This is a genomic window from Siccirubricoccus deserti (assembly GCF_014283215.1).
Classification (GTDB): Bacteria; Pseudomonadota; Alphaproteobacteria; order Acetobacterales; family Acetobacteraceae; genus Siccirubricoccus; species Siccirubricoccus deserti.
The window spans coordinates 110,285-166,051 of the sequence record NZ_JACOMF010000003.1; the positions used below are offsets into that span (position 1 = coordinate 110,285).

General features: G+C 71.0%; 55 protein-coding genes (2 of these 55 only partly in view). 33 read left to right on the plus strand and 22 right to left on the minus strand.

The features are described 5' to 3' along the window. The 9 genes from H7965_RS03740 to H7965_RS03780 all read left to right on the plus strand — a co-directional run. Positions 1–207, plus strand: the final stretch of a protein-coding gene (locus H7965_RS03740) for an EVE domain-containing protein (RefSeq protein ID WP_186769199.1). It extends 210 nt beyond the left edge of the window; the window shows 207 of its 417 coding nt (coding positions 211–417); the start codon falls outside the window, past its left edge; the stop codon is at positions 205–207. 75 nt (positions 208–282) lie between these two features. Further along, positions 283–783 carry a GFA family protein gene (locus tag H7965_RS03745; protein WP_186769200.1) on the plus strand — a complete coding sequence of 167 codons (501 nt, stop codon included), beginning with the start codon at positions 283–285 and terminating at the stop codon, positions 781–783. Beyond that, positions 783–1,142, plus strand: a complete 360-nt coding sequence (locus tag H7965_RS03750; RefSeq protein WP_186769201.1) for a Rieske (2Fe-2S) protein — start codon at positions 783–785, stop codon at positions 1,140–1,142. Before H7965_RS03745 ends, H7965_RS03750 begins: the two co-directional genes overlap by 1 nt. Before the next feature lie 199 nt (positions 1,143–1,341). Continuing rightward, a complete protein-coding gene (locus tag H7965_RS03755) occupies positions 1,342–2,028 on the plus strand; it encodes a PRC-barrel domain-containing protein (protein WP_186769202.1) in 687 nt (228 codons plus the stop codon). A 296-nt stretch (positions 2,029–2,324) separates the two neighbouring features. Beyond that, positions 2,325–3,527, plus strand: a complete 1,203-nt coding sequence (locus H7965_RS03760; RefSeq protein WP_186769203.1) for an aspartate aminotransferase family protein — start codon at positions 2,325–2,327, stop codon at positions 3,525–3,527. Next, positions 3,524–4,480 (plus strand): ornithine carbamoyltransferase, encoded by a 957-nt coding sequence (gene argF, locus H7965_RS03765; protein ID WP_186769204.1) that lies wholly within the window; start codon positions 3,524–3,526, stop codon positions 4,478–4,480. Before H7965_RS03760 ends, argF begins: the two co-directional genes overlap by 4 nt. A gap of 104 nt (positions 4,481–4,584) precedes the next feature. Next, the gene (hslO, locus tag H7965_RS03770; protein ID WP_186769205.1) at positions 4,585–5,562 is read left to right on the plus strand and encodes an Hsp33 family molecular chaperone HslO; all 978 of its coding nucleotides are present in this window, start codon (positions 4,585–4,587) and stop codon (positions 5,560–5,562) included. A 61-nt stretch (positions 5,563–5,623) separates the two neighbouring features. Beyond that, on the plus strand, positions 5,624–6,220 hold the full coding sequence (locus tag H7965_RS03775; protein ID WP_186769206.1) for a hypothetical protein: 597 nt from the start codon (positions 5,624–5,626) through the stop codon (positions 6,218–6,220). Positions 6,221–6,245: 25 nt separating this feature from the next. Continuing rightward, a complete protein-coding gene (locus H7965_RS03780; RefSeq protein WP_186769207.1) occupies positions 6,246–6,635 on the plus strand; it encodes a RidA family protein in 390 nt (129 codons plus the stop codon). A gap of 205 nt (positions 6,636–6,840) precedes the next feature. Here the strand turns inward: H7965_RS03780 and H7965_RS03785 are convergent, their stop codons facing one another. From H7965_RS03785 to H7965_RS03795, 3 genes are all read right to left on the minus strand, one after another. Continuing rightward, a complete protein-coding gene (locus tag H7965_RS03785; RefSeq protein WP_186769208.1) occupies positions 6,841–7,053 on the minus strand; it encodes a hypothetical protein in 213 nt (70 codons plus the stop codon). A 252-nt stretch (positions 7,054–7,305) separates the two neighbouring features. Beyond that, entirely contained in the window at positions 7,306–7,974 is a 669-nt protein-coding gene (locus H7965_RS03790) for an SDR family NAD(P)-dependent oxidoreductase (RefSeq protein WP_186769209.1), read from the minus strand. 177 nt (positions 7,975–8,151) lie between these two features. After that, positions 8,152–9,432: a thiolase family protein gene (locus H7965_RS03795; protein WP_186769210.1), complete on the minus strand. Its 1,281-nt coding sequence runs from the start codon at positions 9,430–9,432 to the stop codon at positions 8,152–8,154. 79 nt (positions 9,433–9,511) lie between these two features. On the opposite strand from H7965_RS03795, the gene H7965_RS03800 reads away from it, so the two are divergent. Then, positions 9,512–10,297, plus strand: coding sequence for an alpha/beta fold hydrolase (locus tag H7965_RS03800; RefSeq protein WP_186769211.1), 786 nt, complete (start codon positions 9,512–9,514; stop codon positions 10,295–10,297). A gap of 1 nt (position 10,298) precedes the next feature. On the opposite strand, the gene H7965_RS03805 is transcribed toward H7965_RS03800, so the two are convergent. From H7965_RS03805 to H7965_RS03820, 4 genes are all read right to left on the minus strand, one after another. Continuing rightward, the gene (locus H7965_RS03805; RefSeq protein ID WP_186769212.1) at positions 10,299–10,904 is read right to left on the minus strand and encodes a TetR/AcrR family transcriptional regulator; all 606 of its coding nucleotides are present in this window, start codon (positions 10,902–10,904) and stop codon (positions 10,299–10,301) included. 2 nt (positions 10,905–10,906) lie between these two features. Beyond that, entirely contained in the window at positions 10,907–11,329 is a 423-nt protein-coding gene (locus tag H7965_RS03810) for an ester cyclase (RefSeq protein ID WP_186769213.1), read from the minus strand. Positions 11,330–11,415: 86 nt separating this feature from the next. After that, on the minus strand, positions 11,416–11,925 hold the full coding sequence (locus H7965_RS03815) for a PaaI family thioesterase (RefSeq protein WP_186769214.1): 510 nt from the start codon (positions 11,923–11,925) through the stop codon (positions 11,416–11,418). After that, positions 11,925–12,518, minus strand: a complete 594-nt coding sequence (locus H7965_RS03820; RefSeq protein WP_186769215.1) for an ABC transporter substrate-binding protein — start codon at positions 12,516–12,518, stop codon at positions 11,925–11,927. Before H7965_RS03820 ends, H7965_RS03815 begins: the two co-directional genes overlap by 1 nt. Before the next feature lie 111 nt (positions 12,519–12,629). Here H7965_RS03820 and hpnA point away from each other — a divergent pair, with 111 nt between their 5' ends. From hpnA to H7965_RS03840, 4 genes are all read left to right on the plus strand, one after another. Continuing rightward, positions 12,630–13,622 (plus strand): hopanoid-associated sugar epimerase, encoded by a 993-nt coding sequence (hpnA, locus tag H7965_RS03825; protein WP_186769216.1) that lies wholly within the window; start codon positions 12,630–12,632, stop codon positions 13,620–13,622. Beyond that, a complete protein-coding gene (locus H7965_RS03830) occupies positions 13,619–14,785 on the plus strand; it encodes a glycosyltransferase (protein WP_186769217.1) in 1,167 nt (388 codons plus the stop codon). The genes hpnA and H7965_RS03830 overlap by 4 nt, the downstream gene beginning before the upstream one ends. A gap of 119 nt (positions 14,786–14,904) precedes the next feature. Continuing rightward, a complete protein-coding gene (gene shc, locus H7965_RS03835; RefSeq protein WP_456308115.1) occupies positions 14,905–16,938 on the plus strand; it encodes a squalene--hopene cyclase in 2,034 nt (677 codons plus the stop codon). 129 nt (positions 16,939–17,067) lie between these two features. Beyond that, positions 17,068–17,730 (plus strand): phosphorylase family protein, encoded by a 663-nt coding sequence (locus H7965_RS03840; RefSeq protein WP_186769219.1) that lies wholly within the window; start codon positions 17,068–17,070, stop codon positions 17,728–17,730. Positions 17,731–18,046: 316 nt separating this feature from the next. On the opposite strand, the gene hpnH is transcribed toward H7965_RS03840, so the two are convergent. Together hpnH and ispH are read right to left on the minus strand one after the other, a co-directional pair. Further along, positions 18,047–19,219, minus strand: a complete 1,173-nt coding sequence (gene hpnH / locus H7965_RS03845) for an adenosyl-hopene transferase HpnH (protein ID WP_186769220.1) — start codon at positions 19,217–19,219, stop codon at positions 18,047–18,049. Between the two features lie 14 nt (positions 19,220–19,233). Beyond that, positions 19,234–20,178, minus strand: a complete 945-nt coding sequence (gene ispH / locus H7965_RS03850) for a 4-hydroxy-3-methylbut-2-enyl diphosphate reductase (RefSeq protein ID WP_186769221.1) — start codon at positions 20,176–20,178, stop codon at positions 19,234–19,236. 182 nt (positions 20,179–20,360) lie between these two features. Between ispH and H7965_RS03855 the strand changes: the two genes are divergently transcribed. The 5 genes from H7965_RS03855 (at position 20,361) to H7965_RS03875 (ending at position 27,485) form a co-directional block, all read left to right on the plus strand. Further along, positions 20,361–20,741, plus strand: a complete 381-nt coding sequence (locus H7965_RS03855; RefSeq protein WP_222440454.1) for a copper resistance CopC family protein — start codon at positions 20,361–20,363, stop codon at positions 20,739–20,741. 9 nt (positions 20,742–20,750) lie between these two features. Beyond that, positions 20,751–22,421 (plus strand): CopD family protein, encoded by a 1,671-nt coding sequence (locus H7965_RS03860; RefSeq protein ID WP_186769222.1) that lies wholly within the window; start codon positions 20,751–20,753, stop codon positions 22,419–22,421. Then, entirely contained in the window at positions 22,411–24,999 is a 2,589-nt protein-coding gene (locus tag H7965_RS03865; RefSeq protein ID WP_186769223.1) for an MMPL family transporter, read from the plus strand. Before H7965_RS03860 ends, H7965_RS03865 begins: the two co-directional genes overlap by 11 nt. Before the next feature lie 195 nt (positions 25,000–25,194). Beyond that, positions 25,195–26,802 (plus strand): apolipoprotein N-acyltransferase, encoded by a 1,608-nt coding sequence (lnt, locus tag H7965_RS03870; RefSeq protein ID WP_186769224.1) that lies wholly within the window; start codon positions 25,195–25,197, stop codon positions 26,800–26,802. Positions 26,803–27,035: 233 nt separating this feature from the next. Beyond that, a complete protein-coding gene (locus tag H7965_RS03875) occupies positions 27,036–27,485 on the plus strand; it encodes a helix-turn-helix domain-containing protein (RefSeq protein WP_186769390.1) in 450 nt (149 codons plus the stop codon). Positions 27,486–27,628: 143 nt separating this feature from the next. On the opposite strand, the gene H7965_RS03880 is transcribed toward H7965_RS03875, so the two are convergent. Then, positions 27,629–28,141 (minus strand): DUF2244 domain-containing protein, encoded by a 513-nt coding sequence (locus tag H7965_RS03880; protein ID WP_186769225.1) that lies wholly within the window; start codon positions 28,139–28,141, stop codon positions 27,629–27,631. A gap of 153 nt (positions 28,142–28,294) precedes the next feature. Between H7965_RS03880 and nth the strand changes: the two genes are divergently transcribed. The 6 genes from nth to H7965_RS03910 all read left to right on the plus strand — a co-directional run bounded on the left by nth (position 28,295) and on the right by H7965_RS03910 (position 32,639). Then, positions 28,295–28,966, plus strand: a complete 672-nt coding sequence (gene nth / locus H7965_RS03885; protein ID WP_186769391.1) for an endonuclease III — start codon at positions 28,295–28,297, stop codon at positions 28,964–28,966. Between the two features lie 184 nt (positions 28,967–29,150). Next, positions 29,151–30,374: a glycosyltransferase family 1 protein gene (locus tag H7965_RS03890; protein WP_222440455.1), complete on the plus strand. Its 1,224-nt coding sequence runs from the start codon at positions 29,151–29,153 to the stop codon at positions 30,372–30,374. Further along, positions 30,374–31,519, plus strand: a complete 1,146-nt coding sequence (gene glf / locus H7965_RS03895) for a UDP-galactopyranose mutase (protein ID WP_186769227.1) — start codon at positions 30,374–30,376, stop codon at positions 31,517–31,519. The genes H7965_RS03890 and glf overlap by 1 nt, the downstream gene beginning before the upstream one ends. Positions 31,520–31,618: 99 nt before the next feature. Then, a complete protein-coding gene (locus H7965_RS03900) occupies positions 31,619–31,924 on the plus strand; it encodes a hypothetical protein (protein WP_186769228.1) in 306 nt (101 codons plus the stop codon). Between the two features lie 244 nt (positions 31,925–32,168). Then, positions 32,169–32,375 (plus strand): dodecin family protein, encoded by a 207-nt coding sequence (locus H7965_RS03905; protein ID WP_186769229.1) that lies wholly within the window; start codon positions 32,169–32,171, stop codon positions 32,373–32,375. Positions 32,376–32,432: 57 nt separating this feature from the next. Continuing rightward, the gene (locus H7965_RS03910) at positions 32,433–32,639 is read left to right on the plus strand and encodes a hypothetical protein (RefSeq protein WP_186769230.1); all 207 of its coding nucleotides are present in this window, start codon (positions 32,433–32,435) and stop codon (positions 32,637–32,639) included. A gap of 239 nt (positions 32,640–32,878) precedes the next feature. Here H7965_RS03910 and H7965_RS03915 read toward each other — a convergent pair whose 3' ends face one another. Further along, positions 32,879–34,354 (minus strand): UdgX family uracil-DNA binding protein, encoded by a 1,476-nt coding sequence (locus tag H7965_RS03915; protein WP_186769231.1) that lies wholly within the window; start codon positions 34,352–34,354, stop codon positions 32,879–32,881. Next, positions 34,354–35,601, minus strand: coding sequence for a putative DNA modification/repair radical SAM protein (locus tag H7965_RS03920; protein WP_186769232.1), 1,248 nt, complete (start codon positions 35,599–35,601; stop codon positions 34,354–34,356). The genes H7965_RS03915 and H7965_RS03920 overlap by 1 nt, the downstream gene beginning before the upstream one ends. Positions 35,602–35,715: 114 nt before the next feature. Here H7965_RS03920 and H7965_RS30715 point away from each other — a divergent pair, with 114 nt between their 5' ends. From H7965_RS30715 to H7965_RS03940, 4 genes are read left to right on the plus strand one after another with little or no spacing between them, the layout of a single operon-like run. Further along, positions 35,716–36,111, plus strand: coding sequence for a hypothetical protein (locus H7965_RS30715; protein ID WP_186769233.1), 396 nt, complete (start codon positions 35,716–35,718; stop codon positions 36,109–36,111). Between the two features lie 32 nt (positions 36,112–36,143). Beyond that, positions 36,144–37,199 carry a type III polyketide synthase gene (locus tag H7965_RS31655; RefSeq protein ID WP_186769234.1) on the plus strand — a complete coding sequence of 352 codons (1,056 nt, stop codon included), beginning with the start codon at positions 36,144–36,146 and terminating at the stop codon, positions 37,197–37,199. Continuing rightward, entirely contained in the window at positions 37,199–37,876 is a 678-nt protein-coding gene (locus H7965_RS03935; RefSeq protein WP_186769235.1) for a methyltransferase domain-containing protein, read from the plus strand. Before H7965_RS31655 ends, H7965_RS03935 begins: the two co-directional genes overlap by 1 nt. Continuing rightward, complete coding sequence (locus H7965_RS03940) at positions 37,873–38,943, plus strand: NAD(P)/FAD-dependent oxidoreductase (RefSeq protein ID WP_186769236.1); 1,071 nt, start codon at positions 37,873–37,875, stop codon at positions 38,941–38,943. The genes H7965_RS03935 and H7965_RS03940 overlap by 4 nt, the downstream gene beginning before the upstream one ends. A 199-nt stretch (positions 38,944–39,142) precedes the next feature. On the opposite strand, the gene H7965_RS03945 is transcribed toward H7965_RS03940, so the two are convergent. The 9 genes from H7965_RS03945 to H7965_RS03985 all read right to left on the minus strand — a co-directional run bounded on the left by H7965_RS03945 (position 39,143) and on the right by H7965_RS03985 (position 48,977). Continuing rightward, on the minus strand, positions 39,143–40,114 hold the full coding sequence (locus H7965_RS03945) for a tripartite tricarboxylate transporter substrate binding protein (RefSeq protein ID WP_186769237.1): 972 nt from the start codon (positions 40,112–40,114) through the stop codon (positions 39,143–39,145). 131 nt (positions 40,115–40,245) lie between these two features. Next, entirely contained in the window at positions 40,246–41,217 is a 972-nt protein-coding gene (locus H7965_RS03950; RefSeq protein ID WP_186769238.1) for a tripartite tricarboxylate transporter substrate binding protein, read from the minus strand. Positions 41,218–41,323: 106 nt separating this feature from the next. Further along, entirely contained in the window at positions 41,324–41,716 is a 393-nt protein-coding gene (locus H7965_RS03955) for a YciI family protein (protein ID WP_186769239.1), read from the minus strand. A 162-nt stretch (positions 41,717–41,878) separates the two neighbouring features. After that, entirely contained in the window at positions 41,879–43,033 is a 1,155-nt protein-coding gene (gene dnaJ, locus H7965_RS03960; RefSeq protein ID WP_186769240.1) for a molecular chaperone DnaJ, read from the minus strand. A 118-nt stretch (positions 43,034–43,151) separates the two neighbouring features. Beyond that, positions 43,152–45,089: a molecular chaperone DnaK gene (dnaK, locus tag H7965_RS03965; RefSeq protein ID WP_186769241.1), complete on the minus strand. Its 1,938-nt coding sequence runs from the start codon at positions 45,087–45,089 to the stop codon at positions 43,152–43,154. 279 nt (positions 45,090–45,368) lie between these two features. After that, positions 45,369–45,944, minus strand: a complete 576-nt coding sequence (locus tag H7965_RS03970) for a nucleotide exchange factor GrpE (RefSeq protein ID WP_229682445.1) — start codon at positions 45,942–45,944, stop codon at positions 45,369–45,371. Positions 45,945–46,048: 104 nt separating this feature from the next. Continuing rightward, entirely contained in the window at positions 46,049–46,627 is a 579-nt protein-coding gene (locus H7965_RS03975; protein WP_222440456.1) for a helix-turn-helix domain-containing protein, read from the minus strand. Positions 46,628–46,673: 46 nt separating this feature from the next. Beyond that, on the minus strand, positions 46,674–47,576 hold the full coding sequence (locus H7965_RS03980) for a S1C family serine protease (protein ID WP_186769243.1): 903 nt from the start codon (positions 47,574–47,576) through the stop codon (positions 46,674–46,676). Between the two features lie 102 nt (positions 47,577–47,678). Beyond that, positions 47,679–48,977, minus strand: coding sequence for a hypothetical protein (locus H7965_RS03985; RefSeq protein ID WP_186769244.1), 1,299 nt, complete (start codon positions 48,975–48,977; stop codon positions 47,679–47,681). Between the two features lie 569 nt (positions 48,978–49,546). Between H7965_RS03985 and H7965_RS03990 the strand changes: the two genes are divergently transcribed. Both H7965_RS03990 and H7965_RS03995 read left to right on the plus strand, forming a co-directional pair. Further along, complete coding sequence (locus tag H7965_RS03990) at positions 49,547–50,116, plus strand: HD domain-containing protein (protein ID WP_186769245.1); 570 nt, start codon at positions 49,547–49,549, stop codon at positions 50,114–50,116. A 304-nt stretch (positions 50,117–50,420) separates the two neighbouring features. Continuing rightward, positions 50,421–52,061 carry a long-chain-fatty-acid--CoA ligase gene (locus tag H7965_RS03995; RefSeq protein WP_186769246.1) on the plus strand — a complete coding sequence of 547 codons (1,641 nt, stop codon included), beginning with the start codon at positions 50,421–50,423 and terminating at the stop codon, positions 52,059–52,061. Positions 52,062–52,067: 6 nt separating this feature from the next. Here the strand turns inward: H7965_RS03995 and H7965_RS31660 are convergent, their stop codons facing one another. Then, positions 52,068–54,698 carry an EAL domain-containing protein gene (locus H7965_RS31660; RefSeq protein WP_186769247.1) on the minus strand — a complete coding sequence of 877 codons (2,631 nt, stop codon included), beginning with the start codon at positions 54,696–54,698 and terminating at the stop codon, positions 52,068–52,070. Positions 54,699–55,016: 318 nt separating this feature from the next. On the opposite strand from H7965_RS31660, the gene H7965_RS04005 reads away from it, so the two are divergent. Together H7965_RS04005 and H7965_RS04010 are read left to right on the plus strand one after the other, a co-directional pair. Further along, positions 55,017–55,202, plus strand: a complete 186-nt coding sequence (locus H7965_RS04005) for a hypothetical protein (RefSeq protein WP_186769248.1) — start codon at positions 55,017–55,019, stop codon at positions 55,200–55,202. A 122-nt stretch (positions 55,203–55,324) separates the two neighbouring features. Further along, positions 55,325–55,767, plus strand: partial view of an ABC transporter substrate-binding protein gene (locus H7965_RS04010; RefSeq protein WP_186769249.1) — the start only. 1,165 nt of this gene lie beyond the right edge of the window; 443 of the gene's 1,608 nt are visible here — the first part of the coding sequence; its start codon is at positions 55,325–55,327; its stop codon lies beyond the right edge, outside the window.

Consider the following 55,767-nt stretch of genomic DNA (forward strand, 5'->3'; position numbering starts at 1 on the left):
GACCCCTCCGACGAAACCGGCCGCTGGGTCTGCGTCGATGTGAAGGCGGTGCGGCCGGTGCCGAAGCCGGTGACCCTGGCCGCCATCAAGGCGGAGCCGGCGCTGGCCGAGCTGGCGCTGGTGCGGCAGTCAAGGCTTTCGGTCATGCCGGTCAGCGAGGAACATTGGACGATGCTATGCCGGATGGGCGGCATCCGGGTGAGGTGACGCCGACGGGCCGGATGCGAACCCGGCACCTGTTGCCGCTGTTCTGGCATGCTTGCCCGGAGGGAGGAGACGGCGATGCGGCTTGAAGGGTCCTGCCACTGCGGCGCGGTCACGTTCCGGCTGGAGAGCCGCCACCCCTACCCTTACCAGCGCTGCTACTGCTCCATCTGCCGCAAGACGCAGGGCGGTGGCGGCTATGCCATCAACCTCGGCGGCGATGCGGATAGCCTGCGCGTCACCGGCCGCAAGAATATCTCGGTCTACCATGCCAGGATGAAGGAGGAGGGCGAGGCGCGGGCGCATCGCAGCCCGGCGGAGCGGCATTTCTGCAGCCGCTGCGGCAGCGCCCTGTGGCTCTATGACCCGCGCTGGCCGGAATTGATCCACCCCTTCGCCTCGGCGATCGATACGCCCTTGCCGGAAGCCCCGGACTCCACGCACATCATGCTGGCGTTCAAGGCGCCCTGGGTGGTGGTCGAAGCCGGTCCGAAGGACCGGCAGCACGACCAGTATCCCGAGGAGAGCATCGCCGAATGGCATGAGCGGCATGGCCTGGGGACCACCGAGGGGGCGTGATGGCGGAGGCGGATGCGGCGGAGCGGGTGCTCTGCCGGTTGGAAGACATCCCGGAGGGCGCGGCGCGCGGCTTTCCCGCGGCGCCTGGCGGCTTCACCGGGCTGTTCGCGGTGCGGCGGGGCGAGCAGGTCTTCGTCTACGTTAATTCCTGCCCGCATATCGGCCTGCCGCTGGAGCCCCTGCCGGACCGGTTCCTGGATACGAAGAAGCAGGTGATCATCTGCTCGGCGCATGGCGCCCGCTTCCGGATCGAGGACGGCATCTGCATCACCGGCCCCTGCATCGGCGAGGCGCTGGAGAGCGTGCCGGTGCGGATCGAGGACGGCCGGGTGGTGGTGCCGGCCGACGCCGGGCTTTAACGTTCCGTACCAGACCGTTGCACGGTTTCGGGACCGGATTGTGTCTCCAGCCCGGTCCGCCTGGACCGGAGCGGGAACAGCCTTAAATTCACCATCTTAATTGATGGCTTAATTGATGGCAACCTCCACTCGTTCCGAAGCGTTTCACCGGCCTCATCCGACACGTCCGGATGCAACAGCCGAGGAGGCCATCGCACTCATGACCAATCGCCAGCAACTGCTCGCCATGACCGCTGCCGCCGGGCTGCTCGCCCTGCCTGTGATGGCCCAGCAGGGCGGTAGTTCGGGCGGCGGCAGTTCGATGCAGCCGCAGACCACCCAGGACTCGCCCACCGTGCGCGGCGGGCCGAACAGCACCACCCAGGCGCAGCCGCGCGATGCCTCCGGCGGCACCATGGCGCAGCGGGACGGCACCCCAGGCAACCCGCCCAGCACCGCGACTCAGCGCGGCGCCGATGCGGTGACCGGCAACCGCACCCCGCCGGATGGTACGCCCGGCAACCCACCCGGCACCGCCGCCGGCCGTGCCCTGGGCACCACCGACAATGCGAGCGGCGCCGGCGCCACGACCGGCCCGCTGGCGGTGGACAGCGCCGCGGTACGCAATGGCCGCCGTGCCAGCAAGGTGATCGGTGCCAATGTCTACAACGAGAACAACGAGAGCATCGGCGAGGTCGACGACATCATCATCCCGCCGGGCGGCGCCCCGGTGGCGGTGATCTCGGTCGGCGGCTTCCTCGGTATCGGTGCGAAGCTGGTGGCGGTGCCCTATGAGCGGCTGCAGAACACCAACAGCAGCCGCTGGACCCTGAGCGGCGCCACGAAGGACAGCCTGACCAGCCTGCCGACCTTCAGCTACGACGCGGCGGCGGAGCGACGCGGGTAGCGGAGAGCGGCCCTTTGCGTCATGGCCGGGCTTGACCCGGCCATCCAGGATCTTGATTTTTTGAGAAAAGTTGCGCGGGACGAGCCCGCGCATGATCGGGTGGCGGGAGCGCGCTTTCGGGGCGCTCCCCGGGACAAGGCGCGGCCGATCACGGCTGGTTACGAAATCCGCACCGCGGGTACGGAATTCCTTCGCCATGGTTTGACGCGGCCGCCGGTTTGCGGCCAAATCCACGGCTTCCCCGAGAAGCCAGGGCGGCAGTCGCCCTCGCAGGGGGAAGTCTGGAGCCCAGGCCCGTGATCCCCGCCCTGATGCCCACCTACAACCGTGCCGACCTCGCCTTCGAGCGGGGCGAGGGCGCTTGGCTGTGGACGGTGGATGGGCGACGATTCCTCGATTTCGGCGCGGGCATCGCCACGACCTCGGTCGGCCACGGCAACCCGCATCTGGTGCAGGCCATCGCCGAGCAGGCGGCCAAGGTGATGCACACCTCGAACCTCTACCGCATCCCGCAGGCGGAAACGCTGGCGGCGCGGCTGGTGGAGACGAGCTTCGCCGACAGCGTCTTCTTCGCCAATTCCGGCGCCGAGGCGAATGAGGGGATGATCAAGGCGGTCCGCAAATACCAGGCGGAGAACGGCCACCCTGAGCGCTTCGTGACCATCTGCTTCGAGGGCGCCTTCCACGGCCGCACCCTGGCGACCCTGGCCGCCACCGGCAACGAGAAGTACCTGGCCGGTTTCGGCCCGCCGGTGCAGGGCTTCAGGCATGTGCCCTTCGGCAACATGAACGCGCTCCGCGACGCCATCGACGGCACCACCGCTGCGGTGCTGATCGAGCCGATCCAGGGCGAGGGCGGGGTGCGCCCGGCCAATCTGCAATTCCTCCGCGACCTGCGCGCCGCCTGCGACGAGTTCGGCATCCTGCTGGCGCTGGACGAGGTGCAGACCGGCATGGGCCGCTCCGGCAAGCTCTGGGCCCATCAATGGGCCGGGATCGAGCCGGATGTCATGTCCTCGGCCAAGGGAATCGGCGGCGGCTTCCCGCTCGGCGCCATCCTGGCCAAGGAGAAGGTCGCCAAATACCTGAAGCCCGGCACCCATGGCAGCACCTATGGCGGCAATCCGCTGGCCTGCGCCGCCGGCAATGCGGTGCTGGACGTGATCCTCGCCCCCGGCTTCCTCGATGGCGTGGATCGTGTGGCGCGGCACCTGTGGCGCGGCCTGCAGGGCCTCGCCCAGCGCCACCCGAAGGTGGTGGAAGGCGTGCAGGGCGCCGGGCTGCTGCTCGGCCTCCGGCTCAACCCCGAGGTCGCCAATGGCGACATGCAGAACGCCGCGGCGGCCGAAGGCCTGCTGACCGTGGCCGCCGGCATGAACGTGCTGCGGGTGGCGCCGCCCCTGGTGATCACCGAGGCCGAGGCCGATGAGGCGATCCGCCTGCTCGACCGCGCCTGCCTTCGGTGCACTCCGGGAGCGGAGAAGGCAGCGGCGCAATGAGCCCATTGGCGGCCGTCGAGACCGATGCGGGGGGGGTAACTCCCCCCCGCCACTTCCTTGAACTCATGGACATCAAGCCGGCGGTGCTGCGCCGCATGCTCGACCTCGGCGCAAGGGCCAAGCGTGGCGAGGTCGCCGGCAAGCCGCTGGCCGGCAAGACCGTGGCGCTGATCTTCGAGAAGCCCTCCACCCGCACCCGCGTCTCCTTCGAGGTCGGCATCCGCCAGCTCGGCGGCGATGCCATTGTGCTGTCGTCGAAGGACATGCAGCTTGGCCGGGGGGAAAGCCCGGCGGACACCGCCCGGGTGCTGTCGCGCTACGTCGATGCCATCATGCTGCGCACCGACAATGTGGCGAAGATCCGTGAGCTGGCGCACTACGCCACGGTGCCGGTCATCAACGGCCTGACCGATGTATCGCACCCCTGCCAGCTGATGGCCGATGTGATGACCTTCGAGGAGCATTGCGGCCCGATCGCCGGGCAGGTCATCGCCTGGACCGGCGACGGCAACAACGTGGCGCAGAGCTTCATCCAGGCCGCGGCCCGGTTCGGCTTCACCCTGCGCCTGGCGACCCCGCCGGAACTCGCCCCGCCGGCCCGGCTGGTGGACTGGGCGCGGGCCGAGGGGGCGAGGATCGAGCTGACCACCGACCCGGTGGCTGCGGTGCAGGGCGCCCGCTGCGTCGTCACCGATACCTGGGTCTCCATGTCGGACGAGACCGAGGGCCAGAAGGCCAGCCGCCACAACCTGCTGGCGCCCTACCAGCTGAACGAGGCGCTGCTGCGCCAGGCGGCGCCGAACGCCATCGTCATGCACTGCCTGCCGGCGCACCGCGGCGAGGAGATCACCGAGGCGGTGATGGACGGACCGCAATCGGTGGTGTTCGACGAGGCGGAGAACCGGCTGCACGCCCAGAAGGGCGTGCTGCTCTGGGCGCTCGGAGCCGGATAGCCGCCCCGGCCGCTGGCCGGGAATGGCAGGCATTCGGCTGACGGGTGTGCGGCGGGATCGTGGGCGCCTATCTATGCCCGCAGTCCCTCCAAGGTTTTTTCGTCTTGCCCGATCCGACCCAGCCCTCCGCCACGCCGGATTTCCTGCAGCATGACCGCCCGCCGGTGCCCGATATCGTGGTGCCGCGCGGCCTGCTGCCCTTCCACCTGCACCAGAAGCCGGTGCGCGGCCGGCTGATCCGGCTCGGCCCGCTGGCCGATGCCCTGCTCGGCCGGCATGACAACCACCCCGCCGTCACCCGCCTTACCGGTCAGGCGCTGGCGCTGACGGCTGGCCTCGCCGGGGCGCTGAAGTACCGCGGCAGCTTCTCCCTCCAGGCCAAGGGCGACGGTCCGGTGCCGATGCTGCTGGCCGATTGCACCGATGCCGGGGCGCTGCGCGGCTACGCCAGGGCGGAACCGGAGGCGCTGCGGGCGGCGCTGGTGGAGGCCGAGGCGCCGGAAGCCGGGGCGTTGCTCGGCAAGGGCTATCTGGCCTTCACCTGCGACCAGGGCCCGGAAATGGAACGCTATCAGGGCATCGTCTCGATCGAGGGCGCCAGCCTGGCAGAGATGACGGACCACTACTTCCGCACCTCCGAACAGCTTCGCACCCATGTCCGGCTGGCCTGCGACCTGACCCCGAATGGCTGGCGCGCCAGCGCCTTCATCATGGAGCGGGTCGCCGGCGAGGGCGGCATCGACCCCGACCTGGATCAGGAGGCGCAGGAGGAGGCCTGGCGCACCGCCCTGGCGCTGGCCGGCACCCTGACCGATGCCGAGCTGCTGGACGATGCGCTCGCCTCGCCGCAACTGCTGCACCGGCTGTTCCATGCCGAGGGGCTGGCGCTCGACCGGCCGCGGGCGCTGTCCTACGGCTGCCGCTGCTCCCGCGCCCGGCTGGCCGGGGTGCTGCAGGGCTTCCCGCCGGATGACCTCGACCACATGGCGGAGGATGACGGGGTCATCACCATGACCTGCGAGTTCTGCAACCTGGGCTTCCGCTTCGACCGGGGCGAGATTCGCGGGCAAATTCCGGGGTAGCGCGAGACGCGCCCTGGCCGTTACCCTCGCCTCCGCATCGTTCCAGCGCTGGAGCCCCCTCATGCCGCGCCGGCGTACCCTGCTGCTGCTGCCCATCCTCGCCACCGCCTGCGCCAACCGGGATCCGGTTCCGGTGCCGCCAGTGCCGATCGGCTATCGCCACCTGATTCCGCTGCCGCTGAACGTCGCCAGCATCGAGATTGCGGAGGTGGTGCCCGTGCCGCCGCCCGGCGACATCGGCGCCCGGCTCTCGCCCACCCCGGCGGAGGCGGTGCGGATCATGGGGCGGGACCGGCTGCTGCCGGTCGGCACCGAGGGCAAGGGCGTATTCACCGTCACCACCGCCTCCCTGGTCCAGGGGCGGGAGGCGCTGTCCTGCCTGATCGCCTGCCGGCTGGAGGTGCTGTCGCCGATGGGCAGCCGGCTTGGCATCGTCGAGGCGCAGAGCCGCCGCGGGGTGAACGGGCCGGATGCAACCCGGCCGCGCGCCGATGAGGCGCTGCTGCGGCAGACGCTTGACGACCTGAACGTGGAATTCGAGTTCCAGGTGCGGCGGAGCCTGAGGGATTGGCTGTCCACCATAGCGCCGAACCCGGACGGCACCATCCCGGCACCCGGCCCGGCGCCGGTGACGCGGGAGGAGTTGCCGCGGACCTGACCCTGCCCCGAGAAGGAGTGGAACGATGCCGATCACCTTGTCCAGCCCGCCAACCGTCCATGCGCCCGGCGCCTATTCCCATGCCGCGCTGGTGACCGGCGCCACCGAGCGGCTGGTGCTGTCCGGCCAGGTCGGCACCAGGCCGGATGGGACGGTGGTGGAGGATGCGGCGGCGCAGATCGACCAGGCGCTGGCCAATATCGCGGCCATTCTGGCGGCGCATGGCATGTCCCAGGCCAATCTGGTGAAAATGACGGTTTTCCTGACCGACCCGGCGCTGATCGGCGCCTGGCGCAGCGCGCGGGCCGCCTGGCTCGGCGGCCACCGGCCGGCCAGCACGCTGCTGGTGGTCGCCGGCCTCGCCGACCCGCGCTTCAAGGTGGAGATCGAGGCGGAGGCGGCGGGCCCGGTCTGACCGCCGCCTTCAGGCGCTACGGGAGGCGGACAACGCGCCGGTCCAGTGAATCGGCGTGGCGCCTCAGACCAGCGGCACAAAGCTTCCTATCATGCCGGGCGCCCGAAGGGACGCCACGCCAAGTAGCGCGTAGCCAAGCTTCGCGGAGCAAACCGCCCGGCGATTGAGGCGGCGGTTGATCGGTCACGATCAACCGCCGTTCGCGTCAGTGCAGCCGGGCGCTGCGTGGACGGCGCGGAGCGGACTGACCAGGCACGGGCGCCTCTGCCGGCCCCGGCATCATCGCCGCGGCCAGGGCGGCGTGACGCGCGGCTTCGGTCGCTCCGAGCCGCAGGCACTCCGCCTCGACATAGGACAGCATCAGGCGAAGCGCCGCCTGGTCGACGGTTTCAGCTTCAACTTCGACGGCCTTCGGCACGGCGCGCATCCTGCGGCTCCGGCTAACGTGATCGGTGTGCACACATACTCTTGAGCTTGCGGCAGGAGCAAGTCGGAAGTCGTTGCATTTGCATAAAACCTCATTGGGAAGCCCAGGAATTACCTGGGCTTCGCCTAATGGGCGTGATGCTTCGGCGACGCTTTCCAGTCCTGCGTTCGGCCCGCTGATGATCAATTTACCTGTTGCCGATGATCACGTGCATATCGGTTCCATTTTATCACCTTGAGTTGTTCAGAACCGCTCCACCCAGGGTCGGACCTCGATCTCCCAGGACCAGGCGCTGCGCGGCTGGCGGATCAGGTGCAGGTAGGTCTCGGCGATCGCGTCCGGGTCCAGCAGCGTCGCTTCGCCGCTCTCCGGCCGCCGGGCGCTGCGGATGCCGCCGTCGATGACGATGTGGGCGACATGGACGCCCTTCGGATGGAGTTCCCGCGCCGCGGACTGGGCCAGCCCGCGCAGGGCGAATTTGCCCATCGCGAAGGGCGCGCTCATCGGGTAGCCCTTCACCCCGGCGCTGGCGCCGGTCAGCAGGATGGTGCCGCGCCCGGCCGGCTCCATCCGCCGCACCGCCTCCCGCACCGCGAGGAAGGCGCCGAAGGCGCAGACCTGCAGGCTTTTCTGCACCTCCGCCGGGTCGAGTTCGGCAATCGGGCCGCGGGTGCGGTAGCTGGGGTTGTAGACCACCACCTCGGCATCGCCCTCGGCGGCGAAGAGCGCGGCGATCTCGGCCGCATCGGCGGCATCGGTCTGGTGAGTGGTGGCGCCGGTCTCGGCGGCGAGCGCCGCGAGCTTCCCGGGGTTACGGGCGGCAAGGGCCACGCCATAGCCCTCCCGCGACAGCAGCCGGGCGAGGGAGGCGGAAAGCCCGTCCCCCGCGCCGATGATGAGAGCCTTGGCCATCGGATGCACCTCCTGGCGCTGATCCTGTCGCCTTGCCGAGCCGCCGGACAGGCGGGCCCACTGCCGCCGATCGCGTCATGGTCGATGCGGTTGTCCGCAGGCACCTGCAAGCCCAGGCCGGGCCTGGGGACGCCCGTCCCCCAGGGCTCGGGGACAGCGCCCCCGATTTTCCGCCCCTCAGACCACCTCCACCAACACCGCCATCCCCTGCCCGCCACCCGCGCAGGCCCCGGCGACGCCGCGCTTCAGCCCGCGACGCTTGAGTTCCAGCAGCAGCGAATACACGCAGCGCACGCCTGTCGCCGCCAGCGGGTGACCGAAGGCGATGGCGCCGCCATTCACATTGAAGCGGTCGTGCGGCACGCCGAGGGTCCGGCGCACCGCCTCGGCCTGGGCGCCAAAGGCTTCGTTGATCTCGAACAGGTCGATGTCCCGCGCTGTCAGGCCGAAGCGCTGCAGCAGCGCCAGCGCCGCCGGCACCGGGCCGATGCCCATCACCTCCGGCGGCACGCCCGCCGAGGCGGCGCCCAGTACCTTGCCGAGCGGCGCCACACCGGTGCCGGCCGCCGCCGCCGCGTTGGTCACCACCACCGCCGCCGCGCCATCGACGATGGCGCTGCTGTTGCCGCCGGTTTGCACTCCGCCGAACACCGGCTTCAGCTTGGCCAGCACCTCCAGCGGGGTCGGGCGGATGTGGCTGTCGGCGCTGACCTCCCCGGCTTTGCGGGCCAGCGTCATGCGGCGGGGCTTCATCCCCTCCGCCTCGAACACCGCGTCACTGATCGGCGCGATCTCCTCGGCGAAGCGGCCGGCCGCCTGTGCGGCAATCGCGCGGGAGAAGCTTTCGGCGGCGTAGGCGTCGGTTTCCTCGCGGCTGATGTGGTGCAGCCGGGCCAGGTTCTCCGCCGTGCCGCCCATCGCCGTGCCGCAGCCGGAATCGAGCAGACTCTCCCAGAGGAAATCCTTGAACTCCACCTGGCCCAGCGGGAAGCCACCGCGATGGGTGTAGGCGGCGATCGGCGCCCGGCTCATGCTCTCCGTGCCCACCGCCAGCACCGCCTCCGCCTGGCCGGTGCTGGTGGCGCGGGCGGCCTGGGCGATGGCCTCGAAGCCGGTGGTGCAGAGCCGCTGCACCCCATGCGCCGGGCGGTCGTTCCGCATCCCGGCATAGAGGCCGATGTGCCGGGCGAAGAACAAGCTGTCGAAGCTCGCCTGGGTGCAATTGCCGGCGATGGTGGCGCCCAGCCGGCCGCCCTCGATGCCGGCGCGCGCCAACGCGGCGCGGGCGGCATGGATGCCGAGGTCGGTCGGCGAGACCGGGGCCAGCGCGCCGTTGTAGTCGACGAAGGGGGTGCGGGCGCCGCCGGCGATGGTAGCATCGGCGAAGGCTTCGACCAGGGCGCCTGCGGCGTAGCGGGTCCAGTCGGGGGTCTCGGTGATCGGCAGGGCGTCTGGCATGGCGTCGCGTTCCTTATCGTTCAGTCCTGGCATCGACAGGTGCAGCATGGCACGGAGCGGACAGGGGTGGGAGGCGGCGATGATCGGCTTGCCGGACGGGCGTCGGCTGGAGGCGCAATGGTGGGGCCCGGGGCCGGAGGCCGCGCCGAGCCTGGTGCTGCTGCACCAGGGGCTCGGCAGCGTTTCGTTCTGGGGCGAATTCCCGGCCCGGCTGGCGGCGGCCACCGGTTGCGGCGTGCTGGCCTACTCTCGCCTCGGCTACGGCCAGTCGGACCCGCGGCCGCTGCCCTGGCAGCCGGGCTATTTGCATGACGAGGCGCAGATAGTGCTGCCGCGGCTGCTGGATGCGGCGGGGGTACGGCGCTGCGTGCTGCTCGGCCATTCCGACGGCGGCTCCATCGCTGCGATCCATGCCGGCACGGTGGAGGACGCGCGGGTGCGCGGCGCCGTGCTGCTGGCCCCGCATTTCATCGTCGAGGAGATCACCCGCGCCGGGGTGCAGGTGGCGCGGGCGCGGTGGGAGGCGAGCGGGCGGATGCGGGAGCGGCTGGCGCCGCATCACCGAGACCCGGACCTGGCCTTCCACGGCTGGAACGACGCCTGGCTCGATCCCGGCTTCGCCGATGGCTTCGACCTGCGGCCGGAGTTGGCCGCGCTGCGGGTGCCGCTGCTGATCATCCAGGGCGAGGCCGACATCTACGGCACGCCCGAGCAGCTCCGCATCGCCGAGCGCGCCGCTCCGGCGCTGGTGGAGACGCTGCTGTTGCCTGGGATCGGCCATGCGCCGCAGGAGGAGGCGCCGGAGGCGGTGCTGGCGGCGGTGCGGGGATTCCTCGCCAAGGTGCTGCCGCCCGGGCCAGGCTGAGTCAGCCTTCCCGCTGCGCCGCCGCGACCAGCGCGCCGATCGCCCAGCGCTTCACCGCCCGTGCCTCCTCCGGGTCCAGTTGCAGCACGTCCCGGAACACCACCATTGCCTCGGTGCCGACGAGGAAGGCCACCGCCTTGGCCAGCCGGTCGAGCGCCGCCGGCGCGAACGCCCCTCGGCTTGGCTCCAGCGCCATCTCGATCAGCGGCGAGCGCCGGTTCTGCCGCTTCGGCACCCCGTCATCCGCATCCTTCAGGCCGCGTTGCAGGGAATGCGCCAGCATCATCCGCAGCGCCGCCTCATTGGCGAGGGACATGTCGTGCAGCGCCCCATCGACCCGGTCGAGCCGCGCGGCCGGGTCGTCCGGGGCATCGCGGAAGATCGCCTCGGTGTCCGGGACGGCGAGGTCGAGCGCCGCCTCCAGCAGCAGCGCCTCGACATTCGGGAAGTAGCGGTAGGCGGTCGCGCGCGAGACCAGCGCCGCCTCGGCGATCTCCTCGAGGCTTGGCGAGCGCCCTTCCTGCATCAGCCGCGCCGCGGCCTGGAGCAGGTCCTTGCGGGTTCGCCGCTTCTGGTTCGGCCGTCCCGGCCGCCCGGCATCCGCCATCCTCAATCCTGCGGCAGTTGGCGGATGATGGCGGCGAGGTCGATCCAGACATTCTCCCGCCGGATATTGCCGTCGCCGGCGAATTCCATGACGTGCAGCAGGCGGAATTCCAGCGGGCGGCCACGGCCTTCGAGACCGAAGGGCCGGCCGGGCGCCTTGCCGCGCCAGAGCGATTCATCGACCAGGAAATCCTCGCCGTAGAGCCGCTTCAGGCATTCGACCCGGCCGTCGGACAGGTCGGCGAACAGGCTCTCGTAGAAGGGGCGGGCACCGTCGCGGCCATGGGTCGGCCCGGTGGGCATGCCAACGATGTCGTGCTCCACCTCGGGCGACAGCGTGGCCAGCACGCCCTCCACGTCGTCCCTCGCCTCGAAGCCGAAATGCTCATCGAGCTTATGGTCCATCTGCTCGCGGGTCAGTGCCATGGTTGTCCCTCCTCCTGCACCCGTTGCAACGGGTGCAGGAGCAAGTTAATGAGATTCACGTCTCATGGCAACATGAAAATCTTAGATCAGGCCGGCAGCGCCGCCGCTGACAGCTCCAGCGATGCCAACAGCCGTCGCACGCGGTCGAACCGCGGATCCGGCTCGCCGGCGTAGCGGAAGGTGCCGCTGGCCCGGAGCACCGGCGCGCCATCCGCCGTCACCAAGCATTGGCCAAAGACGGTGCTGCGGGTCACCTTCAGTACCTCCGGCCGCGCCTCCAGCCAGGCACCGATGCGGGCCGGTGCGATGAAGTCGGTGGCCAGGGTGATGGTGGTCAGGAAGCGGCTGAGCTTCGCCACATGATTGCAGCCGCCGGTCAGCACGATGTCGGCGAAGGCCACCAGCATGCCGCCATGGCAGAGTTCCACCGGGTTGCAGTGCCGCAGCTCCACCCGGAAGCCATAGGCGATGCCCTCGCCCGCCGGGTCCGGCCGAACCCAGAATGGCCCGACCAGATGGTTGAACACCGGCAGGGCGTGGTCGGGCAGGCGCAGCCAGCCCTCCGGGGCCGCGTCGCCCGCGCCGTCGTCCGGCATCAACGCAGCGCCGCCGCGGTGCGCTGGCGCAGCTCCGCCAGCAGCTTCGCCGGCCCGCCGTCGCGCAGGATGGCGGTGAATTCGGCGCGACGGCTGGCCAGCTCGCTGATCGTGCCGGTCAGGTAGATGTCGACGATCCGCCAGCCGCCGCCCGCTTGGCGCAGCAGATAGTTCAACTGCACCGGCGCATCATTCGGCCGCACCAGCCGGGTGCGCACCAGCCGGTCGCCATTGGCCAGCGGGCTTTCGCCCAGGGTCTCGAAACGCTCGCCGGAATACCCGTCGAAGCGGTCGGCATAGGTGGCGATGGACCAGTCGGCGAAGGCGGTGGCCAGCGCCTGCTGCTGGTCGGGGCTCATGCCGGTCCAGGCCGGGCCGATGGCGATTCGCGCCATGGCCGGCAGGTTGAAGGCCGCCTCCATCACCGGTCGCAGCCGCGCCTCCCGCCCGCGCGCTCCAAGTGTGCGGGCGTTGCGCATGAGCTCCAGCAGGGTGGCGTGGAAGCCTTCCACCACCGGCACCTGGGCGGCGGCGGGCCGGGCGGTTGACAGGGCGATCAGGGAAAGGCCGATAAGGCCGCGACGCGTCAGCATGACAGCGCCATAACATGGGGCCAATCGGCCGGCGATGCCGGGTTCGTTACACAAGCTTCGACCAGCAATGTCGCGACGCTGCATCGCGGCGCGAAACTCCCCAGGAGACCCATGCCAGAACGCGTGATGCTTACCGGCGGCACCGGCTTCCTCGGCTCGGCCATCGCCCTGGCGCTGCAAGCCGAAGGACATGCGGTGCGGGCCCTGGTGCGCCCCGGCACGCCGCGCGAGGTGTTGGCCGGGCTGCCGGTGGAGTTCATCCCCGGCGACCTGACCGATGCCGGCTCCATTGCCACCGCTGTCGCGGGCTGCGATTCCGTCATCCATTGCGCCGCCGATTATCGCATCTTCGTGCCCGATCCGGCCCGGATGACGGCGGTGAACGTCGCCGGGACCGAGGCGGTGATGCGCGCCGCGCTGAAGGCTGGCTGCCGCCGCGTGGTCCATGTCTCCTCCGTCGCCACGCTGAAGCCGAGCGCCAACGGGCTGCCGGCGACCGAGGCGGATGCGGCACTGCCCGAGGAATGCATCGGTCCCTACAAGCGCAGCAAGACCGAGGCGGAGCAGCTGGTGATCCGGCTGGTGGAGGAAGCGGGATTGCCGGCGGTGATCGTCAACCCCTCCACCCCCATCGGCCCGCGCGACCGGCGGCCGACGCCGACCGGCCGGATCATCCTGGAAGCGGCGCGGGGGCGGATGCCGGCCTATCTGCCGACCGGGCTGAACCTGGTGCATGTCGACGACGTGGCGCGCAGCTGCGTCGTGGCGCTCACCCGGGGCACCATCGGCAAGCGGCACATCCTCGGCGGCCAGGACGTGCCGCTGGCCGAGCTGCTGGCCCGCATCGCCAACATCTTCGGCCGTCGCCGGCCGATCCGGCTGCCGCGGACGCCGCTCTGGCCGTTGGCGCTGCTGACCGAAGGCTTCGGCCGGCTGACCGGGCGGGAGCCGATGCTGACCATCGACGGGCTGCGCATGGCCGGCACGCCGATGTATTTCTCCTCGGCCAAGTCGGAGCGGATGCTGGGCCACCGGGCGCGGCCCTGGCAGGAAGCGGTGGGCGACGCCATCGCCTGGTTCCGCGAGCAGGGGATGCTGCGATGAGCTTCGCCCTGGCCGTTGCCTTCGCCGCCTGCCTCGCCTGGGCGGTGCTGCTGCTCGGCCGCGGCTTCTTCTGGCTGGCCCGCGACGACGACCGCGATGCCCCCTTGCTGCCGGAGCCGGCGCAATGGCCGGCGGTGGCCGCGGTGGTGCCGGCGCGGGACGAGGCCGGGACGATCGCCGAGACGGTGCGTTCGCTGCTGGCCCAGGACTACCCCGGCGACCTCCGGCTGGTGGTGGTGGACGACCGCTCCACCGACGGCACCGGCGCCCTGGCGCTGGCCGCCGCCGCGGGCGACCCCCGCCTCATGGTCGTGCGGGGGGAGGCGCGGCCGGCAGGCTGGACCGGCAAGCTCTGGGCCTTGCAGCAGGGCCTGGCGGCGGTGGGGCCCGAGGCCGGATACCTGCTGTTCACCGATGCCGACATCCGCCACGCGCCGGACAGCCTGCGGCGGCTGGTGCAGCGGGCGACCGGCGCCTCGCCCCACCTCGTGCTGGTCTCGCTGATGGCCCGGCTGCGCTGCGCCAGCCCGGCCGAGCGCTGGCTGATCCCGGCCTTCATCTTCTTCTTCCAAATGCTCTACCCCTTCCGCTGGGCGCGCGATCCGGCCGCCCGCACCGCCGCCGCGGCCGGCGGCTGCGTGCTGCTGGACCGTGCCGCCTTCGACCGCGCCGGAGGTCTCGCGCCGATCCGTGGTGCGCTGATCGACGATTGCGCCCTGGCGGCGCGGATGAAGGCGGTGGGGCCGATCTGGGTCGGGCTGACCGAGCGGGTGGAGAGCCTCCGCCCCTATGCAGGGGCCGGGCCGATCCGACGGATGGTGGCGCGCACCGCCTATGCCCAGCTCGGCTACCGGCCGGAGGCGCTGTTGGGAATGCTGCTGGCGCTGGCGCTGGTGTTCCTGGCGCCGCCGGTGCTGGCGCTGCTGGCCTCGGGCGCGGCGCAGGCGCTGGGGGTGCTGGCCTGGATGGCGATGGCGCTGGGCTTCGCGCCCACCCTCCGCCGTTTCGGCCTCTCGCCGCTGCGCGGGCTGGCGTTGCCGGGAATTGCCCTGGCCTACATGGCCTTCACCCTGGATTCCGCCCTGGCGGAATGGCGCGGCCAAGGCGGGATGTGGAAGGGCGAAGCCGGTCCGCGTGCGGATCGAGCCACAGGGCCGCATTAATCCTGCAACACCTGCCCCGGGATGCCTTCGCAACTGCGAGGCAAAGCCCTATTCGGTACATGCGGTGGAATTTGCCCGGCTCCTGGCTGGGTGCCGATGGGGGATTGCTGGTTTTGTCGCTGATTCAGAATCTCGGCGAGACGGCGCTGCCGCCGGAGCTTGCGGATACCGGCCTGCCGGAGACATCGCGCCTCGCCACCGACCTGGCCATCGACCGCGCGGTGGAGCACCTGCTCGCCCGCCAGCGCCCGGATGGCCATTGGGTGTTCGAGCTGGAGGCGGATGCCACCATCCCCGCCGAATACGTCATGCTCCGCCGCTTCTTCGCCCGGCCCGATGCGGCGCGGGAGGCACGGATCGGCCGTTACCTGCGCCGCCTCCAGAGCGAGCAGGCGGCTAATTGCAACGGTGGCTGGCCGCTGTTCCACGGCGGGCCGATCGACATCTCCTGCTCGGTGAAGGCGTATTTCGCCCTGCGGCTGATCGGCGACCCGGAGGAGGCGCCGCACATGCTGCGCGCCCGCGACGCCATCCTGGAGGCTGGCGGGGCGGAGCGGAGCAACGTCTTCACCCGTTCCACCCTGGCGCTGTTCGGCGAGGTGCCCTGGCGCGCCGTGCCGGTCATGCCGCCCGAGATCTGCCTGCTGCCGCGGCGCTTTCCCTTCCACCTCTCGAAGGTCAGCTACTGGGCGCGCACCGTGCTGGTGCCGCTGACCGTGGTCATGGCGCGGCGGCCGAAGCCGCTGGCGCCGACCGGCGTCTCGCTGCGCGCGCTGTTCCGCACCCCGCCGGAGCAGGTCCGCCGCTGGCCCGGCGGCGACCATGCGGCGGAGCCGTGGAAGACCCTGTTCGGCGCGCTCGACCGGGTGCTGCAGCCGACCCATGGGCTGGTCCCGGCCGCTGTCCGAGCCCGCGCCGAGGCCCGCGCCGAAGCCTTCGTGACCGAACGGCTGAACGGCGAGGACGGGCTCGGCGCCATCTACCCGGCGATGGCCAATGCCATCCTGATGTACCACTGCCTCGGCGTGCCGGAAGACGACCCGCGCCTCGTCACCGCCTGGTCGGCGGTGGAGAAGCTGGTGCAGGACCGGCCGGAGGCGGATGAAACCTACGTTCAGCCCTGCCTTTCCCCGGTCTGGGACACCGCCCTCGTCTCCCATGCCCTACTTGAGGCCGGCGGCGGGGAGGCGGAGGGCGCGGCGCGGCGCGGCCTCGACTGGCTGCTGGACCGCCAGGTGACCGACATGGTCGGCGACTGGGCCGAGACGCGGCCGGATGTGCGGCCCGGCGGCTGGGCCTTCCAGTACGCCAACCCGCACTACCCGGATGTGGACGACACCGCGGTGGTGGTGCTCGCCCTCGACCGCGCCGCCCGGCAGACCGGCGCGGCCGACCCGCGCACCCCGCAGGCGATCGACCGCGCCACCGAATGGATCCTCGGCATGCAGTCGAAGGGCGGCGGCTGGGGCGCCTTCGAGGCCGACAACACGCACCATCACCTGAACAGCATCCCCTTCGCCGACCATGGCGCGCTGCTGGACCCGCCGACCGTCGATGTCTCCGCCCGCTGCCTCGGCATGCTGGCGCAGCTCGGCCACGCACCGGGCAGCGCGGCGATGCGCCAGGCGGTGGACTACCTGCTTGCGGAGCAGGAGGAGAACGGCGCCTGGTACGGCCGCTGGGGCGTCAATTACGTCTACGGCACCTGGTCGGCCCTCACCGCGCTGAATGCCGCCGGGCTGTCGCCGGACCATCCGGCGATGCGCCGCGCCGTCGCCTGGCTGGTCGCGACGCAGAATCCGGATGGCGGTTGGGGCGAGACCGGCGACAGCTATCCACGCCGCGGCGGCACCCGCCCCGATCCAGACATGCGGCGCGGGCCGAGCACCGCCAGCCAGACCGCCTGGGCGCTGCTGGCGCTGATGGCCGCCGGCGCGACCGAGACGACGGCGGTGGAACGCGGCGCGGCCTGGCTGCTGCAGCACCAGGGCGAGGATGGCGGCTGGCCGGAGCCGGACACCACCGGCACCGGCTTTCCCCGGGTCTTCTACCTGCGCTACCACGGTTATGCGCGACTGTTCCCGCTCTGGGCGCTTGCCCGGCTGCGCAACCTCCGGCGCAGCAACCTGAAGCGGGTGCAGCACGGGTTGTGATGCGCCGGGCGCGCGGGGCGCATTGAAGGTGTGACTTTGGGCACGCGGCATGTGGCCGGCGTGCCGCATCCGGCCTTCTTCCAGCGCCAGCGATGGTCTAGTGTGCATCGCAGCAAAGGAGGCGCCGCGATGAATCCCTCCTCGGTCCTCGCCGTGGTCGGCATGCAATCCGAGGCGAAACTGCTGCCGCCGGGCATGCCGGTGGTGGTCAGCGGCGGCGATCCGGTGCGGCTGCGCGCGCTGCTGCGCCAGGTGCCGGAAGGGATCGGCGCGGTGCTGAGCTTCGGCATCGCTGGCGGCCTGGATCCCGATTTGCTGTGCGGTGATCTGGTGGTGGCGACGCGGGTGCGCGGCCCTGGCGGGGCCTATGCGGCGCATCTGGGCTGGTCGGCGGCGCTGGCGCGGGCCTGCGGGGCCCGGCTTGGCATGGTCGCGGGGGCGCCGGCGGTGGTCGGCGAGCCGGCCCGCAAGCGGGCGCTGCGGGCGGCGACCGGAGCGATGGTGGTGGACCTTGAGACCGAAGCGGCGGCTGCCTTCGCCGCCCGGCTCGGTTTGCCTTTCGCGGCGCTGCGCGCGGTGGCCGACACCGCTGAGGAAGTGCTGCCGCATGCCGCCGCGGTCGGGCTGACGCCGGACGGGCGGCCGGCCGCCGGGCGGGTGGCGATGGCGCTGCTGCGCAAGCCGAACGAGCTGCCGACGCTGCTGGCGGTGGCGAAGCGCAGCCGGGCGGCGCTGCTCGCCCTCGGCAGCGCGACGCGGCGGGTGAACGGGGTGCTGGCGCCGGCGGCCTAAGGGGCTGCCGAGACGCGAAGGGCAAGAGGCTTTGTCCCTTGGGCGCCGATTTCAGGGAAGTTGGGCCGCCCTCAAGCCCTCGCTGGGGATGGCAAGCCACTCCAGACCCAGCCTGAGTTTCGGACCTGCCGGTTGCACCTGCGGGATCGGGCAATACCCCGAAGCGTCCTTCCAACCTGTACATCCAAACCCATGCCGGGCCTGGAGGGCGCGTTCCCCCGGAAGGGAGGGGCAGCGCCCCCGAACCCGACTCTTCGGCTCTACCGAATACCTCTCAAAGCCAATGCCTACCGCGTGGCCCGACGACTAATGCGACCTACTCCGCCGCAACCTGTGGCGTCTGGCCGGACCCACCGTGCTTGGCGCCGCGCTTCGGCGGCTGGTGCGGCATCTCGGCCATCGCCTTCTCGACATGCCGGCTGAACACGTATTCCGCCGGGCGCTGACGGGTCAGGTCGATCTCCGGCGCCATCGCGCCCTCGGTCAGCGGCCCGCGCAGCTGCACCGCCAGCGCCTTCCAGGGGCGCTTCACCGCATCGACCACCGCGGTTGCCTCGAAGCCCGAGTGCACCATGCAGTCGGCGCATTTCTCGTAATTGCCGGTGCCGTACTTGTCCCAGTCGGTCTCTTCCATCAACTCGGTGAAGGTCTTGGCGTAGCCCTCGCCGAGCAGGTAGCAGGGCCGCTGCCAGCCGAAGATGTTGCGCGTCGGGTTGCCCCAGGGCGTGCAATGGTAGGTCTGGTTGCCGGCAAGGAAATCGAGGAACAGCGGCGAGTTGCCGAGCTTCCACCCCTTGCCCTTGCCGCGCGCGAAGATGCCGCGGAACAGCTCCTTGGTCTTGCGCCGGTTGAGGAAATGCTGCTGGTCCGGCGCCCGCTCATAGGCATAGCCGGGCGAGACCATGATGGCGTCGACGCCCATCTCGGTGACGCTGTCGAAGAACTTCGCCATGCGCTCCGGCTCGGCGTTGTTGAACAGCGTGGCGTTGATGGCGACGCGGAAGCCGCGCGCCTTGGCATCGCGCAGCGCGGCGACGGCGCGGTCGTAGACGCCGGTCTGCGACACCGCCCAGTCGTGCTGGTCCTTGTCGCCATCCAGGTGGATGTCCCAGGTGAAGCGCGGATGCGGCTTGTACTGCCCGATCCGCTTCTCCAGCAGCAGGGCGTTGGTGCAGAGGATGATGATCTTGCCGCGCGCCAGGATCTTCTCGACGATCTCCGGCATCTCCTTGTGCAGCAGCGGCTCCCCGCCCGCGATGGCGACGACCGGCGCGCCGCATTCATCGACCGCATCGAGGCATTCCTGCACCGAGAGGCGCTTGTTCAGGATGGCGTCGGGGTAGTCGATCTTGCCGCAGCCGGCGCAGGCCAGGTTGCACTTGAACAGCGGCTCCAGCATCAGCACCAGCGGGTAGCGCTTCCGCCCGGCCAGATGCTGCCGCAGGATGTAGGCGCCGACCTTGATCTGCTGCCGCAGCGGGATACCCATACGCCCTTCGCTCCTCAACTCGCCGCGCTGGCTTCCGGTTCGACCAGCGCCGCGGGCAGCTTGAACTGCACATCCTCGATGATGCCCGGCAGGGTGGAGACCTCGATCGGGCCGAGCCGCCCGAGCGCCGCGATCACCTCCTGCACCAGGCTTTCCGGTGCCGAGGCGCCGGCGGTGATCCCGACCGTCTCGACACCGCGCAACCACTCCGGCTGCACCGCGCCGGCGTCCGGGATCAGGTAGCAGGGCACCCCTTCCTCCGAGCCGATCTCCTGCAGCCGGTTGGAATTGGAACTGTTGGCCGAACCTACAACCAGCAGCAGCTCGACCTGCCGTGCCAATGCGCGGACGGAGGATTGCCGATTTTGCGTGGCATAGCAGATGTCCCGCGTATCAGGCCCGACAATATCCGTGAAGCGCTGCCGCAGCGCCTCGATCACTGCCCGCGTGTCATCGACCGAGAGCGTGGTCTGGGTGACATAGGCGATCGGCCGGTCGGCCGGCAGGGGCAGTCGGGCGACCGCATCGGCGGTGTCGACCAGATGCACCTCTCCGGGGATCTGGCCGAGGGTGCCCTCCACCTCCGGATGGCCGGCATGGCCGATCAGCACCACCGTCCGGCCCTGCGCCAGGTAGCGTCGGCCTTCGGCGTGCACCTTGGAGACCAGTGGGCAGGTCGCGTCCAGCACCGGCAGGCCCAGCGCCGCGGCATGCTGCTCCACCGCGCGGGAGACGCCATGGGCGCTGAACACGGTGACCGCGCCCGGCGGCACCTCGTCCAGCTCCTCGACGAAGCGGGCGCCCTTGGCTTCCAGCGACTGGACGACGCGGCGGTTGTGCACGATCTCATGGCGGACGAAGACCGGAGCGCCGAATTTCTCCAGCGCCCGTTCGACGATGTCCACCGCCCGCACGACGCCGGCGCAGAACCCCCTTGGCTGCGCGAGTATGATCCGCATCGGCCCGTCCCCTGGATTGACGCCCTCATGGCATCGGTCCAGACCCCCCGGACCGAATCGTTTCGCATCGCAGTATCTTGCGCAGCATAAGTTTTGCTGCACCTTGCCGCCCTGTTGCAACAGGGAGTGGCGTAGAGCTGCCCGTTCCCTGGCCGCGTGGCGCCATCCAGAAGGAGTTCGGCTTGTCCCTGCACCGCCTCTTGCGCCGCAGCCTGCTCGGCGCCACGGCGATTCTTCTGGCACCGCGCCCCGCCGCCGCACATGCGGTGGTGGTGACCTCGGAACCGGCGGCAGGCGCCGCGCTGGCGGCACTGCCGCCGGCCGTGACCGTTCGTTTCAACAGCCGCATCGACCACGCCCGCAGCCGGCTGACCCTGGTGGCACCGGCCGGCACCCAGTCCGTGCTGGAACTGGCCCCGGACACCGAGCCGACGGTGCTGGAAGCCGGCGTGCCGTCCCGGCTGGCGCCGCAGCCCGGTGCCTGGCGGCTGCGCTGGCAGGTGCTGGCGATCGACGGCCACATCACCCGTGGCGACGTCCCCTTCACCATCGCCGCCCCCTGACAGCGGCCGATGGAACAGCTTCTCGACCTCTACGGCTTCGTCAGCGTGCTGCTGCAGGTGGCCGAGCTGGTGGCGCGCACCACCCTGCTGGGCGGCGTGGCCTTCTGGCTGCTGGTTGGCTTGCCGCTGGCGCCGTTGATGCCGCCAAGTGATGCGGCGCGGCTCAGGGCGCTGGCGCGGTGGGCGGTGGTAGTTTCCGCCTGCGGCGGCATCGCTGCGACCCTGACGGCCAGCGGGCTCGGCATCGCCGCATTGGCGGCGACGCTCGACGCCTCCCCCGCCTTGCTGCTCGGCGCCGATTTCATCGTCGCGGCGGGGCTGTCGCTGCTGGCCCAGGCGGTGCTGCTGGCCCTGGCGCTGCCGCGCGGCGTGCCGGGGCCGGCGCGGCAGGCGGCGCTGGGGCTCGGTGCGCTGGCGCTGCTCGGTGCGGTCACCGCCGGCAGCCATGCCATTGCGCGGGAAGAAGGCCGGACCATGCTGCTGGCCGCCACCGGGCTGCACCAGGCGGGCGCGAGCTTCTGGCTCGGCGGCCTGCCCGGGCTGCTCGGCGCGCTGCGGCTGACCCCGGCCTCGGCGCGGCTGGTCGGGCGGCGCTACTCCTGGCTGGCGGCGTTCGGCGTCGGGCTGATCCTGCTCGGCGTCGGCGGCTTCTGGCTGGGCTACATCGGCGAGGCGGAGGCGGTCTACGGCACCGCCTATGGCGCCATGGCGGCCACCAAGCTGGTGCTGCTGGTGCTGCTGCTGGCGCTGGGGGCGGGAAATTTCCTGCTGCTGCACCGGCTGCAGGCGAAGCCGGACGGGCTGGCCTGGGTCCGCCGCTTCGTCGAGGCGGAGATGGCGATGGGGCTGGCGGTGCTGGCCGTCGCCGCCTCCCTCACCTCGGTCCCGCCGGCGGCCGACCTGCCGGACGACCGGGTCACCTGGGCCGAGATCACCGAGCGCTTCACCCCCGCCTGGCCACGCTTCTCCTCCCCGAGCCACGAGGATCTGGCGATCCCCTCGCTGCAGGCGGAGCTCGACAGCGAATGGCAGCAGCGCCAAGCGGCGCAGCGGCCGCAGGCCTATACCCCGGGCGAGGGGCTGCTGCCGCCGCGCAACGCCCAGGATATCGCCTGGAGCGAGTACAACCACCATTGGGCCGGGGTGATGGTGCTTCTGGTGGCGCTGGCGGCGCTGCTGGACGCGACCGGGCGGGTGCCGCTGGCGCGGCATTGGCCGCTGGTCTTTCTCGGCCTGGCCGGCTTCATCCTGCTCCGCTCGGACCCCGAGGCTTGGCCGCTCGGCGAGATCGGGCTGGTGGAAAGCCTGCGCGACCCGGAGGTGGTGCAGCACAAGCTGGCCGCGCTGCTGGTGGTGGGCTTCGCCATTGCCGAATGGTGGGTGCGGCTGTCGCGCGACCGTCGCGGGCAGCGCCCGAGCCGGCTGCGCTTCGTCTTCCCCTCCGCCATGCTGGCCGGCGGCGTGCTGCTGCTGGCGCATACCCATGCGATCTCCAACCAGAAGGAAGCCCTGCTGGTGGAGCTGTCGCACCTGCCGCTGGCGGTGCTGGCGGTGGTCGGCGGCTGCGCCCGCTTCGCCGAGCTGCGCGGGCCGGAACCGCTGGCGCGCAGCGCGCGCTGGATCTGGCCCGGGGCGCTGGCACTGATTGGGTTGTTGCTGATCCTTTATCGTGAAGCCTGAACGACGCTCCGCCGCCACCATCGCCGCCGCCCTCGTCGGCTTCAGCATCCGCTGGCCGCGGCTGGTGCTGCTGCTGTCGCTGCTGCTCGGTGCCTGGTCCTGCTGGGTGGTCGCCACCCGCTTCGCCATGGACACCGATGTGGTGCACCTCTTCCCCTCGGATCTGCCCTGGCGGCAGACCGAGCGGGCGATGGATGCCGCCTTCCCGCAGCGTGCCGACGTCATTGCCGTGGTGGTGGATGGCGTGACGCCTGATGTCGCCGACCGCGCCGCCACCGCGCTGGCCAAGGCGCTGGAGGGGCGGCCGGCACTGTTCCGCGGCGTCAGCCGGCCGGATGCCGACCCATTCTTCCGCCGCAACGCTCTGCTGTTCCTCGCGGAAGACGAGGTCCGTAGCGCGACCGAACGGATCATCGCCGCCCAGCCCATGCTGGGGACCTTGGCCGCCGATCCCAGCCTGCGCGGCATCGCCCGTACCCTCGAATTGCTGGCCGAGGGGCTGAAGCGCGGCGAGGCCGATCCGGCGGTGGTGCGCCCGGCACTGGCGGAGCTGACCTCGGCGGCGGAGGCCGCGGCGGCCGGCCGCATCGCGCCGCTCGATTGGGCCGCCCTCTTCACCGGCCGCCCGGCCGACCCGCTGGCGCTGCGGCGCTTCATCCTGCTGCGGCCGGTACCGGATTACGCCGCGCTGGCCCCCATCGCCGAAGCCATCGACGCGGTGCGGGCCGAGGCCGCGCGGCTTGGCCTGACGCCGGAGCACGGCGTGCGGGTGCGCCTCACCGGCGACCTGGTGATGGGCGACGAGGAATTCTCCACCGTCTTCGGCGGCGCCATCGCCGAGAACATCCTGTCGCTGCTCTCGGTGGCGCTGCTGCTCTGGCTTGGCCTCAGATCCGGCCGGCTGATCTTCCCCATCCTCGGCACGCTGGTGCTCGGCCTGCCGATCACCGCCGCCTTCGGGCTGCTGGCGGTCGGGCCGTTCAACCCGCTGTCGATCGCCTTCGCGGTCCTGTTCATCGGCTTCGGGGTCGATTTCGGCATCCAGTACGCGGTCTGCCTGCGCGAGCAGCGCCACCTGATGCAGGACCAGCCGCTGCCGGCGGCCCTCGTCGCCGCGGCGAGGACGGCGGGGGAGGGGATCGCGCTGGCGGCGCTGGCGCTCGGCGCCGGCTTTCTGGCCTTCCTGCCGACCGACTACCGCGGCCTGTCGGAACTGGGGCTGATCGCCGCCGCGGGCATGCTGATCGCGGTGACCATCAGCCTGACGACCTTGCCCGCCTGGCTGGTCTTCACCCGACCGAAGCCGGAGCCGGAAGGGGTGGGCTACGCCATGCTGGCGCCGCTCGACCGCTTCCTTACCCGGCAGGCGCGCAGCGTCACCGCGGCGGCGGTGCTGCTCGGCCTCGGCTGCGCCGCGCTGCTGCCGCTGCTGCGCTTCGATTCCAACCCGCTCAACCTGCGCAACCCGAACACCGAGGCGGTCTCCACCTTCCGCGAGCTGATGCGGCAGCGGGAGACCACGCCGAACACCCTGCAGGTCTTGGCCCCCGACCTGCCCGCGGCCGAGGCGCTGGCGGGGCGGCTGGCGGCGCTGCCGGAGGTCGCCGGCACCCTGACCCTGGCCAGCTTCGTGCCGGAGGCGCAGGCGCCGAAGCTGGCGCTGATCCGCGACGCCGCCGACCTGCTCGGCCCGACCCTTGATCCGCCGCTGACCGAGCCGCCGCCGACCGATGCCGAGGCGGCCGCGGCGCTCGGTCGTGCCGCCACCGCGCTGCGCCCGGTTGCCGAACCGCTTGCCGCGGCGCTCGCCCGTCTGGCCGAAGGCCCGCCCGAGGGCCGCGCGCGGCTGGCCGCGGCGGTGCTGCCCGGCCTCGCCGATACGCTGGCAACCCTGCGGCTGGCGCTGCAGGCGGCGCCGGTCGGCCTTGCCGATTTGCCGGACAGCCTCCGCGCCGACTGGATCGGCCGCGACGGGCGCTACCGGGTGGAGATCCAGCCGGCCGACCTCTCCGACAGCACCGAGGCCATGGCCCGCTTCGCCGGCGCAGTGCAGGCGGTGGCGCCGCAGGCGACCGGCACCGCGATCTCGGTCCAGGCCAGCTCCGCCACCATCCGGCAGGCCTTCCTTCACGCCGGGCTCATCGCCACCGGGCTGACGGTGCTGCTGCTGCTGGTGACCCTGCGTTCGCTGCGGCTGGCGCTGCTGGCAATGGCGCCGCTGGCGCTGGCCGGGCTGCTGACCCTGGTGACCTGCATCGCCATCGGCATGCCGCTGAATCTGGCCAATATCATCGCCCTTCCGCTGCTGTTCGCGCAGGGGGTGGCGTTCGACATCTACTACGTCGCGGCCTGGCGGCACGGGCAACGGTCGCTGCTGCCCTCATCGCTGACCCGGGCGGTGCTCTACAGCGCGCTGACCAACGGCACCGCCTTCGGCACCCTGGCCCTCTCCGGCCACCCTGGCACCGCCAGCATGGGCGTGCTGCTGGCCATGAGTCTGCTCTACGCGCTGGTGACGGTGATGCTGACCCTGCCAGCGTTGCTGCCGTTGTTCGCGGGGTCGCGGGGAATGAAATAATAGGACATTCCAGGTGCTTTGCCCCTGGAGCCCGTTGGGGCCGAGGCCCGGCCCCCGCCATAAGCAGGAGATCCCAAGGGGTACTCCTGGACCCAGGCCGGGGGGCCAGGGGGACGCTGGTCTCCCCAGCGGGAGGTCGAAGGCGGAGCCCTCAATCCATTATTCTGGTTTGCTTGGCATTTCTGGATGCCACCCATGGGGATACGCAACCCGCTGCTTGCCCCCGCCGCGGCGTTGGCGCTACGCAACAGCGTGTTCCTCCCCCTCCTCGATCGGCTGAGCGCCCTGTCCTGGTGGCGCCAGCTCCTGGTTGCCTTCGGGCTTGGCCTGTTCTCGGCGCTGGCCTTGCCGCCGGTGCATGCGGTGCCGGTGCTGCTGGTTTCCATCCTCGGTCTGGTGGCGCTGGCGGCGGCGGCGCCGTCCTGGCGGCGGGCGGGGTGGATCGGCTTCGCCTGGGGCTGGGGGCATCACCTCGCGGGCATCTACTGGGTGACCCATGCGATCCTGACTGATGTCGCCACCTTCTGGTGGCTGGTGCCGCTGGCGGCGCCAGGGCTGGCGATCCCGCTGGCGCTGTCCGTGGTGCCGCCGGTGCTGGTGGCGCGTGCCCTGCCGCCGGGCTGGCCGCGGCTGCTGGGCTTCGCCGGCGCCTGGGTGCTGGCCGAGCTGGCCCGTGGGGTGGCCTTCACCGGCTTCCCCTGGAACCTGATCGGCACGGTCTGGGCCTTCGCCGCCCTGCCGGTGCAGGCCGCCTCGCTGGTCGGGGTGCACGGGCTGTCGCTGGCGACCCTGCTGCTGGCCGGCCTGCCGCTGCTGCGCGGCTGGCGGCCCTGGGCGGGTGGGGCGCTGGCGCTGGCGGCGCTGGCCGGCTTCGGCGCTTGGCGGCTCAACATGCCCCTGCCGCCCGACCAGGCGGTGCAGATCGTGCTGGTGCAGGGCAATGTCGGGCAGGAGGTGAAATGGCGGCCGGAGCAGCGCCTGCCGATCTTCCAGCGCTATCTGGAGCTGACCGCCACCGCCGCCCGCCAGGTGCCGCCCGGTACCACCGTCGCGGTGATCTGGCCGGAGACCGCCAGCCCGTTCCTGCTCGCCCAGGACCCCGAGGCCCGCCGCCTCGCCGCCGAGGCGTTGCCACCGGATGCGTTGCTGCTGGGCGGCACGGTGCGGGCCGAATGGCGGCCGGATGGCACGCTCGACCGGCTGTTCAACAGCCTGGCGGTGCTAGACCCGGCCGGCCGGGTGCTGACAGTGTATGACAAGGCCCACCTCGTGCCCTTCGGCGAGTACATGCCGCTGGCCGGGCTCATCCCGATCCGCATGGTAACGGGCGGGATGGATTTCTCCGCCGGACCAGGACCGGTGGAGCTTGCCCCGTCCGGCCTGCCGCCCTTCGGCGCGCTGATCTGCTATGAGGTGATCTTCCCTGGCGCCGTCACCCCGGTGCCCCGGCCGGATTGGCTGGTGAACATCACCAACGACGCCTGGTTCGGCCATTCCGCCGGACCCTGGCAGCATCTGGCGGCGGCCCGGCTACGCGCGGTGGAGGAAGGGCTGCCGCTGGCCCGGGCGGCGCAGACCGGCATTTCCGTCCTGTTCGATGCGCGTGGGGAGCGGCGGCTGATGCTGCCGCTCGGGGCCACCGGCACCTTGTCCGGGCCGCTGCCCGGGGCGCTGCCGCCGACCCTTTTCGCACGCGTCGGTGTGGCGTTGCCGGCGGCGCTGGCACTGGTATGCCTCGTCCTGGCGGTGCTGGCAGGCCGGTGCGGCGGGCGGCGTGTGCAGCAACCGATTGACTTGGTTTAGTAAAATTTCCGTGATGTAACTGGTTGTATCTGCTCCTGCCACGCCGCTCGCCCCGCGAGTGCAATCTTTATTGAGAAATCTCAAAAGTATTGACGCTTCCCTAACGCTCTCGTAGAAGAGGCGCAGCGCGAGACGCCAGACGGATCACGGGTCAAGGTGAACGTCGGGCATCTCTCCGGTTGGTGATCGTCGGCGCTTTCAAGCAGGCCGACACGCAGGTGGGATGGTCGGCGATGGCAAGTGGAGAAGGCGTGGACCGCAGCGAGCGCGAGCATCGGCCAAGTCCCATTGATGTACATGTCGGAGGTCGGGTCCGCCTGCGCCGTACCCTGCTCGGAATGAGTCAGGAAAAACTGGGCGATGCCCTCGGCCTGACCTTCCAGCAGGTACAGAAATACGAACGCGGGGTGAATCGCATCGGCGCCAGCCGGCTGTTCGACCTGGCGCGGGTGCTTGATGTACCGATCGGCTTCTTCTTCGACGACATGCCGGACGCCCTCGGCGGCAGCATGAACACGGTACGCCGCGCCATCGGCTTCGCCGAGCAGCAGGATGGTTTCGAGGACGACACCCTGCACCGGCGGGAGACGCTGGAACTGGTGCGTGCCTACTACCGCATTACCGATACCTCGGTCCGCAAGCGGGTCTTCGAGCTCATCAAGAGCCTGACCCCGACCGATTGACCGGGTCGCCGCCCGCGAAAGCGGGCGGTCGCCGATGGCCAGGGCTTCTGGGTTGCCGCCGGCTGGCATGATTCGCGCGATTCGTCCCGAACGGCCAGTTGATTGCCGATCGACTCAACCGAAGCGCGATCCCGGAACGGAACTCACCCGTCTTCCCGGAGCTGCGGATTGTCGAAAGCCGGCTCCCGCCACCGCCGCAGCGCTGCCCCGAGGGCAGCGGCAAGATCACGTTTCTGCGCTTCGCCGAGCAGCTGGCCCACCTCAATCGCCTCGCCGCGCCGCTCCAGCACCAGCAGGCTGACGCGGCCGGGCCGTTCCTCCAGCCGCAGCCGGGCCCAGTAGGGGTCGAGCGAGAATTCCCGCTGCCGGCCTCGCGCATCGGTGCGGCGGATGGTCAGGCTGCCCTCGGTCAACAGCAGCACCTCCATCGACCGCTGCGACCAGCGCCGGTGCAGGCTGACAAGGAACAGCACCAGCCCTGCTTCGATCCCGGCGAAGCCGAGGACCGGCCAGGCGCCAAGCGCCAGGAACAGCCCGCCGGTCGCCGCCGCGCCGCCCAGCAGAGCGACGCTCAGCATCACCATGCCGCGCCGCCCGAGGCTGCGGGCGGGCGTGCAGATCGCTTCGAACAGGACCGGCCCGGTACGAGATGACATGCGACCGCTGATCTAGGATAGGCAGAGGATCCTGTCAGCGCCGGATCCCGCGAAATGCCCCGACCCCCCGCCAAGGCGATGCCCCGACCCGCTGCCCCGAAACCGGCGGCGGCGCTGCATGGCAGCGCCCGCGCCCCGCGCCGGGCGCGCCGGATGTCGGCCGAGCAGGCGGTCGCTTTCCTGCAGGCGCTGGCCGTTGCCAACCCGGCGCCGGAAACCGAACTGCTTTACGACAACCCCTTTACCCTGCTGGTCGCGGTGGTGCTCTCCGCCCAGACCACCGATGCGGCGGTGAACAAATGCACCCCGGCGCTGTTCGCCGCGGCGCCGACCCCGGCGGCGATGGCAGCCCTCGGCGCCGAGGGCATCGGCCCTTACATCCGCCGCATCGGGCTGTGGCAGGGCAAGGCGCGCAACGTCGCCGCGCTCGCGGCGCTGCTGGTCGAACGCCACGGCGGTCAGGTGCCGAACGACCGGGCGGCGCTGGAGGCGCTGCCAGGGGTCGGCCGCAAGACCGCCAATGTGGTGCTGAACGTCGCCTTCGGCGAAAGCACCATGGCCGTCGACACCCACATCTTCCGCCTCGGCAACCGCACCGGCCTGGCGCCGGGCAAGACCCCGCGGGAGGTGGAGGACGGGCTGGTGCGGCGCTGCCCGCCGGCGCTGCTGCGCGATGCGCATCATTGGTTGATCCTGCACGGGCGCTATGTCTGCAAGGCGCGGGCGCCGGAATGCTGGCGCTGCGTCGCCGCGGCGCATTGCAATTACCGCGACAAGGTCTTCGCCCCCGGCAACGGCCTCGCACCTCCGGGCGCTTCCCGTTGAGCCGCCGCCGCTGAACCGGGCGGGGAGAGGAACCCCGGGCGCTGCCCCGGCGTTGAGGCGGTAGCGGCGGCCCTCGACCTTAGCATCCACGCCACCGGCGAAGGCGATGCAACAGGGCCCGCCCTGCCCTTGGCGTCCGCCATGCCGAGGGCTCCACGGCGCATTGATGGTGAAGGAATCCCGTATGACCGATGCCCCGCCGGGCAGCGTCGCCCCGAGTTTGCCCCGTTCCCGCTCGTCCCGGCGGCCCTTGCTGCTCTGCTTCTCACATCTGCGCTGGGACTTCGTCTTCCAGCGCCCGCAGCATCTGCTGACCCGTGCCGCACGTGACCATGAGGTGATCTTCTTCGAGGAGCCACTCTATCGCCCCGGCGCCACTCCGCGCCTCGACCTGCATGAGACGCCGGAGGGCGTGACCGTCGCCATCCCGCTGCTGCCGGAAGGGCTGAAGGGTGCCGCCGCCGTCGCCGCGCAGCGCGCGCTTCTGGACGGGTTGCTGGCACCCGAGGCCGGGCGGCCGATGATCGCCTGGTTCTACACCCCGATGGCGCTGGAATTCGCCACGCACCTGCGGCCGGACGTCACCGTCTACGACTGCATGGACGAGCTTTCCGCCTTCCGCGGCGCACCGCCATGCATGATGGACATGGAGCGGGCGCTGCTGGCCCGGGCCGACCTGGTCTTCACCGGCGGACGCAGCCTCTACGAGGCGAAGCGCAACCGGCACCCGCGCGTCTCCTGCTTCCCCTCCTCGATCGATGCGGCGCATTTCGTCACCGCCCGCACCCCCCAGCCGGCGCCGGCCGACCAGGAGGGTATCCCGGGCCCACGCATCGGCTTCTTCGGTGTGGTCGATGAGCGCATGGATACCGAACTGGTCGGCGCCCTGGCGGCGGCGCGGCCGGACTGGTCCTTCGTGATGATCGGCCCGGTGGTGAAGATCGACCCCGCAGCCCTGCCGCGGTTGCCGAACATCCATTGGCTCGGCGGCAAGCGCTATGTCGAGCTGCCGCGCTACCTCGCCGGCTGGGATGCCGGCTTCATGCCCTTTGCCCGCAATGAGAGCACCCGCTTCATCAGCCCGACCAAGACCCCGGAATTCCTCGCCGCCGGCCTGCCGGTGGTCTCGACCCCGATCACCGACGTGGTCCGCGACTGGGGGCCGCGGGAGGGCGCCGAGGGGCTGGTCGAGATCGCCGCAGAGCCGGTGGGCTTCGCCGCCGCGCTGCAGCATGTGCTGGACCGGCCGCGCGCCGCCTGGCTGAAGCGGGTGGACCGGAGGCTGGCGCAGCTTTCCTGGGACCGGACCTGGGCGGAGATGCAGGGGCTGATCGCCACCGTCCGGCGTGGCGCGGTGAGGGCCGAGGTGCCGGTCGGCGCGGCGTCCACCGTGCGGAGTGGCCCCTGATGTTCGACTGGCTCATCGTCGGCGCCGGCTTTGCCGGCAGCGTGCTGGCCGAGCGCTTGGCCAGCCAGCGGAACGAGCGGGTGATGATCATCGACCGCCGCCCGCATATCGGCGGCAATGCCTATGATCATCTGGATGCCGCCGGGCTGCTGATCCACCGCTACGGCCCGCATATCTTCCACACCAACGCGCAGCAGGTGGCCGACTATCTCTCCCGCTTCACCAGCTGGCGGCCGTATGAGCACCGCGTGCTGGCCGAGGTGAAGCGGCCCGGCAGCGGCGAGACGTTGCGCGTGCCGATCCCGATCAACCTTGACACCATCAACCGCCTCTACGGCCTGTCGCTGACCGAGGCGGAGGTCGAGGCCTGGATGGCGGCGCGGGCGGAGCCGGTGGCGGAGATTCGGACCAGCGAGGATGTCGTCGTCGGCAAGGTCGGCCGCGAGCTCTACGAGCTGTTCTTCCGCGGCTACACCCGCAAGCAATGGGCGCTGGACCCGAGCGAGCTGGACAGGAGCGTGACCGCCCGCGTGCCGACCCGCACCAACCGCGACGACCGCTACTTCACCGACAGCTTCCAGGCCATGCCGGCCGAGGGCTACACCAAGATGTTCGAGCGCATGCTGGCGCATCCGAACATCACGATCCGTACCGGTGTCGACTACCGCGCCATCCGTGACCAGGTGCCGCACAGAAAACTGATCTGGACCGGCCCGGTGGACGAGTATTTCGGCTTCCGCTTCGGCAAGCTGCCCTACCGCTCACTGCGCTTTGAGCACCAGACGCTGGACCAGGAATGGCACCAGCCGGTCGGCACAGTGAACTACCCCGCCGAGGACGTGCCCTATACCCGCACCAGCGAGTACAAGCACCTGACCGGTCAGGTGCATCCACGCACCAGCATCACCACCGAATACCCGAGCGCCGAGGGCGACCCCTACTATCCGATCCCCCGCCCTGAGAACCAGGTGCTCTACAAGCGCTACGAGGCGCTGGCGGATGCGACGCAGGATGTCTGGTTCGTCGGCCGCCTGGCGACCTACCGCTACTACAACATGGACCAGATCGTCGGCCAGGCGCTGGCGACCTTCCAGCGCATCGCGGCCGGGGTGCCACGCGCGAGCGCCGTCGTGGCGGCGGAGTGACGACGCGGCCTCCCCGCCTGCGGGGAGGCCGGGCGCAAATGCGACGGGGCCGGTGCCGCTGTGGTATGGCGGCATTCCGACCGCTGAAGGACCGACCGGGTGATCAGGCGTCTCGTTCTCGCCGCGCTGCTGCTTCTGCCCATGTTCGCCGCCCATGCGCAGACCGTCATGGTCATGTACCGAAACGGCGCGGTGCGTTTCGCCTACCCGGCGGGAGAGGGCGGGAATCTTTACATCATGCACCCGGACGGTAGGAGCTCGAACATCTATCCCCTCGCCGGCGGCGCCTTCAGCATCGTCGATCCGGACGGGAGCATTAGCCTCGCCTTCCCGCAGGGTCCCGACACGCTGGTGGTGACGCGAACCGGGCTGCGCGCGGAGGATCTCAAGCGGCTCGGTTACTAGCAGGTTCCCGATCCGCGTCATGCGGGGCTTGCCCCGGGCATCCGAAGATCCAGAAAGCCAGGTGGTTACCGGGAGCTTGGCTCTAGCCCGGCCATGACGGAAAGGTAGCACCCCCGAACCACATCCAGGTTTTCCGCAGCCTGCCGGAGCGGCCCGCATGTTGGCCCCGGCGCTCCCGCTCAAACCGAATCCGCCGGCTGATGTTCTTCCTGATGCCTGGGGCCACCAGACAGGAGGGAACACCATGGCCGTCGTAAAGGTGATCGAATTGCTCGGCGAGAGCACCGAAAGCTGGGAGGACGCGACGCGGCAGATCGTCGCCGAGGCCACGCGTACCCTCCATGGCGTCACCTCGGTCTACATCAAGGAGTTCCAGGCCACGGTCGAGAACGACAAGGTGAAGAACTTCCGCGTCAATGCGAAGGTCTCCTTCGTCCTCGAACGGGACTAGGTCCAACGGTACCGGCCGGCGCCCGGGCAGGCGGCTCGGGCGCCAAGGAGGATCACCATGGCAGACAAGCAGTCCTCGGGTCAGCACCAGAAAGCGGGCGGCCAGCCGCAGGGTCAGCAGCAGCGCGGCCAGATGTCGCACGACGATCGGCGCCAGGAGAGCGGGCGGATGGGCGGCGAGCCGCCACGCCAGGACGAGCAGCCGGGCAAGCGCAGCCAAATGGAGCGCGAGAAGGCGAATAAGGGCAAGGGCAGCCCGGCCTGAGATCTCGACACGGCGAGGGCCCCGGAGCGTGGGACAAGCACCCGCCGGGGCCGCCGCTGAGGCACGGGCCGGACCCGTGCATCCGGATGCGCTGCGTAAACAATGAGTTGGACAGCCCGGCCATGGCGGGTGGAGAGCACCGGCGCCTCCCGTCCACAACTGGCTGATGAGCAAGTCGCTCAGGCGAGCCGCAGCCGTGGCGAGCCCCGCCGCCGGTCTTCGTCCGCGCGGAAGGCTTGCTACGCCACCTCCCGCTTCGCCTGCTTCAACTCACCCACGAAGCGGGCGTATTCCCGTGCCTTCGCCTCGGCATCCGGCAGCCGCAGCAGGTAGCTCGGGTGCACCGTCGGGAACAGGCGGATGCCGTCCGGCGTCTCCATCACCTCGCCCCGCGTCTTGCCGATCGCCAGCGGCTTGCCGGTCAACGCCCGGAGTGCGGTGGCGCCGAGCGAGACCACAAGTTGCGGCCCGATGATCTCGATCTCCCGCTTCAGGAAGGGGCGGTAATAGGCGATGTCGCCGGCATCCGGCGACTGGTGCAGCCGGCGCCGGCCGGTCGGCTTGAATTTGAAGTGCTTCACCGCGTTGGTGACATAGGTGGTGGGGCGGTCGATGCCCGCCTCCACCACCGCGCGGTCGAACAGCCGCCCGGCCGGGCCGACGAAGGGGCGGCCAGCGATGTCCTCCTCATCGCCGGGCTGCTCGCCGACGAAGAGCAGCGGCGCGCCGGGCGGGCCCTCGCCGAACACCAGCTGCGTTGCCTCCGCGGCCCAGGGCGGCAGGTCGTTGCGCCGCGCCAGCTCCTCGCGCAGGGCGCGGAGCGCGGCGGTGGGGTCATCCGGGCTGGAGAACAGGTCGTGGGCCATGTCCTCGGCAACGTCCTGGGCCGGAGCGGGATGCACCGCCCGCTGCCGCCGCGCCGCCGGCGGGGTGGCCCCGCGCGCCAGCATCGCCGCCTCGCGTCGGCGGGCCTCGGCCATCAGCCGGGGGATCTCGCGTGCCTCGGGCAGGTTCTTCCAGTACTTCACCGGCATTTCCGCCCGCATTGCCGCGGGCTTCAGCCGGGCAGGGTTGAAGATGCTGGCGTAGTAGGCGCGCCAGAGTTCCTCATGCGCATCCTCGGGCGGCGCCGCGGCGCGGGTGCTGCCGCGGCCCATGCGCAGCGTCACGCCATCCCAATGCGCGCTCGCCTCCGGCGTCAGGATCGACCAGCGCAGCGCGGCGAAGCGGCGGATGAAGAAGCCGGCCTCGGCTTCGAGGATGTGGTGCTCCGGCTCGAACCAGGCGATGTAGCGCTCGCCTTCCCCGGTGTTGATGGCGCGGAAACGCAGGAAGGCGTGCAGCTTGTGCGCGTCGCGGGCGACCGCTTTCGCCATGGCGTTGAGACGGAGGACATCCGGGTCCGTCGCCACCTCCAGCAGCCCGTGCTCGCCATGGGTCAGCCGCCACAGGACGCGATAGAGCACAGAAAAGCGCTCGGGGTCGCGGTGGCGGATGGCGACCTCCGCGTGGTCCAGGAAGGCACGCGGCACGACGGCGGCGGGCGATGCTCCGGCGGGTGGCGGCACGGCGCCGGCGAACAGCCCGGGAGCTTCCCCGGCGATCCGCCATTCCACCCGCTCCGGCGACACCCCGGCCGCGAGCAGCCGCCGCGCCTGCTGCCGCCAGGCGGCGAAATCCGCCGGCCCCGGCAGCAGGATGCCGACAATTCCCATCAGAGCAGCGCCAGCTGCGTTGAGGGGCCGAAGCCGCGCCGCGGCGCGACCAGCCGGCGCAGATCGGCGCGGTCCAGCACCCCGCCGCGCGGGTGGTGGTCGGCGGTGACCAGGAAGGGCAGCAGTTTTCCGAGTGGCAGCCGCAGCCGGGCCAAGTCCTCGCTGCGGATCGCGCGGTGCCGGCGGGCGGAGAGCAGCCGCTCCACCGTCCTGGCCCCGAGGCCCGGCACCCGCAGCAGCATCTCCCGCGGCGCGCGGTTCACATCCACCGGGAAGCGCTCCCGATGCTTCAGCGCCCAGGCCAGCTTCGGGTCGATGCCAAGGTCGAGCATGCCATCGGTGCCGCCCGCCAGGACTTCCTCCGCCTCGAAGCCGTAGAAGCGCAGCAGCCAATCCGCCTGGTACAGCCGATGCTCCCGCACCAGCGGCGGCGGCGCCGGCGGCAGCAGCCGCGAGGCATCCGGGATCGGCGAATAGGCGGAGTAATAGACCCGCCGCAGCCCGTAGCTGGCGTAGAGCGTGGTAGTGGTCTGCAGCACCGTGCGGTCGTCCGCCGCATCGGCGCCGATGATCATCTGGGTGCTCTGCCCAGCCGGGGCGAAGCGCGGCGCGGCGGCACGGCCCTCTCCGCGCTGCGCCTCCCGCGCCGCATCGATGCGCTGGCGCATCCGGGCCATGGCACGGCGGATGCCGGGGCCGTCCTTCTCCGGCGCCAGCGCCTTCAGCGAGGCCGCCTGCGGCAACTCGATGTTGATCGAGAGCCGGTCGGCGTGGCGCCCGGCCTCTTCCAGCAGCGCCGGATCGGCGTCGGGGATGGTCTTCAGATGGATATAGCCGCGGAAGCCATGCTCCTCCCGCAGGCTGCGGGCGACGCCGACGATCTGCTCCATGGTGTAGTCGGGGGAGCGGATGATGCCGGAGGAGAGGAACAGCCCCTCGATGTAGTTGCGCCGGTAGAAGGCCAGGGTCAGCGTCACCAGCTCCCGCACCGTGAAGCGGGCGCGCTGCACGTTGCTGGTGGCACGGTTGATGCAGTAGGCGCAGTCATAGACGCAGGCGTTGGTCAGCAGCACCTTCAGCAGCGAGATGCAGCGCCCATCCGGCGCATAGGCATGGCAGATGCCCATGCCCTCGGTGCTGCCGAGGCCCCCGTCGCGCGAATCCCGCTTGGCGGTGCCGGAGGAGGCGCAGGAGGCGTCGTATTTCGCCGCATCGGCAAGAATCTCAAGCTTTTGGCGCAATTCCATGGCTGGCGGCAGGCTCCTGCGTCCAGGCGGTTAAGTTCACTATATGTTCTGTGCCTTGCCGCACTGCAACCGCCCCGGCTGGAACCATCCGGCCGGCACGGGATTATCCTGCGCATGCGCATCGTCCTGACCTTCCTGCTGCTGCTCGCAACCTCGGCCCTGGCCCAGGAGCCCGCCTGGCTGACCCCCGACCAGGTACGCATCGTGCTGCAGGCGCGGGGCTTCACCGACATCGAGGGGCTGGAGCGCCAGGGCAACGACTTCGTCGTCCGCCAGGCGAAGCGCTATGGCACGCCGGTGCGCGACCTCCGGCTGGATGCGGTGACCGGCCAGCCGCGCGAGGCCCCGCTGCTGACCGAGGCCCAGGCGCGGGAGATGCTGCGCGACCGCGGCTACACCGAGGTGACCGAGATCGGCCGCGAGGGCGATACCATCCATCTGCGCGCGGTGCGCGAGGGTACGCCGACCGAGATCAGCATCGACGCCCGGACCGGCGTGGTGAAGCGGTAGCGCGCCGTCGCCGCCATCCCATCTGTTACGGCGTGAACCACGCGCACATCAACCGCATCGCCACCGCCGTGCCTCGGCACGAGGTGCATGAGGCCTTCCGCGTCTTCGCCGGACGGCAGATCACCGAACCCCGTATCCGCACCGCCTTCGCCCGGCTGGCCGAGCGGTCGCAAATCGAGCAGCGCTTCTCCGTGCTGCAACCCGACGCCGAGGCCACCGGCACCACCGACGGTTTCTACCGGCTGGACCGCTTCCCCTCGACCGGCCCGCGCATGGCACGCTTCGAGGCCGAGGCGCCCGCCCTGGCCGAGGCCGCCTGCGACGCGCTGGGGCTGGAACGGGAGGGGCCGGGCATCACCCACCTCATTCTCGCCACCTGCACCGGCTTCGCCGCCCCCGGCCTCGACCACTGGCTGATCCACCGCTACGGCCTGCCTCGCCATGTCGAACGCAGCGTCGTCGGCTTCATGGGCTGCCAGGCGGCGATCAACGCGCTGAAGCTGGCGCACCACATGGTCCGCAGCGATCCGCGCGCCCGGGTCCTGGTGCTGAACCTCGAACTCTGTACGCTGCATCTGCAGCCCTCCACCGAGATCGAGCAGCTGCTGTGCTTCCTGCTGTTCGCCGATGGCTGCAGCGCCGCGCTGGTGACCGCCGAGCCGGAGGGGCTGGCGCTGGAAGGCTTCCATGCCGCGCTGCTGCCGGAGGCGGCCGACCAGATCACTTGGCGGATCGGCGATGGCGGCTTCGACATGACCCTTTCGGGTTTCGTGCCGCTGACCCTGGCACGCGCCCTGCCGGGCCAGGCGGCGGCGATCCTGGCCGGCGCGCCGGCGGATGCGTTCGACCTCTGGGCGGTGCATCCCGGCGGCCGCAGCGTGCTGGATGCGGTGATGCACGGGCTCGGCCTGCCGGCGGCGGCGCTGGAGACCAGCCGGGCGGTGCTGCGCCAGCATGGCAACATGTCCTCCGCCACGGTGATGTTCGTGCTGGCGCGGATGCTGGCGGCGCCGCGCGGCCAGCGCGGCTGCGCGCTTGCCTTCGGACCGGGGTTGTCGGCGGAGACCATGCGCTTCCGGGTGGCGTGATGCTGAAGCACCGCAGCGACGCGACGGAGTGGATGGACGAGGCGGCGGCCGGGGAGCCGGAATTCGCCGCGGCGCTGCGCGACCTGGCGCGGATCAGCCGGATGACCATGGCGCATCGGCCGGTGCTGCGCTTCCTCGACCGCCTCGTCGCCGAGACCGGCGCCAGCAGCCTCTCCGTGCTGGATGTCGGCTGCGGCGGCGGCGACCTGCTGGCCGAGATCGATCGTTGGGCGGCGAGGCGCGGCATTGCCGTGGCGCTGACCGGGTTGGACCGCAGCCGCTGGGCGGCGCGCTACGCCACCGCCGCCGGCGTGCCTGCCCGTTTCATCACCGCCGACCTCTTCGAACTGGACCCGGCGGAGCGCTTCGACGTGGTGGTGTGCAGCCTGTTCACCCATCACCTGCGGGACCCGGAGCTGGTGCGCTTCCTGCGTTGGATCGAGGATCGCGCGATCCGCGGCTGGCTGATCTCCGATTTGCACCGGCACTGGCTGCCCTGGGTCACGGTGTGGCTCGGCTTCCGGCTGCTGCGCTTCGCGCCGATGGTGATCCACGACAGCACCATCTCCTTCGCCCGCGCCTTCACCCATGCCGATTGGCAGCGGCTGCTGGCCGAGGCGGGAGTCACTGCCCGCATCCGCCGGGAATTCCCCTTCCGCTGGATCGTCTGGCGGTGACTTTGGTGCTCGGCGCCGGCCCGGCCGGCTGCGCCGCGTCCATCGCCCTGGCCCGCGCCGGGGCGAAGGTGCTGCTGCTGGAACGCCAGGCGGCGGCGCAGGAGAGCGTCTGCGGCGAGTTCCTGGGGCCCGATGCCGAAGCGGCGCTGCGCCTATTGGGGCTGGACCTTCCGGCGCTGGGCGCGGTGCCGCTGCGGCGCCTGCGCATCGGCGCCGGGGCGCGGGAGGCGGAGGTGGCGCTGCCATTCCCGGCCTGGGCGCTGCCGCGCCGGCTGCTGGACGGCGCGCTGCGCGCGGCGGCGGAGACCGCTGGGGTGGAGCTGCGCAGCGGCATCGCCATCGCCGCCGCCGAGCCCGCGCCGCAGGGCTGGCGGCTGCGCTGGCCGGGCGGCAAGGCAGTGGCGCCGCGCCTCATCCTCGCCACCGGCAAGCATGGGTTGCGCGGCCACCCGAGGGCCGGAGCGCCACAAGGCGCACTCGGGCTGAAGCTGCACCTCGCGGGGGTGGAGGCCGGCGATGCGGTGGCGCTGCTGCCCTTCGCCGGCGGCTATGCCGGGTTGCAGCCGCTGCCGGGCGGCGGCGCCAACCTCTGCGTCGCGCTGCATGCCGAGGGGGGTGCCGCGGCGCGCGACCCGGCGGCGCTGCTCGAACGGGTGGCGGCGGGCTCGGCGCTGGCGGCGCGGCTGCTGCGCGGGGCGCGGCCGCTGTGGGACCGGCCGCTGGCGGTGGCCGCGGTGCCCTATGGCTTCCGCCAGGGCGCGGACGGACCGGAGGGGCTGTATCGCATCGGCGACCAGGCGGCGGTCATCGCCTCCTTCACCGGCGCGGGCGTGGCGCTGGCGCTGCACTCCGGGCTGGCGGCGGCGGCGGCGGTGCTGGCGGGCGACAGCGCGGCGCGGTTCCACCTGGCATGGCGCCGGCGGAGCGCCGGGCCGATGCGCTGGGCCGGGCTGGGGGCGCTGGCGCTGCGCCGGGCGCCAGCGGGCTTCGCCACGGCGGCGGCGTTCGGCCCCGCGGCGCGCTGGATGGCCCGCGCCACGCGCCTGGAAACAGAAGCAAAATGGTAGGATCGGGCGCCAATCCCCCAGACCCCGGCCTGGGTTTAGGCTTAGCGGCAGGAATGAACGTCTCGGCGTTGCCCGGAGCTGTGCCGTGAAGCTGCGGGCTCAGCCGACGGATCTGAAACCCGGGCCAGGATCTGGGGTGGCGCTTGCCACCTCAGCGGGGGCTTGGGGCTGGCCCCCAACGGGGCACGCCTTCGGCAGCTCAATCGATACTGAGGTTCAGCCGCGCCACCATCCGCTTCTCGTACTCCACCCGCTCCTTGGCGAAGGCCAGGTAGTCCGCCGGCGGGAGGTATTCCTGCGGCATGTCCCAGCGGCGGATGATCGCCTGGCTCGCCTCATCCAGGTAGGCCTTGTGGAAGGCGCGGTGCAGCATCTCCACCAGCTCCCCCTCCATCCCTTTCGGGCCGACGATCCCATAGGGCGAGGTGACGACCATGTCGTAGCCCAGTTCCCGCAACGTGGGCGCCTCGGGGAAGCTTGCCAGCCTGTCGCGGGTCCAGACCGAGAGCAGGCGCAGCTCCCCGCTCTCCACATTCGGCCGCCAGGATTGCGCATCGGCGACCACGTCGATCTGCCTGCCGAGCAGCGCCGTCACCCCTTCCTGCGCGCCGCGGAAGGGGATGTGGGTCATCTGCACCCCCTCACGCGCGCAGAGATCCTCCATGGCGATGTGGTTGGTCGTGGCGATGCCGCTGGTGGAGTAGGTGATGCGGCCGGGCTGGCGGCGCGCCGCCTCGATCAGGTCCTTGAAGGTCTTGTACGGACTGTCGCTGCGCACTGCGGTGCCGAAGGTGAAGCCGCTGAGCTGCATGATGTAGGTGAAGTCGTTGACCGGGTCCCAGGTCGGCTGCTTCGTCAGGAAGGGGTGGCGCAGGATCGAGAGGTGGTGGTGCGCCAGGGTGTAGCCGTCCGGCCGCGCCTGGTTGATGAGGAAGATCGCCGCCTGGGTGCCACGGGCGCCGGGGCGATTCTCGATCACCACCGGCTGGCCAAGGTCCTTGTTCATGATCTCGAACATGGTCCGGTGCAGCGCATCCAGGCTGCCGCCGGGGGGCCAGGGGATCAGGAAGCGGATCGGACGGTTGGGAAAGCGGCCCTGGCCGAGGGCGGGCCCGGCCAGCGCGGCGCCTGTCGCGGCAAGCATGGCGCGGCGACGGATCGACATCATCATCTCGTCGTTTCCTCCCGTTGCAGCGGCTCCCGGAGGGATGGGCTGGCCCATCGGGGGGCTTCTGGTTAGGCAACGCGTGGATACTCGCCCACCCTGACCTGTGGGCGAGGCCCGGGCCGGCCCGGAAAGGATCAGTCGATCCGCAGGTTCAGCCGCTGCGCCATCCTCTTCTCGTATTCGGCGCGGCGGGCGATGAAGCTGCGGTAGCCCTCGGTGTCATAATACTCCAACGGCATGTCGAATTGCGCCCGCACCTTGGCATTGGCCGGGTCGAACAGCGCCGCCTTCAACGCATCGTGCAGCACCCGGACCACCCCGGGGTCCATCCCCTTCGGCCCGGACAGCCCGTAGGGCGAGGTCACCACCATGTCGTGCCCCAGCTCCTTCAAGGTCGGCGCCTCGGGGAAACGTGGCGACCGCTCCCCGGTCCAGACGCAGATCAGGCGAAGCTGCCCGCCGTCCACCAGCGGCGCCCAGGCGGAGCTGTCGGCCACGCTCATCACCTCGCCCGAGGCCACGGCGACCGCCGCCTCGTTGGAGGCACGATAGGGCACGTGGACCAGCTCCAATCCCTCTTTCGTCGCCAGCTCCTCCATCGTCAGGTGGTTGGTCGTGGCGATGCCGGAGGTGGTGTAGGTGAGCCGCCCGGGGTTCGCCTTGGCATAGGCGATGTAGTCGGCCCAGGATTTGATCGGGCCATCCGACTTCACCGCAATGCCGAACAGCCAGCCGGTCATGCCGATGATGTGGGTGAAGTCGTTCACCGGATCCCAGGGCGGATTGCGGACGATATAGGGCCGGCGGACGACGGAGAGATGCATCTGGCTGATGGTGTAGCCATCTGGCCGCGCCTGGGTGGTGAGGTAGAGTGCCCCGAGGGTGCCGGACGCCCCGGCGCGATTCTCCACCACCACCTGCTGGCCCAGGCTGCGCCCGGCGATCTCCGCCGCGGAGCGAAGCTGTGCATCCGCCGACCCGCCCGGAGGCCAGGGAACGATGAGGCGAATGGGGCGGTCGGGATAGCGGGATTGGGCGATGGCCGGGGCGGCGAGCGCCGCGCCGGCGAGGCCAAGCAGGATGCGGCGTGGAGTTCCCTGAAGCACGTTTCTTCCCTTCGGTCTGTTGCCGGAAGGTCAGCTTAGCAGGGGAGTGGTTACAATTGGGAAGGCCGGAGAGGCCATCCCCGGCGCCGCGGCGGGTCCGGGGCGCTCACCCGCCTTCGGGCGTCGCCGCGTCGGTGAGCGGGAAGGGCGTGCCGGGCAGGTAGGTGGTGACGGGGCGGATCTCGTAGACCGCGGTGGGATTGACGCGTTGCAGGTCGCGCGCGACCTCAACGGCGGCGGCGCGCGTCTCGCACTCCACCACATAGAAGCCCAGAAGCTGCTCCTTGGTCTCGGCGAAAGGACCATCGAGGACCAGCCCGGGGCCCCGCAGGGTAACGGCCTGCCGCGTCGCCCCAAGCCGCGCCGCCGGGCCAAGCTGGCCCTCCTCGTGCAGCCGGTCGTGGACCCGGTGCAGATCCTTCATCAGCGCGGCGTCTTCCTCCTGCGTCCAGGAGGTGACCACCTCTTCAACATGGTAGGCCAGGATCGCGTAGAGCATGGGGCTTCGCCTTTCTTTCGGGGCAGGCAGAAATACCCCAAGGACGTTCTGGCGATGCCTGTCCCGACAGAGCTTCAGCCGGGGGAATACCCAGCTGCGCCCCGGCCAGCGCTAAAGGCGGCGCCGATGGGCGCTGCCCCCGATCTTCGACCCTTGCGCCACCTACCTACCCAGCCCGTCCCAGAACTCCTTCACCTTGGCGAAGAACCCCTCGCTCTCCGGGCTGGACTTGCCGGTCCGCGTCGCTTCCGCCTCGAAGGCCTCCAGCAGCTCCCGCTGCTTCGGCGTGAGGTTCTGCGGCGTCTCGACCGAGACCTGCACGAACATGTCGCCCCGCGCCGCGCTGCGCAGCACGGAGAAGCCCTTGGAGCGCAGGCGGAACTGGTCGCCCGCCTGGGTGCCGGCGGGGATGGTGACCTTGGCCCGGCCACCGTCCACGGTCGGCACCTCCACCGATCCGCCGAGCGCCGCCTGGGTCATCCGCAGCGGGACGCGGACGTAGATGTTCGCCCCGTCGCGCTGGAAGATCGGGTGCTGCCGCACGCCGATGTCCACGTAGAGGTCGCCAGCCGGTGCCCCGCGCAGCCCGGCCTCGCCCTCGCCGGCCAGGCGGATGCGGGTGCCGTCCTCCACCCCGGCGGGGATCGAGACGTTGAGGGTGCGGTCGCGCTGCACCCGTCCGGCGCCCTGGCAGACCTTGCAGGGATTCTTGATGATCCGCCCCTGGCCGGAGCAGGTCGGGCAGGTCCGCTCGATCAGGAAGAAGCCCTGCTGCGCCCGCACCTTGCCGGCCCCCTGGCAGGTCGGGCAGGTCTGCGCTCCGCCGCCGCTGCCGGGTTCCGCCCCGCTGCCGCTGCACGCCTCGCAGCTGACCGAGGAGGGCACCTTGATGGTCTTCTTGGTGCCGGAAAAAGCTTCTTCCAGCCCGATCTCGACGGTGGTGCGGAGGTCGGCGCCGCGGCCGCTCGCCTGGCGTTGCCGGCCGCGGCCGCCGCCGCCGCCGAAGCGGCCGAACATCTCCTCGAAGATGTCCTCGAAGCCGGCTCCGAAGGGGTTGCCGCCCTGGAAGCCGCCGCCGCCCGGCCCGCCCTGTTCGAAGGCGGCGTGGCCGTAGCGGTCGTAGGCCGCGCGCTTCTCGGCGTCCTTCAGCACGTCATAGGCCTCGTTCAATTCCTTGAACCGGCCCTCGGCCTCCTTGTCGCCCTGGTTGCGGTCAGGGTGGTACTTCATCGCCAGCCGGCGATAAGCCTTCTTCAGGTCATCCTCGGTCGCCTCGCGCTGCACGCCGAGGATGTCATAGTAATCGCGCTTGGCCATGGCCTGGCTCATACCCCATCCGGGAGTAAGTCATGCCGCGCCCCGCACAGGACGACGCCCGGCCCCTTGCGGGAACCGGGCGCCGAACATCACACGGAAGCGCAGCGGTTCCGAAAGCTTAGCCCGACTTTTTCTTGTTCGGGTCGACTTCCTCGAAGTCGGCATCGACCACCTTGTCGGAACCGCCACCCGGCTGCGCGCCACCGGCCGGCCCCGCCCCGGCGCCGCCCGGGGCCTGCTGCTCGGTCGCCTGCTGGGCCTTGTACAGCGCCTCACCCATCTTCATCCCGGCCTGGGAGAGGGTCTCCCCGGCGCTGCGGATGGCCTCGGCGTCGCCGCTCTCCATCGCGGTGCGAGCGGCGGCCAGGGCGGATTCGACCTCGGCCTTTTCCGCCTCACCGACCTTGTCGCCATTGTCCTTCAGCGTCTTGTCGGTGCTGTGGATCAGCGCATCCAGCTGGTTGCGCGCCTCCACCGTCTCGCGCCGCTTCCGGTCGGTCTCGGCATTCGCCTCGGCCTCCTTCACCATGCGCTCGATGTCGGTCTCCGACAGGCCGGAGCGGGCCTGGATCTTGATCTGCTGCTCCTTGCCCGTCGCCTTGTCCTTGGCCTGGACCGAGACGATGCCGTTGGCGTCGATGTCGAAGGTCACCTCGATCTGCGGCACGCCGCGCGGGGCGCCGGGGATGCCGGTCAGGTCGAAATTGCCCAGCAGCTTGTTGTCCGCCGCCATCTCACGCTCACCCTGGTAGACCTTGATGGTGACCGCGGTCTGGTTGTCGTCGGCGGTGCTGAACACCTGTGACTTCTTGGTCGGGATCGTGGTGTTGCGGTCGATCAGCCGGGTGAACACGCCGCCCAGCGTCTCGATGCCGAGGGACAGCGGGGTGACGTCGAGCAGCAGGACGTCCTTCACCTCGCCCTTCAGCACGCCGCCCTGGATGGCGGCGCCGATGGCGACGACCTCGTCCGGGTTGACATTGCGGGCGGGCTCGCGGCCGAAGAACTGCTTCACCGCCTCAATGACCTTGGGCATGCGGGTCATGCCGCCGACCAGGATCACCTCGTCGATCTCACCGGCGCTCACGCCGGCGTCCTTCAGCGCGTTCCTGCAGGGCTCCAGCGTGCGCTGGATCAGGTCGTCCACCAGGGCTTCGAGCTTCGACCGCGTCAGCTTCATCACCAGATGCTTCGGCCCGGAGGCGTCGGCGGTGATGAAGGGCAGGTTGACCTCCGTCTCCTTGGCGGAGGAGAGCTCGATCTTGGCCTTCTCGGCGGCCTCCTTCAGACGCTGCAGGGCGAGCTTGTCGCCGCGCAGGTCGATGCCCTGCTCCTTCTTGAACTCATCGGCCAGGTAGTCGATGACCCGCGCGTCGAAATCCTCGCCGCCGAGGAAGGTGTCGCCATTGGTCGACTTCACCTCGAAGACGCCGTCGCCGATCTCGAGGATGGAGACGTCGAAGGTACCGCCGCCGAGGTCGTAGACCGCGATGGTGCCGCCCTTCTTCTGGTCCATGCCATAGGCGAGCGCGGCCGCGGTCGGCTCGTTGATGATGCGCAGCACCTCGAGGCCCGCGATGGCGCCGGCTTCCTTGGTGGCCTGGCGCTGGGCGTCGTTGAAGTAGGCCGGGACGGTGATGACCGCCTGGGTCACCTTCTCGCCAAGGTAGGCCTCGGCGGTCTCCTTCATCTTGGTGAGGATGTTGGCGCTGATCTGCTGCGGCGCGTATTTCTGCCCCTCGACCTCAACCCAGGCGTCGCCGTTGTCGGCGCGCACGATGTGGTAGGGGACCAGGCCGATGTCCTTCTTGACCATCGGATCATCGAAGCGGCGGCCGATCAGGCGCTTCACGGCATAGAGGGTGTTCGTCGGGTTGGTCACCGCCTGGCGCTTGGCGCTCTGGCCGACCAGCCGCTCACCGTTCTTGGCGAAGGCGACCATGGAGGGGGTGGTGCGGGCACCCTCGGCGTTCTCGATAACCCGCGTCTCCTTGCCTTCCATGATGGCGACGCAGGAGTTGGTGGTACCGAGGTCGATGCCGATGACTTTGCTCATCCGTAACTTCTCCTTTGCGGCGGGCGAGGGCGGCCCGAAACAGGCACCGCGCCCCGTCCCCTGATTGCGCCCGGGGATGGATTCCCTGAGAGGCGACTTCGGATGCTGGGGATCGCCGGCCGAACGGCCGACAACGCTGCCGATGTATTGGCCCCGGGGCGACCGGACAAGGGTCCATACGCCCGGGTGATGAAAATTTAGGCGGCGTCAGGCGTCACGGCGGCGCTCATTCCGCTCGCGCCGCCGGCGGCGACATTCCCGCGCCGCCAGCGGCGACCGTCACTTGCTCTGCGTACCACCGCCGGCCGCGACGACGACCATCGCCGGCTTCAGCAGCCGCCCGTTCAGCGTCCAGGCCGGGGTCCAGGCCTGGATCACCGTGCCCGGCGCCACGCCCTCCGGCGCCGGCTGCTCGGCCATCGCCTGGTGCAGTTCGGGGTCGAAGGGCTGGCCCTGGGCATCCTTGCGGGCAATGCCGTTACGCTCCAGCACGCCGAGGAAGCTGCGCTCAACCCCCTCGAAGCCCTCGCGCAGCTTGGTCAGCAGCTCTGGCTCGCCCTCCTGCTGCGGCGGCAGCGCATCGAGACCACGGCGCAGGTTCTGCGCCGCCTCCACCACGTCGCCGGCGAATTTCTGGATGGCGTATTGCCGCGCGTCCGCAACCTCGCGTTGGGTCCGGCTGCGGAGGTTCTGCATCTCCGCCTCCGAGCGCAGCCAGCGATCGCGGAGTTGCTGGACCTCCGCCTCCAGCGCGGCGATGCGCTCGGCGTCGGTCTGCGGCGCTGCATCCTGCGGAGCTTCGGGGGGTGGTTCCGCGCCAGGGATGTCCGGCAGCTGTTCGGCTGGATCGCTCATGGTCTCTTGCATGCTGAGGGGAGGGCCCGCGCAGGGGCCGGGATTGCCACATCAGGTAGTCGCTGTGGGTGGCAACAGCAACCAGCGGCCGGTGCCAACCTGTCCTACAGCAGCACCAGCCCCGCCCGCGCCCCGCGCGCCACCGCATCCGCCCGGCTGCTGGCGCCAAGCTTCTGCAGCACCGCCGCGACATGCGCCTTGGCGGTGTGGAAGGACAGGCCGAGCCGCCGGGCGATCACCTTGTTCGAGGCGCCGGCGGCCAGCAGGTCCAGCACCTCACGCTCCCGCCGCGTCAGCCCGACGTCCGGCGGCGGCGTCTCCCGCCCCGCCAGTACGGCGAGCAGCCCGGGCGGCACTACGGCCAGCCCGCGTGCCGCCGCGGCAAGGCCGGCGGCCAGCGTCGCCGCCGGCGCGTCCGGCGGCAGCACCCCGGCGGCGCCGGCCCTGAGCGCCGCCCGCACGGCGGCGCCCTCGTCGGCCAGTACCAGTCGCGGCAGGCCGCCCGGATCGGTGCCTGGCGACTGGGCCAGCACCACCTCGGCCACTTCCTCCTCCACCAGCCGGAGGCTGGGCAGCGCCGCCAGCCGGGCGGCGAGGGCAGGGTCGTCCACCCGCAGCGCCACCCGCAGCGGCGGCGCCGGCGTCGCGGCGGCGCGACGCCGTTCGGCAAGGGCCTGCATCATGGCGTGCCACCCCGCTCGCGCCCCTGGGCGCCAATGTCGATCAGCATCATTCGGCCACCGCCCTTTCCCGGATGACCACCGGCAGGCGCCGCGGCAGCCCGGCGCGAATCAAATCCAAGGTCACCTCCCGCCCGATGCTATCGGGGTCGAGCCGCGCCAGCATCTCCCGCACCGAGGTCAGCGGCGTGCCATCCCAGCCCACCAGCACATCGCCCAGCAGCACCCCCGCCTGCCCGGCCGGGCTCAGCGGGTCGACGCCGACGGTGATCAGCCCGCGTCCATGCTCCGTCCGCACCGGCTGCAGCGCCAGGCCGAGGTAGCCGCGGGCAATGCGGCCGGTGGCCTTCAGCGTCTCCACCACCCGGCCGATGGTCTCGGCCGGGATCGCCAGGGCACGGCGCCTTGGCCCCGGCACCGCCATGCCCAGCAGCCGTCCGGCATGATCCAGCACCGCTCCGCCTTCCGCCGCCGGATCGAGCCGGAAGCCGAGCTGGATGCGGCGCTCCAGCCGCCCGCCGCGCAGCGACCGCCATGGCCCGGCGAGCTGCGCCACCATGCCGAAGGCGGCCAGCGGTCCATGCTCCCCCCGGCCGACGGTCAGCACCAGATGCCCGGCCGCCAGGCTGCCGGCGGCACCGGCCGGCGGGGCGAGATCGACCGGCGGCACCGGGCCGGTCGCGGCGCGCAGCAGCGCCACATCCGTACCGGGATCGCGCCCGGCCAGGGTCGCCGCCACCCGGCGGCCGTCCGGCAGGGTGAGGGCGAGCTCGTCATCACGCTCCAGCGCTTCCTCCGCGGTCACTACCAGCCCCTCCGCCCAGAGCAGGCCGGAGCGGGCCCGGCCGTCGCGGCCATGCACGGTGGCGGTCCGGGCGGCGGCCAGGGCGGTGAGGGCCGCGAGGCGGTCGGAGAAGGCGGCGAAGAGGTCGGGGGCGCTGGTGTCGTTCATCGGCGTGTCCTCATCTGGGGATGATGTGCGGCGACGACGAGGGCACCACCATTGACCGGATGGCGAGAGCCGAATGGCCGAGTGGCCTAGCCCGGCGCTGCTTCAGCGCAGCGACCGGGCCATCGCGTGGCGCCGCGGCGCCCCGCCGAAGCGGCCCCGGCCTTCCTCCCCCGCCGGCGCGAACTGCCGCGCCGCGCCGAACATGAAGGAAACCCATACCGCAACGAACAGCACCGCCATCGGCAGGCTGAGGTCGATGCCGACCAGCCGCCCGTCGGTCCCCCGGCCATTCAGATCGTAGAACAGCAGCAGGTTGGCATTGGCCATTGCTGCCAGCAACGCCGCGATGGTCCAGTTGGAAGGGGAAGGCGCCAGCGCCGCCAGCAGGAAGCCGAGCAGCAGCGGGGTGAAGAGGTGGTTCTCATGCACCCCGGTGCTCAGGATGACGTAGCCGAGGAAGGCGGTGATAGCGTAGAGGATCGTCGGCGCCAGGCCCTTGGGGCCACGGACGGCCATCAGGATGGTCGCCGCATAGGCCAGGTAGAACAACCCCTTGTGCAGCCAGATCACCGGCCGGCCGACATTCGCCATGAAGGTCGCCGGGTCGCCGAGCCCGGCGCTGCCCTCCACCAGGGTGCGCCAGAGGTACTGCTCCAGCCAGGCGAGATTGGGCACGTTGGCGCTGAGGAAGGCGTTGTGGGTGGCGCGGTGCAGCGCCGGCAGCGGTTCCCGCCCGAAGCCCATGAAGATCACCAGGGCAAGCCCGGCGGCGACCAGGGCGACCCGGCGGAACAGCGGCGTGCGCACCACCGCCAGCAGCGCCTGCGGCCGCAATGAATCGATGCCGAAGATGTGGATGGCGAGGAAGGGCGCGATCAGCAGCGGCTGCCATTTGGTCAGGGCGCTGAGGCCGAACAGCAGCGTCCCCAGCACTGGCCGGCCTTCCCGCAACGCCCAGAAGGCGCCGAGCAGGGTCGGGGCGACGAAAAGGTCGAGATAGGCGAGGCCCATCCCGTTCAGGGTGACGCCGGCGCTGAAGGCGGCAGCCAGCATCGGGCTGCCGGAGATCGCCAGTACCAGCCCGGTCGAGAGCAGCTGGACCAGGAAGATGGTGGTCTTCAGCGCGGTCAACGCATCCCAGTCCATCACCTGGCCCAGGTGATGGGCGAACCGGAGGATGACGAAGCTGAGCGGCGGATAGTCGCTCTCGGCAGCCGCATAGGCGGCGCCGGTTCCCAGGCTGTCGATGTGGTTCATCCAGGGCAGCCAGTAGAGGCCGACATCGGTGGTGCCGGGGGAGCCGATCAGGGAGAGCGAGACGAGGCCGGACATTGCCAGCAGCAGCCAGGCAGCGACGCGGGTCGGGGGCTCCGGCGGCGCGGCGTAGGATGGCTCAGCCACGCAGGCGGTCCGGGTTGGGCAGGCGGCAATGGGGCATGCGAAGGGGCCCTTGGTTGAGGCTGGAATCGGGTGGCCGGAGGCCGGGATGAATGCGGCGCGGCAATGAACGGAGTGCGGCCGGCGCGCGGAACATGGTCTGGCGATCTGGCAACGCGGCCATCGGCGGGCCGGTTGCTGCGGTGGTCAGGATGACCCGACGGCGGCATGCATCGGCCGCGGCCACTCAACCGGGCTTCGGGGATCGACGGCAAGGGGAGATGCCGTGGTGGAACGGGTGGGGTGCGGGTCCGGCGGCACATCGGAGCGCCGAATGGGAGTCCGGATGCGGAAGGCGCGACGATGCATCCGCTGCGGACGGCGCCGGTTCTCGGAATGCAGATCAGGTCAAACGGCCGGATCGTCGCCTCCATCCCCGGTTGAAGGCATGGGTTCAACCCGCCTGGTCGAAAATGGCTCGCAACCCCATGAACAGCAGGTTCACGGAAGGCAAAGGCGGTTGGACGTATTGCGCCCAACGGGAATGTCCTCCCCCGTGCTTACGTCCTGCCCCTTTGGAGAACGCCGCCCCGATGGACACCCCTGAATCCACCCTCGCCACCGTCTTGCGCGCCGCTGTCTTCGCCGCCCGCGTCCACGCCACCCACACCCGCAAGGGCGCCGCGGCCGAGCCCTACGTGAACCACGTGCTGGAAGTTGCCGCCCTGCTGGCCGAGCATGGCGCCCCGCCAGCCGCCGTCATTGCCGCCCTGCTGCACGACACGGTGGAGGACAGCGACGCCGACCCGACGCCCACCACCCTGGCCGACATCGAGGCCGCCTTCGGCGCCGAGGTAGCCAGCATCGTCGCCGAGGTGTCGGACGACAAGGCGCTGCCGAAGGAGGTCCGCAAGGCCAACCAGGTGCGCCAGGCGGCGAAGAAATCCGCCGCCGCCCGGCAACTCAAGCTGGCCGACAAGATCTCCAATCTGCGCGCCATTACCGACAGCCCGCCGCACGGCTGGGACCATGCGCGGCGGGTGGAGTACCTGGGCTGGGCTGGGCGGGTGGCGATCGGGTTGAAGGGGCTCAACCCGGCGCTGGATGCGCTGTTCGAGGCCACCTACCGCGAGGCGCTGGCCCGGTTGGCGGCGGAAGCATGAAGGGAAAGCGGAACGCCGGCTGCGCCAGGGGGGGATTGCCTCGGTGCCGCCCAAGGGGGGGGAGGCGACACCGCGGGGCGCAGCCGGCGTCCCGTGCATGGCAATATGGCATATTCGCGGCCTGACTGCATCGCCTGTCCGGTGGATATCGACCCACGCCGGCAACGGTTGCGTGAGCGGCGGGGCATTTCCGCCGGGCCGTTGCAGGGTGCGTCCCGCCGCCCCGGGCCTTGCCCGCACCGGCATCCAGCCCCGATATTCAGGCGTAACGCCAAGCAAGGCGACAGCCAGGGAGCCTCCGAGAATGCTGGGCCTGATCCAGGACCGTCCGCTGCTGATCTCCTCCATCCTGGAGCATGCGGCGCGCAACCACGCCGGGGCCAAGATCGTCTCGGCCCGGGCGGATGGCACGCTGGTCCGCCATAGCTGGCCGCAGATCGCCGCCCGCGCCGCCCAGCTTGCCCATGCATTGAAGGGGCGCGGGGTGAAGCAGGGGGAGCGGATCGCCACCCTGGCCTGGAACGACCACCGGCACCTCGAAGCCTATTACGGCATCTCGGCGATGGGCGCGGTGCTGCACACGGTGAACCCGCGGCTCTTCCCCGACCAGATCGCCTACATCCTGGCCGATGCCGAGGACACCCACCTGTTCGTCGACCCCACCCTTCTGGCCGGGGCGGAGGCGCTGGCGGACAAGCTGCCGCCCAGCCTCACCACCATCGTCATCATGGGCGAGGCGTCGCAGATCCCGGCCGATTGCCCGCTGCGCGACCGGTTCGAGGTGCTGGCGCAGGAGGATCTCATCGCTGGCCAGCCGGCAAGCTACCCCTGGCCGGAGCTCGACGAGCGCGCTGCCTCCTCGCTCTGCTACACCTCGGGCACGACGGGCGATCCGAAGGGGGTGCTGTACAGCCACCGCTCCACCGTCATCCACGCCATCTCCACCCTGCAGAAGGACTGCTTCAACATCGGCGCCGCCGATGTGGTGATGCCGGTGGTGCCGATGTTCCATGTGAACGGCTGGGGCATCCCCTATTCCACCGCGGCGGCCGGCGCCTCCCTCGTGCTGCCAGGACCGAAGCTCGACCCGGCCAGCCTCCATCGGCTGATCGAGGAGGAGGGCGTCACCTTCTCCGCCGGCGTGCCGACCATCTGGACCGCGCTGCTCAACTGGATGCGGGCCGAGCCCGCGCGGCGCTTCAGCGCGCCGCCGCGACTGGTGGTCGGCGGCACCGCCCTGCCCACCGCGATCAATGCCGGCTTCCTGAAGGAATACGGTGTCTCCATCCTGCATGCCTGGGGGATGACCGAGATGAGCCCGCTCGGCACCACCAATTCGCGCAAGCCGGAGAATGCGGATTGGGATGCCGACCGCTTCCTCGACTACGCCCGCAAGCAGGGGCGGCCGATGTTCGGCGTGGAGATCCGGGTGCGCGACGGCGAGGGGAAGGAGATCCCGCATGACGGCGTCGCCTTCGGCGAGCTGGAGGTGCGCGGGCCCTGGGTCGCCAGCGCCTATTTCAACCGGCCGGGCGACCCGGCACACACGCCGGACGGCTGGTTCCGCACCGGCGACGTTGTGACGGTGGACGCGCTCGGCTGCATCGAGATCGTCGACCGCGCCAAGGACGTCATCAAGTCGGGCGGCGAGTGGATCAGCTCCATCACGCTGGAGAACCTCATCATGGGCCATCCGGCGGTGGCCGAGGCGGCGGTGATCGCGATCCGCCACCCGAAGTGGGACGAACGGCCGCTGCTGCTGGTTCAGCCGAAGCCGGGCACCGCGCCGACCGCCGAGGAGATCCTCCACTTCTACGAAGGCAAGGTGGCGAAGTGGTGGATCCCCGACCAGGTGGAGTTCGTGGAAAGCCTGCCGCACACCGCGACGGGCAAGCTGTGGAAGGCCGAGCTCAAGCAACGGTACAAGGACCGCTTGGCGGGCTGAGCGGGCTCACGCCCCGGCCAGCGCCAGTTCCGGCGGCCGGGCGGCGAGCATGGTGGTGAAGGCCTCGGCCGTCATCGGGCGGCCGAACAGGTATCCCTGCACCTCCTCGCAGCCCTCGCCCTTCAGCAGCGCCGCCTGGCGCTCATCCTCGACGCCGCCGGCATGGGTGCGGATGCCGAGGGCGCGGCTCATGCCGAGGACGGCGCGGATGATCGCCATGGCCTCTCCCTCCGGGCGGAGGCCCTGGACGAAGGACCGGTCGATCTTGATGCGGTCGAAGGCGAAGCGGCGCAGCGTGCCGAGGCTGGAGCTGCCGGTGCCGAAATCATCCATGGCGATGGAGACGCCGAGGCTGCGCAGCCGGGCGAGGCCGGCGATCACCGCCTCGGTGTCGACCAGCAGCAGGGCTTCCGGCACCTCCAGCTCCAGCCGCTGCGGCGGCAGGCCGGTTTCGCGCAGCGTCCTCTCGACCATGGCGACGAAGCCGGCGCGGCGGAACTGGCCGGCGGAGATGTTCACCGCGATCCGCGGCAGCGACGGCCAGGCGACGGCCTGGCGGCAGGCCTCGGCCAGTGCCCAGGCGCCGATCGGGCCGATCAGCCCGGTCTCCTCGGCCAGCGGGATGAACTGGGCGGGCCGCAGCGGGCCATGGGTCGGGTGGTCCCAGCGCAGCAGCGCCTCCGCGCCGACCAGCCGCCTTCCGTCCAGGTCGACCTGGGGTTGGTAATGCAGGGTGAACCGGCTTTCCGCCAGGGCCCGGCGCAAATCGGCCTCCAGCGCCTTGCGGGCCTGCAGCCGGCGGTTCATCTCGGCTTCGAAGAAGCGCCAGGTGCCGCGGCCGGCGTCCTTGGCCTGGTACAGCGCGACATCGGCTTCCTGCAGCAGCAGCGCCGGATCGACCAGCGCCTCGGCGCCGGCGCGCAGCGCGATGCCGATGCTGGTGCCGACCACCGCCTGGTGGCCGGCGAGGTCGAAGGGCTCCGCCAGCACCGCCACCATGCGGCGGGCGAGAGTCTCGGCGTCCTGCGGCTGCCGGGAGTCGCACTGGACCACGGCGAACTCATCGCCGCCGAGTCGCGCCAAGGTGTCGGTGTCGCGCAGGCAATCGGCCAGCCGTGTCGCCACCTGGGTCAGCAGCCGGTCGCCGGCGGCGTGGCCCAGCGTGTCGTTTACCTCCTTGAAGCGGTCGAGATCGATGCAGTGGACGGCGACCGTTCCGCCTGCCCGCCGGGCATGGGCCAGCGCCTGGTCCAGCCGGTCGCGGAACAGGGCGCGGTTGGGCAGCCCGGTCAGCGCGTCATGCGTCGCCAGATGGGCGACGCGGTCCAGCATCGTGGCCGCCATGGCATCCACCTCATCGCCCCGCGCGGCATTGGCCAGCCTGGTGTCCAGCCGGCCTTCGGAGACGCCGCGGATGGCGTCGTCGAGCCGCGACAGCGGCTGCAGCAGCCGGCGGGTGAAGGCGATGCCGAGCAGCACCGCAAGGCCGATGCCGCCGAGCGCCGTCGCCGCCAGGGCCAGCAGCAGCTGCCGGGCCGCCGCATCGGCCCCGCTCCGCGCCTCGGCCTCCAGCTGTTCGGCCAGGGCGGCGGTGCTCGCCAGCGCCCGGGCAAGGTCGTCATCCGCCTGGCGCAGCGCCCGTTCGCCCTGGGTCACCGCCGCCGCCGCGGCCAGCGCGGCGCGGCGGTAGGCGAAGACGCCATCGCCGCCGAACAGCGTGGCATCGAACTCCGCCACCGCCGCGGCCAGCCGGGCCTCGGCCGCCGGATCGCGCGGCATGTGGCGGCCGGCCGCGGCCAGCCGGTGGGTCAGCGCGTGCAGCGCCGAGGTGGTGGCGCCCAGCGCCTGCCGCGCCGCCTCTTCCCGTGCCGCCAGCGCCGCGGTGTCGGTGACGCCGAGGAAGGCATCGGCCTGGGCATTCAGCCCGAGCCGGGCCTGGATCAGGATGGCGACCGCACGCAGCGCCGGCTGGAGCACGCCAGCCATGGTGTCGGTCAGCGCGATCTGCTGGCTGGCCGGCAGGCGGCCCTCGGCGGTGCCGCGCCGTAGCTGCCGCGCCGCCTCGGCCATGCCGTGCTCGATGGCGGTATTGATCTGCAGGGTGGCGAAGCTGAACGCATGGTTCGCCGCCTCGAAGCGCCGGTGGCGGGCGCGGGCCTCGTGCGTCGCCGCCCGGCGCTGGCGGTGCGCCGCGACCATCCCGGCCATCAGCCGGATCTCCTGCCCCGCCGCCGCCGCATCCTCAAGCGGCAGGGCGACGCCGGCGCGGGCAGCGAGGCCGCGCATCCGCTCAAGCGCCGCTTCGGCGTCGCGGCCCAGCGCGGCGAAGGCCGCGAGCTGGGCATCCAGCGCGGCGTCGTCGGTGTCGCGGCTGGCCAGTGCCGCCAGCAAGGTCGCCTGCATCTGCGCCGCGGTCAGCCGCAGCTCCCCGCTCTCGATCCGCAGCGGCGTCGCCACATCGGCCAGCAGGCCGATGCTGGCCCGGCCGCGCAGCGCGAGGATGCCGCTCGCGGCGCCGGACAGCCCGACCAGCAGGGCGATGGAGAGGAAGGCCAGGATGAGCCGGGCGCGCAGGCCGAGCCGTCCGGCCCGGCGCACGAACCAGGCCGGCGCGGCGGTCGCGGGTAGCCGCGTCACGAACGGACGTCTGGGCGGCGGCAGCGGGGCACCGGTGCGGCTTCCTTGCAGGTGGCGCCGTACCCTAGGCTGTTCCGGGTTAATCAACCGTCGCCGCAAGCTCTGGCCCGGCTGAAGCCGCCGACAACCTGCCCTGCCGTAAGCAGGCACCGTGCCGGGCGGCCGTGGATCAGGTCCGGCCATGACGGTGTTCGGCGTGCCCACGCCCGGAGCCGCCGCATATCCGGCATCCGCGCAGCCGCTTGCCGAGGGATTGCATTCCAGCCTGGACGCAATCCATCGCAGGCGCCATGTGGCAGGGTCAAAGGAGCCCTGCCCATGCCGCCTGCGATCATCCTGCTTGCCCTGCTGCTGCTGGCGGCCTGTGGCCCCGGGGGGCTGCGCGCCGGCGGGCAGTATTCCGGCGTGCCGGACACCACCGTGGGGGATTGGCGGTCGCCGCTCGGCACCTTGTCCACCGGCGGTACCATCACGCTGAACCGCGAATTGCCGCCGCGCCTGTAACCCGGGCAGTCGCTGCCGCAGCCTTCATCACCGGCCGCCGGAACACCCGCAGGACCCCGGCATCCCGGCTTGCACGATCCTTGCATTGCCTGCCGTGACAACGGAACGGGGGATGGATCAATATGAGGGTTCTCCAGCGCGCCGCGGGGCTTGCCCTGGCGGCGCTGGTCGCGGGCGCCTTGCCCGCCATGGCGCAGCAGAAGACGTTGCGCATCGCGATGACCGCGGCCGACGTGCCGACAACCACCGGCATGCCGAACAACGGCTTCGAGGGGATGCGCTTCCTCGGCTACCCGATCTTCGAGGGGCTGGTGCTCTGGGACCTCTCCCGCGCCGACCGGCCGGCAACGCTGCGGCCCGGCCTGGCCGAGCGCTGGGAGCAGGCGCCGGACGATCCCAGGACCTGGATCTTCCACCTGCGCCGGGGCGTGCAATTTCACGACGGCACGCCCTTCACCGCCGACAGCGTGATCTGGAACCTCGACCGCTATTTCAAACCCGACAGCCCGCAGTTCGAGCCGGCCGGCAGCGGTATCACCCGCGCCCGCACCCCGATCATGGCGAG

Excerpts from the sequence above, each read along its gene's own strand:
- H7965_RS03745 (WP_186769200.1), top strand. The coding sequence starts at position 283 with ATGCGGCTTGAAGGGTCCTGCCACTGCGGCGCGGTCACGTTCCGGCTG.
- lnt (WP_186769224.1), top strand. The coding sequence starts at position 25,195 with ATGGGGATACGCAACCCGCTGCTTGCCCCCGCCGCGGCGTTGGCGCTA.
- H7965_RS03805 (WP_186769212.1), bottom strand. The coding sequence starts at position 10,904 with ATGGCGGATGCCGGGCGGCCGGGACGGCCGAACCAGAAGCGGCGAACC.
- H7965_RS03905 (WP_186769229.1), top strand. The coding sequence starts at position 32,169 with ATGGCCGTCGTAAAGGTGATCGAATTGCTCGGCGAGAGCACCGAAAGC.
- H7965_RS03800 (WP_186769211.1), top strand. The coding sequence starts at position 9,512 with ATGATCGGCTTGCCGGACGGGCGTCGGCTGGAGGCGCAATGGTGGGGC.
- dnaJ (WP_186769240.1), bottom strand. The coding sequence starts at position 43,033 with ATGGCCAAGCGCGATTACTATGACATCCTCGGCGTGCAGCGCGAGGCG.
- H7965_RS03920 (WP_186769232.1), bottom strand. The coding sequence starts at position 35,601 with ATGGAATTGCGCCAAAAGCTTGAGATTCTTGCCGATGCGGCGAAATAC.
- ispH (WP_186769221.1), bottom strand. The coding sequence starts at position 20,178 with ATGCGGATCATACTCGCGCAGCCAAGGGGGTTCTGCGCCGGCGTCGTG.
- nth (WP_186769391.1), top strand. The coding sequence starts at position 28,295 with ATGTCGGCCGAGCAGGCGGTCGCTTTCCTGCAGGCGCTGGCCGTTGCC.
- H7965_RS04005 (WP_186769248.1), top strand. The coding sequence starts at position 55,017 with ATGCCGCCTGCGATCATCCTGCTTGCCCTGCTGCTGCTGGCGGCCTGT.
- H7965_RS03810 (WP_186769213.1), bottom strand. The coding sequence starts at position 11,329 with ATGGCACTGACCCGCGAGCAGATGGACCATAAGCTCGATGAGCATTTC.
- H7965_RS03790 (WP_186769209.1), bottom strand. The coding sequence starts at position 7,974 with ATGGCCAAGGCTCTCATCATCGGCGCGGGGGACGGGCTTTCCGCCTCC.
- H7965_RS03980 (WP_186769243.1), bottom strand. The coding sequence starts at position 47,576 with ATGAACGACACCAGCGCCCCCGACCTCTTCGCCGCCTTCTCCGACCGC.
- H7965_RS03975 (WP_222440456.1), bottom strand. The coding sequence starts at position 46,627 with ATGATGCAGGCCCTTGCCGAACGGCGTCGCGCCGCCGCGACGCCGGCG.
- H7965_RS03830 (WP_186769217.1), top strand. The coding sequence starts at position 13,619 with ATGAGCTTCGCCCTGGCCGTTGCCTTCGCCGCCTGCCTCGCCTGGGCG.
- H7965_RS30715 (WP_186769233.1), top strand. The coding sequence starts at position 35,716 with ATGCGCATCGTCCTGACCTTCCTGCTGCTGCTCGCAACCTCGGCCCTG.
- H7965_RS03890 (WP_222440455.1), top strand. The coding sequence starts at position 29,151 with ATGACCGATGCCCCGCCGGGCAGCGTCGCCCCGAGTTTGCCCCGTTCC.
- H7965_RS03780 (WP_186769207.1), top strand. The coding sequence starts at position 6,246 with ATGCCGATCACCTTGTCCAGCCCGCCAACCGTCCATGCGCCCGGCGCC.
- H7965_RS03875 (WP_186769390.1), top strand. The coding sequence starts at position 27,036 with ATGGCAAGTGGAGAAGGCGTGGACCGCAGCGAGCGCGAGCATCGGCCA.
- glf (WP_186769227.1), top strand. The coding sequence starts at position 30,374 with ATGTTCGACTGGCTCATCGTCGGCGCCGGCTTTGCCGGCAGCGTGCTG.
- H7965_RS03935 (WP_186769235.1), top strand. The coding sequence starts at position 37,199 with ATGCTGAAGCACCGCAGCGACGCGACGGAGTGGATGGACGAGGCGGCG.
- H7965_RS03945 (WP_186769237.1), bottom strand. The coding sequence starts at position 40,114 with ATGATGATGTCGATCCGTCGCCGCGCCATGCTTGCCGCGACAGGCGCC.
- H7965_RS03840 (WP_186769219.1), top strand. The coding sequence starts at position 17,068 with ATGAATCCCTCCTCGGTCCTCGCCGTGGTCGGCATGCAATCCGAGGCG.
- dnaK (WP_186769241.1), bottom strand. The coding sequence starts at position 45,089 with ATGAGCAAAGTCATCGGCATCGACCTCGGTACCACCAACTCCTGCGTC.
- H7965_RS03990 (WP_186769245.1), top strand. The coding sequence starts at position 49,547 with ATGGACACCCCTGAATCCACCCTCGCCACCGTCTTGCGCGCCGCTGTC.
- H7965_RS03970 (WP_229682445.1), bottom strand. The coding sequence starts at position 45,944 with ATGAGCGATCCAGCCGAACAGCTGCCGGACATCCCTGGCGCGGAACCA.
- H7965_RS03755 (WP_186769202.1), top strand. The coding sequence starts at position 1,342 with ATGACCAATCGCCAGCAACTGCTCGCCATGACCGCTGCCGCCGGGCTG.
- hpnA (WP_186769216.1), top strand. The coding sequence starts at position 12,630 with ATGCCAGAACGCGTGATGCTTACCGGCGGCACCGGCTTCCTCGGCTCG.
- H7965_RS03880 (WP_186769225.1), bottom strand. The coding sequence starts at position 28,141 with ATGTCATCTCGTACCGGGCCGGTCCTGTTCGAAGCGATCTGCACGCCC.
- H7965_RS03795 (WP_186769210.1), bottom strand. The coding sequence starts at position 9,432 with ATGCCAGACGCCCTGCCGATCACCGAGACCCCCGACTGGACCCGCTAC.
- H7965_RS03750 (WP_186769201.1), top strand. The coding sequence starts at position 783 with ATGGCGGAGGCGGATGCGGCGGAGCGGGTGCTCTGCCGGTTGGAAGAC.
- H7965_RS03910 (WP_186769230.1), top strand. The coding sequence starts at position 32,433 with ATGGCAGACAAGCAGTCCTCGGGTCAGCACCAGAAAGCGGGCGGCCAG.
- H7965_RS03915 (WP_186769231.1), bottom strand. The coding sequence starts at position 34,354 with ATGGGAATTGTCGGCATCCTGCTGCCGGGGCCGGCGGATTTCGCCGCC.
- H7965_RS03995 (WP_186769246.1), top strand. The coding sequence starts at position 50,421 with ATGCTGGGCCTGATCCAGGACCGTCCGCTGCTGATCTCCTCCATCCTG.
- argF (WP_186769204.1), top strand. The coding sequence starts at position 3,524 with ATGAGCCCATTGGCGGCCGTCGAGACCGATGCGGGGGGGGTAACTCCC.
- H7965_RS03775 (WP_186769206.1), top strand. The coding sequence starts at position 5,624 with ATGCCGCGCCGGCGTACCCTGCTGCTGCTGCCCATCCTCGCCACCGCC.
- H7965_RS03815 (WP_186769214.1), bottom strand. The coding sequence starts at position 11,925 with ATGCCGGACGACGGCGCGGGCGACGCGGCCCCGGAGGGCTGGCTGCGC.
- hpnH (WP_186769220.1), bottom strand. The coding sequence starts at position 19,219 with ATGGGTATCCCGCTGCGGCAGCAGATCAAGGTCGGCGCCTACATCCTG.
- H7965_RS03860 (WP_186769222.1), top strand. The coding sequence starts at position 20,751 with ATGGAACAGCTTCTCGACCTCTACGGCTTCGTCAGCGTGCTGCTGCAG.
- H7965_RS03820 (WP_186769215.1), bottom strand. The coding sequence starts at position 12,518 with ATGCTGACGCGTCGCGGCCTTATCGGCCTTTCCCTGATCGCCCTGTCA.
- H7965_RS03955 (WP_186769239.1), bottom strand. The coding sequence starts at position 41,716 with ATGCTCTACGCGATCCTGGCCTACCATGTTGAAGAGGTGGTCACCTCC.